Origin of the sequence: Methylobacterium sp. Leaf100, assembly GCF_001422845.1 — a bacterium.
In the GTDB taxonomy this organism is placed as follows: Bacteria; Pseudomonadota; Alphaproteobacteria; order Rhizobiales; family Beijerinckiaceae; genus Methylobacterium.
On sequence record NZ_LMMW01000056.1, the window covers coordinates 55418 to 110376 of the forward strand.

The window sequence follows — 54959 nt, forward strand, 5'->3', positions numbered from 1 at the left end:
CTCGTCGAAGTTCCGCACCACGACGATGGCGCCGTAATCACGCCAGCTCGCCCGGGCGATCTTCTCACGCGGCAGGGTGACCAGGGCGCGCTCGACGGCCTGCTCGACGGCGTCGGCAAGCTCGGCCGAATCGGTGATGAGGATCGATTGGGCGGCCTCGTCGTGCTCGGCCTGAGCGAGAAGGTCGGCCGCGACCCAGTCCGGATTGGCGTGGGAATCGGCGAGGATCAGCACCTCGGACGGGCCGGCGATCATGTCGATGCCGACCTGCCCGAACACCCGGCGCTTGGCCGCCGCGACCCAGGCATTGCCCGGCCCGACGATCTTGGCCACGGGCGCGATGGTCTCGGTTCCGTAGGCCAGGGCCGCCACGGCCTGGGCACCGCCGACGCGGTAGACCTCGTGGACGCCGGCGAGATCGGCGGCGGCGAGCACGAGGGGGTTCATCGCCCCCTCCGGCATCGGCACCACCATGACGACGCGCGGCACCCCGGCGACGCGGGCCGGAATCGCGTTCATCAGCACCGAGGAGGGATAGCTCGCCGTCCCGCCGGGTACGTAGAGGCCGACGGATTCGAGGCCGGTCCAGCGCCAGCCGCTGGTGACCCCGAGGGCGTCCGTGCCCATGTGGTCGCCCGGCACCTGGCCTGCATGGAAGGCTTCGATGCGGGTGGCGGCGAAGCGCAGGGCTTCCAGGGCGTCGGCCGGACAGGCGGCGATGGCGGCCCGGATCTCATCGGCCGTCACCCGCAGGGTCGCGGTGGTGAACGCCTCGCCGACGCGGTCGAAGCGGCGGGTGTAGTCGACGAGGGCCGCGTCGCCGCCCGCGACCACGCCCGCGATGATGCCCCGAACGGTCTCGTCGACATCCTCCGAGATCTCGCGCTTCACCGTGAGCAGGCGGGCGAAGCTGTCCGCGAAATCGGCGGCGCCGGAATGGAGGCGGATCATGCGTTGCGTCCCTCGACGGCGGCGCGGGCGGCGGCGACGGCCTCGTGATCGGGTCGGCCATCGACCTCCCAGACGGGTCCGAGATCCTTCATGCGCACCTCGATGCATTCGAGGTCGAGCTGGATCGCGGCATTGCCGGCGAAGATCAGGGTGGCGGTGCCGGACGGAGCCTCGCCCGGCGTGAAGGTGACGGCCAGGAGTTCGAGGGGGGTGTCGGACGACGCGCCCGGTACGATGCCGCGGCTGCGCACGCCGAGCACCCGCTCGAAATGCACGCCCGTCAGGCGTCGACGCGGCGCCGTCCCCTCCTCCGTCGACCAGTCGAACCGCCGGGCCACCAGCACGAAACGATGGGTATCGGTGAGATAGGCCAAATCCTCGGCCCGCAGGATGGCGTCCTGCAGGTGAGCCGAGATCACCGCGAGGTCGTCGGCATCGAGGGCGGCGAGCTTCAGAAGCTCCATGGCGGGGTGTCGCGCTCTTCGGGTTGAACCGGGCCGATCCCGGAACATGGCAACTCTTGCGTCCCGTAGGTAGCGAGGCCGTCGGCCCACGGCAACCATGGGCGCGCGGGCGTTCGTACGACGGGGCGCGGGACGGCGTGGCGCGGGACGGCGTGGCGCGGGACGGCGTGGAACGAGAGGTCTCAGCCGTCGTTCATCCGCATCGGTCTAAGGCTCGTCCCCGAGACCCTCCAAGCTCGGCCCCCGCGACCCATCGGCGAACACGTCGGCTCGGGCGACGGGGATGACGGAAAGGACAGTTCGGTGAAGCGCATTCTCCTGGCGATCGCGACGGCCGCGACCCTCGGTACCGGCCTCGGCGCGTTCGAGGCCAAGGCTCAGTATTACGGCGGCTACGAGGACGACCGTCCCCGGCGTTTCGAGCGCCGCTACGACGAGGACCGCTACGAGCGCCGCCGTGACCGCTACGACGATCGCTTCGACGGACGTCCCCGCGGCGGACGCGGCGGCAGCATCTGCGTCACCGCGCGCGGCAATTGCGGCACGCGGCCCGCGCCCTACAACGCCCCCTGCGGCTGCGAGATTCCCGGCTTCGGTTTCAAGCGCGGCGCCGTCGGCGGCTGATCATTCCGCGCCGGCCCGTCGGGGCCGGCGCGCCTCACCTACGAGCGGACGCGGGTGATCTCGGCGCCGCAGCGCGCGAGCTTGGCCTCCAGGGCCTCGAAGCCGCGATCGAGATGGTAGACCCGGTTGATGCTGGTCTCACCCTCGGCCGCGAGCCCGGCGATGACCAGCGACACCGAGGCGCGCAGATCCGTCGCCATGACGGGCGCTCCCTTGAGACGCTCGACGCCCTCCACGATGGCGAGATCGCCTTCGAGGCGGATCCTGGCGCCGAGGCGTGCAAGCTCCTGCACGTGCATGAAGCGGTTCTCGAAGATGGTCTCGCGGATGTTGGACTGGCCCTTGGCCAGGGTCATCAGGGCCATGAACTGCGCCTGCAGGTCCGTGGGAAAGCCCGGGAACGGATCGGTGGTGACATCGACGGCCGCGATGCCGCCGCCGTTGCGGCGGATGCGGATGGTGTCGGTGCCTACCGTGATCTCGGCGCCCGTGGTCGACAGCACGTCGAGGGCCGAGTGCAGCAGGTCGGCCCGGGTGTTCTCCAGGGTGACGTCGCCGCCGGTCATCGCCACCGCCATGGCGTAGGTCCCGGTCTCGATCCGGTCGGGCAGCACGTCGTGGCGGGCGCCGTGCAGGCGCGAGACACCCTCGATGGTGATGCGCGGCGTACCGGCGCCCTCGATCCGGGCCCCCATCTTGGTGAGGCAAGCCGCGAGATCGACGACCTCGGGCTCGCGTGCGGCGTTCTCGATGAGGGTCGAGCCGTTGGCGAGCGCCGCCGCCATCAGCGCCACGTGGGTGCCGCCGACCGTGACCTTGGGGAAGTGGATCTCACCCCCGCGAAGACCGTTCTTGGCCTTCGCCACCACGTAGCCGCCGTCGACCTCGACGGTGGCGCCGAGGCGCTCGAGCGCCATCAGCAGCAGGTCGACGGGGCGCGTGCCGATGGCGCAGCCGCCCGGCATGGAGACGCGGGCCTCGCCGAAGCGCGCCAGCAGGGGCGCGATCACCCAGAAGCTCGCCCGCATGGTCGAGACGAGTTCGTAGGGCGCCGTGGTGTCGATGACGTTCGAGGCGGTGAGCCGGATGGTCTGGCCGGTCTCGGTGGTCTGGCCGGGACGCTTGCCCACCACCATGTGGTCGACGCCGTGGTTGCCGAGGATGCGCAGGAGCGCGTTGATGTCGGCGAGCCGCGGCACGTTGCCGAGCTCCAGGGTCTCGCCGGTCATCAGGCTGGCGATCATCAGGGGCAGCGCGGCGTTCTTGGCACCCGAGATCGGGATCACGCCGTTGAGCGGCCTGCCGCCGATGATGGTGATGCGGTCCATTGCTGTCCAACCTTACGCTCTGGTCCCGCCCCCGGGGGACGTTCGGACCGGTCTCGCGGAGAGCCCGCGGCCCGCCTTCCATGTCGTTCGAGCCGGCGTATACGCGAGTTTTGTCGGAAAAGGGATTGCGGCCCAGCTCAGGCCGGATCGCCCTCGGAGGGTTGCGGCGGATCGCCATCCGGCGGACTGGCGTCCGGCGAATTCGCATCGGACGGATCGGGAGGATCCGGGGGCGTGGGTCCGGTCCCGTCCCGAACCCTGCCGTCCGGCGCCTCGGAGCGACCGCGCACCTGCGCCTTGCGGCGTCGGAGATTCTCCCGCAGGGCCGCCTTGAGGCGCTCGGCCCGCCTGTCCGTCTGATCGGTCATGGTTCTCCAAGCGGCCTCGGGGTGGCACGCCAACGCTTCAATCCGCTCGCGGCTTCGATGGGAAGCCGATTTTTCGATCGTCGCATCGGCGTCCTGCCGCGAAACCCGGACGGAGCGGCTCCCACGCGACGCATCGCCACGACGACGGCGCCTATCAGGCAGCCTCACCTGGCGGCACCGTCAAGCTGCAGACCAGGGCTGCGGTTGTCGACTTGAACCAATTCCAAGTTCGCCTGTATCGTGCCGTCCGCGCTGGGAAAGCCAGCCACGACGCGGAGCGTTCGCTGTCTCCCGAACAGGCGGCGACGACACTTTGCTAAAACCAATCGCGAAGACCCCGTCTGGCAAGAGGGTCCGCGCGGAAACGACCCCGCCAGAGGCCGCGATCCCACCGCCGGCCAATCAGCCCAAGCGTGAAGGACGGATGCCCGTGAACCGGATGCCCGCGACGAGCGAGATCACCGAGAGCCGCAAGATCCAGAAGACCCGTCCGGGTCGGACCCAAGCCGATTACGACGCCTACTTCCGCACCGCCCTCGACCACCTCCACACCGAGCGCCGCTATCGCGTCTTCGCCGATATCGAGCGCATCGCCGGACGCTTCCCCACGGCGCATTGGCGCAAGCCCGACGGCGGCACCTCCGAGATCACCGTGTGGTGTTCGAACGACTACCTCGGCATGGGCCAGCACCCCGACGTGGTCGGCGCCATGACCCAGACGGCGGCGCGCTGTGGCGTGGGCGCCGGCGGCACCCGCAACATCGCCGGCAACAATTCCCCCCTGGTGGACCTCGAGCGCGAACTCGCCGACCTGCACGGCAAGGAGGCGGGCCTCGTCTTCACCTCGGGCTACGTCTCGAACCAGGCCGGCATCTCGACCATCGCCAAGCTGCTGCCGAACTGCCTGATCCTGTCGGATGCGTTCAACCACAATTCGATGATCGAGGGCGTGCGCCATTCGGGCTGCGAGAAGCGCATCTTCCGCCACAACGATCTCGCCCACCTCGAAGAGCTCCTCATCGCGGCGGGCGACCGCCCGAAGCTGATCGCCTTCGAGAGCGTCTATTCCATGGACGGCGACGTCTCCGACATCGGAGCCATCTGTGACCTCGCCGAGCGCTACGGCGCCATGACCTACCTCGACGAGGTGCACGCCGTCGGGCTCTACGGCCCGCGCGGCGGCGGCATCTCCGAGCGCGACGGGGTGATGCACCGCGTCGACGTCATCGAGGGGACCCTGGCCAAGGGCTATGGCTGCGTCGGCGGCTACATCACCGGGTCCACCGTCCTGTGCGACGCCGTGCGCAGCCATGCGCCGGGCTTCATCTTCACCACCGCCCTGCCGCCGGCCATCGCTGCCGCAGCTCGCGCCTCGGTCCGCTACCTCAAGCGCTCGAACGTCGAGCGCGAGGCGCACCAGCGCCAGGCCAACCGCACCAAGATCGCCCTCGAGGCCGCCGGCCTGCCGGTGCTGCACACGCAGACCCATATCGTGCCGGTGATGGTCGGCGATGCCGAGCTGTGCAAGGCGGCGGCCGACCATCTGCTGGAGCATCACGCCATCTACATCCAGCCGATCAACTACCCGACCGTGCCGCGCGGCACCGAGCGCCTGCGCATCACCCCCTCGCCGTTCCACGACGACGCCAGGATCGCCAAGCTGACGGCGGCGCTCATGGAGACATGGGACACCCTCGACCTGCCGCGCGCCGGCACCGTGTTCGTGGAAGCCGCCGAGTAGGGCTCAGTTCAGCCGCCAGAGCGCGAAGTTCAGAACCGTCGCGAAGCCGACCCAGGCCGCGTAGGGCACGAGCACTCCGGCGGCGGCACGGTCGAAGCGCCACGACAGGCGGATGGTCCAGAGGATCATCACGAACATCGCCCCCGAAACCACCACGCCCGTGCCGATGGCGTGAGCGGCGAAGAAGGTCGGGGTCCACGCGGCATTGAGCGCAAGCTGGACCGCGAAGGCGATCACCGCCAGCCGCCAGCCCTCCCGGGTCGGCCCCGTGCGCGGCTTGGCGCCCAGGAGCCGCCACGCCGAGAAGGCGATGAGTCCGTAGAGGATCGTCCACGCGACGGGGAACGCCCAGTTCGGCGGGTTGAAGGACGGTTTGGCGAGATTCGCGTACCAGCCCTCAATGTTGGAGCCCGTCGAGAGCGACCCGACCACGCCCGTGAGGACCACGGGCAGGATCGCCGCCGCCAGACGGGGATAGCGGGGCAGGGCCGGCTGGCCGGGCACATGCAGGGTAGCGGTCATCCGTATCGGGGTCCTGGTTTCAGTGTCTCTGGGCGACAAGTCTCGGAGCGGCCGACACGGCTACCGGGGGCGACACGGTCTTCGGAGGCTGGCGTCGGAACGCTGTTCGAGGGGCCATGGTTTCATGAGGCCGGCCCCGGACTCGGACCCAGCGACGGGTCCGTGCCATGGGGTCCGTGCCACGGGGCCGGCGCCGTCGCCAGGAACGCGTCCTGAAGACCTCCACCTTCCCCCAGACCCGCGAACGACAGGACCGGAGCCATGCCGGACGAAACCACGCCCCACCCCTTCCAGGCCCGCAGCCTCGCGGCCCAGGCCATGGGGCGAATCGAACCGGTGACCCGGGCCGTGGTGGCGCCGCTCCACGTCTCGACCACCTTCCTGCGCGATCCGGACAACGGCTATGCGTCGGGCTTCTCCTACGCGCGGCCCGACAACGCCACCGTGCGCGAGGCCGAGGCCGTCATCGCCATGCTGGAGGAGGCGCGAGCCGGGGCCATGCTGTTCGGCTCCGGCATGGCGGCGGCCACGGCCGTGTTCACCGCCCTGGAGCCCGGCGACCACGTCGTCGCCCCCCTGGTGATGTACTGGGCACTCAAGCGCTGGCTGCGCGAGGAGATGCCGCGCCGGCACATCGCCATCGACTTCGTCCCCATGGACGATCTCGATGCCCTGCGGGCCGCCCTGCGGCCGGGCACGACGAAGCTCGTCTGGATCGAGACGCCGGGCAATCCGCTCTGGACGGTGACCGACATCGCCGCCGCCGCCCGCCTCGCCCATGCCGTGGGGGCACGGCTCGCCGTGGATTCCACCGCCGCCTCGCCGATCCACACGCGGCCCCTCGCGCTCGGGGCCGACATCGTGATGCATTCGGCCACGAAAATCCTCAACGGGCATTCGGACGTGGTCGCGGGCGTGCTCGCCGGCGCCGAGGCGGACGCGTTCTGGTCGCGGCTCGGGACGATCCGCGCCGGGGGCGGTGCCATCCTCGGGCCGTTCGAGGCCTACCTGCTCATGCGGTCCCTACGCACCCTGCACCTCCGGGCCGCCGCCCAATCGGCCTCGGCCGCGGAACTCGCCCGCCGCCTCGAGAGCCATCCGGCGGTGAGCGCCGTGCTGTATCCGGGCCTGCCCGACGATCCCGGACATGCGGTCGCCGCGCGCCAGATGGACGGCGGCTTCGGCTTCATGCTGTCGATCCGGATCGCGGCCGGCGAACAGGCCGCCATCGCCGCCGCCGCCCGGGTCCGCCTGTGGAAGCGCGCGACCTCCCTCGGGGGCGTCGAGAGCCTCATCGAGCACCGGGCCTCCGTCGAGGGACCGGGCTCGCCCTGCCCGCCCGATCTCCTGCGCCTATCCGTTGGTATCGAGGCCGTCGACGACCTTTTCGGGGATCTCGACGCGGCCCTGCGGGGGGACGACACCCCGGACAGGCAGTGATTTTCCTCGCGGACGTACGGGGCCAATGCCGAAGCTTCGCGTTGTCGGCTGAGAGTTCCCCCGGAGAGACCCGCGATGACGAACGCCCGATCCCTGCTTGCCGGCCTCACTGCCGGCCTCGCGGTCCTGCTGCTCGCGGGGGCGCCCGTTTCGGCGGCGGACGGTCCGCCGAACCTCGATATCGAGAAGACCTGCCGCTCCGCCGCCTCGGCCAACGTCAACGACAACGCCAGCAAGGACGGTTGCCTGCGCTCGGAGCGTTCGGCCCGTGACGAGGTCAAGCGCCGCTGGGGCGAGTTCACGCCGGCGGCCAAGCGCCAGTGCGAGAAGCAGTTCGATGCCGGAGGGTTTCCGTCCTACGTGGAAATGGTCACCTGTCTCGAGCTCGCCAGCGGCACGGGGCTGAAGTCCGACGGCAAGCAGAGCGGCGACAGCGTCACGAAGGAGCCGGCCCCGAGCCAGCGGACGGACCCCATCGAAGTCCTCGGCAAGCCGGCGCGCTGACGCCCGCTCAGGACACCGGGGCCTCGCTGGCCCGGAGGTCCGCGACCTCGGCGAGGTTCGGCCGTTCCGCCCGGACCTCGGTGCCGCCGCGCGATTGGGCCAGGGCGGCGAGATCGGGCGCGCGCCGCGTGTCGTCGACGGTGAGGAACAGGTCCAGGTCCTGCGCCCGCCGGCCGAGATCGGCCCGGCTGGTCAGCACGCTCTGGGCCGGGCTCGACAGGAGGCCGAAGGCCACGGGCGCCATCCATAGGGCGAGCCACGGGTCGGCGGCATAGGCGAGCACGCCGGCGAGGAGGCCACCGGCCACCAGGGTGTCGACCTGCAGCCGGCAGGCCTCCGCCCACGGCACCCGGCGATCGTCACGGACCTGCACGTCCCAGCGCACCACGCGCCCGACGAAGGTAGTGGCGACGGCGCCCGCCGCGAACAGGGTCATCACCGGCCAGAGCAGCACCCAGATCACCTGTTCCAGCGCCGCGCTCTTCAGGAGCGACGCGGTGCCGCCGAAGGCCGCCCGGCGCTCCGCCGAGACGAGGACGTGGCCGAGGCTCAGGGCTTTCGGCAGGGCGAGAACGAGGACGACGAGGGCCGCGAGCCCATGGGCGGCCGCCCCCGTGCCGGTGAGACCGTAGCCGAGGAGACCGAGATCGCCGGTGGTCGCGGCCTGGACGGTGCCGAGCGCCAGGAACGCCACCCAGAGCGGGCAGGCCATGTAGGAGAGGATGCCGACGGCGAGGTGCCAGCGGCTGGCGGGGCGCAGGCCCGGCATGGGCACGACGCGCAGGTGCTGCATGTTGCCCTGGCACCAGCGGCGCTCGCGGCCGAGCAGATCGACGAGGTTCGTCGGCATCTCCTCCCAGGTGCCGCCCATCTCGGGCAGCAAGCGCACCTCCCAGCCGGCCCGACGCAGGAGCGCGCCCTCGACGATGTCGTGGCACAGGATCTCGCCGCCCAGCGGCGCCTTGCCGGGCAGGACGGGGAGTTCGGCGTTGTTGGCGAAGGCCTCGACCCTCAGAATCGCGTTGTGCCCCCAGTAGCTGCCATCGGGCCCCTGCCACGTTTCCAGGCAGCGGATCGACAGGGGCGCGTAGAGGCGCACGGCGAATTGCTGGACGCGGGCGAACAGGGTGTCGCGGCCGGTGGCGTAGCTCACGGTCTGGATCAGGCCGACGCGGGGGCTCTCCTCCATCAGACGGGCGAGGCGGCGCATGGCCGCGCCGGTCATCAGGCTGTCGGCGTCGAGCACGATCATGAAGTCGTACTCGGCCCCGTAGGTCCGGCAGAACTCGGCGATGTTGCCGGCTTTCCGCCCGGCATTGTCGTGGCGGCGGCGGTAGCGCAGGTGCGGCAGGCCGGGACCGTTCTGGGCCGCCCAGGCGGTGATGCGGGAAAATTCGTGCTCCTCCACCGCCGCGATGGCGCCGTCGCGGGTGTCGGACAGGACGAACAGGTCGATGTCGGACCCGTCGCCGCCCTCGCGCTGGAGCGAGCGGGCCATGACCCGGAGGGCCGCGAACACGGCGACGGCGTCCTCCGCGTGGATGGCCACCACGGCGGCCGTCCGGCTCCGGCCCGAAGCGATCGCCGGCACGGTCAGGGAGCGGATCTCGAGGTCCGACTTCGCCCGGTCGCCGAGGGCGTCCGCGACGAGGCCGTAGACGTATTGCCAGGCCACGAACGACTGCCAGGCCATCACCAGGCAGAACAGGACGAGGACGGAGCCGGCGAGCCAGCCGGTGGGCGGGCCGTAGGCGATCCCCGCCAGGGTCGCGATGAGGGCGGCCGTCGCCAGGGTGGGCCCGGCCAGCATCAGCCGGCGTGCGAGGAGGGAGTGCTCCGAAGCCGGTCCGCCGGGGATTTCACCGCCTGGGATTTCGGCAACCTGAGCGTCGTGCGACAACCGCTGGGACATGGGGCGCGGGACTCTCGTACGAGGGGAGCCAAGCGATGCCCGATCACGGGGACAGGCACACGATGGGCGATGGCAACGGTGGGGACGGGAACGGGCCGACCGGCCCCGTCTCGCGGCGGCAAGCCCTGCAGACGCTCGGCGCGGCCACGGGCATGCTCCTGCCTAGTATCACCGATCTGAATGGTGCCCGAACGATGGCCGCTCCGCTTTCCGACCGGACCACGGCCATGACCTTCGCGGAGCTTTCCGAGCGGGCGAAGGCGCTCGCCGCCAGCCCGTACCGGCCGCACGCCGACGACCTGCCACCCACCCTCAAGACCCTGACCTACGATGGCTACCGGGGGATCACGTTCCGCCCCGCGGCGAGCCCGCGCCTGGGCACCCACTTCTCGGCGCAGCTGTTCCACCGCGGCTTCCTGCAGGCCAAGCGCGTGGATCTCTACCTCCAGCCGGCCGAGGGGCCGCCGAAGCCCATCGCGTACGGCCCGGAGCTGTTCGACCTCGGCCCCGCGTTGCAGGGCCAGACCTTCCCGGCCGACCTCGGCTTCGCCGGTTTTCGCCTCCACTACGCCTTCGACGAGGCCCGACCGGCGATCCAGGAGGAATTCCTCGTCTTCCTCGGAGCTTCGTATTTCCGCCTGCGCGGCAAGGGCCAGGAATACGGCCTGTCGGCGCGGGGTGCGGCCATCCGCACGGGCGGCCCGGGCGCCGAGGAATTTCCGGACTTCACCGCGTTCTGGATCTGCGAACCGAAGGACGACGCCCGCACCCTCGAAGTACTGGCGCTCCTCGAATCCCCGAGCCTGACGGGCGCCTACCGCTTCGTCGTCGCACCGGGCGATCCCTCGACCCTGCGGGTCGAAGCCTCGCTCCACCCGCGAACCGCCATCGACCGCCTCGGGCTGGCGCCGCTCACCAGCATGTTCCTCCACGGGCAGAACGGGCCGGGTGCGCCGGGCGCCGAGCCCTTCGACGATTTCCGCCCCCAGGTCCATGATTCCGACGGCCTCGCCGTCGTCACCCGGGGCGACCGGCTGTGGCGGCCCCTGGTGAACGGGCGGCGCGATCCGCAGGTCTCCGCCTTCGCCGTCGATCCCCTCGACGGGTTCGGTCTGCTTCAGCGCGAGCGGAATTTTGCCGCCTATCTCGACGTCCAGGCCCGTCACGAATACCGGCCGGGCCTGTGGGTGACCCCGGAGGCGGGGTTCGGCGCCGGTGCGGTGCAGCTCTTCGAGATCCCATCGCGCGAGGAGTACATGGACAACATCGTGGCGGCGTTCGTGCCGGCCGCCCCCGTCGCGGCGGGACGCCCCCTTGCCCTGCGCTACACCCTGGCGACGGTGGGCGCGGAGCCGGCGCGCGTCGTGCCGGGAACCCTCGCCCGCGTGGTGTCGACCCGCGTCGGCTCGGCCGAACGCCTGCGTCCGACCACGCCGCCGAGCCCGGGCCGGCGCCTCTACGTGGTAGATTTCGAAGGGCCGGGCCTGCCCCGCGATCCGGCGGTCGCCCTCGCCGCCGACGTCTCGGCCAGTGCCGGCACCCTGGTGGACCCGGTGGTCGAGTTCGTGCCCCAGACCGGGGGCTGGCGGCTCTATGTCGAGTGGCGCCCGCCCGCCAGCCGCCCGCCCGGCGACGTGGTGCTCCGCGCGCGCCTGCTCGTATCGGGCAGGGCCGTCACGGAAACCTGGGACGCGGCGGCCTGAACGCCCAGGTTCGAGTCACGGGGCCGGGGCGCGCTTGCGCAGGATCATGTCGCCCCGGAACACGAACTTCTGGGCGCGCTTGCCGGTGTCCACCTCCGTGGTGAACACGTTGCCCTTGGAATCGATGGCGAGGTTGTGGACCCAGTGGAAGTCGCCGGCCATGCGGCCGTTGCGGCCGAACGCGCCCACCACCGCGCCGGTGTCGCGTTTCAGGGTCCGGACCTCGTTGTTGGCTCCGTCGGCGTTGAGGAGGTAGGTCTGCTCGGCATCGGGCCACAGGGCGAGCTCCCAGACCGAGCCGTTGGCGCGGGTGTTCTTCTCGACGAAGAACTCCTTCACGAAGCGGCCGTCCTTGTGGAACACTTGGACCCGGTCGTTGGCGCGGTCGCAGATGTAGACGAGGCCGTCGCGGGCGATCTGGACGCAGTGGACGGGGTTGCGGAATTGCTGGGCCGGCGCGGCGGCCGGATCGTAGGGTGGCAGGGCCTCGTCGGTGGGCGGCTTGCCGTAGGCGCCCCACATCCGCTTGAACGCGCCGGTCTCGGCATCGAACACGATGACCCGGTGGTTGAAGTAGCCGTCGGCCACGTAGAGTTCGTTGGTCTCGGGGTCCACCTGCATGGCGGCCGGGCGGCCGAGCCGGGTGGTGTCGAGGCTGTTGGTCTGCGGACCCTGTTTGCCGATCTGCAGGACGAACTTGCCCTCCGGCGTGAACTTCAGGATCAGCCCATCCTGATCGCCGTTGCCCGCGAGCCACACGAAGCCCTTGTGGTCGATGTGGATGCCGTGCTCGTTCTGCGGCCAGTCGTAGCCCTGCCCCGGGCCGCCCCAGGACCGGATCAGTATACCGGCCTGATCGAACACCAATACCGGCGGGGCCGGCACGCAGCACTTCGTGCGCGGCGGGTCGAGGCTCGCCGCCTTCTCGTCGTCCGTGAGGGAGCGGGGCCGCTGCACCACCCAGATCCGATCCTCGGCATCCACGGCGACGCCGGAGGCTTGGCCCATGATCCAGTTGTTCGGCAGGGCCTTCGGCCAGGCCGGATCGACCTGGAAGGTCGGCGGCTCCGCCGACGCCGGTCCGAGGAGCATGAGCCACAGCACGGCCGGCCCAAATCCGAGCTTCATCACCACCTCCCCGAGACGTCTGTTCTTGGGCGCGAGACGTCTGTTGACGTCTGTTCTTGGACGAAAGTGTCTGCCCGGATCGCGGCGTTGTCCAGCGACGGCGATGCCCGTTTGACCGTCCGGCGCGCGGACCTGTAGACACCCCGGCCCCACCGGGAGACGCTGCATGGCCGCCATCAACGCAATCCTCGCCGCCGAACTCGGCGTGGCCGAGTGGCAGGTGAAGGCCGCCGTCGATCTCCTCGACGGGGGCGCCACGGTCCCGTTCGTCGCGCGCTACCGCAAGGAAGTCACCGGCACCCTCGACGACACGCAGTTGCGCACCCTGGAGGAGCGCCTCGCCTACCTGCGCGACCTCGAAGCGCGGCGCGCGGCGGTGCTGGAGAGCATCGAGGCCCAGGGCAAGCTCGACGCCCCCTTACGCGCCCGCATCCTCGCCGCCGACACCAAGGCGCGGCTGGAGGACCTCTATCTGCCGTTCCGGGTGAAGCGCCGCACCAAGGCGCAGATCGCCCGCGAGGCCGGCCTCGGGCCCCTGGCCGATGCTCTTCTGGCCGGGCCCGACCAGGCACCGGAGGCGGCGGCCAAGGGCTATGTCGATGCGGGCAAGGGCGTCGCCGACACCGACGCCGCCCTGGAGGGCGCGCGGTCGATCCTCATGGAGCGCTTCAGCGAGGACGCGGAACTGGTGGGGTCCTTGCGGGAAACAGGCTGGCAGCGTGGCCGGATGGTCGCGACGGTGAAGAAGGGCAAGGCGGCGGCGGGCGAGAAGTTCGCCGACTATTTCGCGTTCGCCGAGCCCCTGACCCGCCTGCCCTCGCACCGCATCCTCGCGCTGTTCCGGGGCGAGAAGGAAGAGGTGCTCGACCTCGACCTGACCGACGCCGTCGGCGACGAACCGGCCAAGGGACAGCCCTCCGCCCAGGAACTGCGCATCGCCAAGACGTTCGGCGTACGCGACGCCGGCCGACCGGGCGACGCGTTCCTCATGGACACCGTGCGCCGGACGTGGCGGACGAAGCTCAAGCCCAGCATCGACACGGACCTGCGCGCGCGCTTGTGGGCCGTGGCCGAGACCGGCGCCGTCGGTGTGTTCGCCGGAAACCTGCGCGACCTGCTGCTGGCGGCGCCCGCGGGCGCCCGCCCGACCCTCGGCCTCGATCCGGGCTTCCGCACCGGCGTGAAGGTCGCGGTGGTCGATGCCACCGGCAAGGTGGTGGCCACCGATACGATCTACCCGCATGAGCCGCGCCGCGACTGGAACGGCGCCCTCGTGACGCTCGCCAAGCTCTGCCGCGCGCACGGCGTCGAACTCGTCGCCATCGGCAACGGCACGGCGTCGCGCGAGACCGACAAGCTCGCGGCGGACCTCATCGCCAAGCAGCCCGAACTGAAGCTCACCAAGGTGATGGTCTCGGAGGCCGGCGCCTCGGTCTACTCGGCCTCGGCCTATGCCAGCGCCGAGCTGCCCGACCTCGACGTCACGATCCGCGGCGCCGTCTCCATCGCCCGGCGCCTGCAGGACCCGCTCGCCGAACTCGTGAAGATCGAGCCGAAAGCCATCGGCGTCGGGCAGTACCAGCACGATCTGGCGGAGGGGAAGCTGTCCCGCTCCCTCGATGCCGTGGTGGAGGATTGCGTGAACGGCGTGGGTGTGGACGTGAACACCGCTTCCGCGCCCCTGCTCGCCCGGGTGTCCGGTCTCACCGAGCGGGTCGCCTCCAACATCGTCGTCCACCGCGATGCCAACGGGCCGTTCCGCAGCCGCGCCAGCCTCAAGAAGGTCGCGGGCCTCGGGCCGAAGGCCTACGAACTCGCCGCCGGCTTCCTGCGCATCCGCGACGGCACCGATCCCCTCGACGCCTCGGGCGTCCACCCGGAGGCCTACCCGGTGGTGCGCCGGATTCTCGCCGCCGCCGGTCAGCCGATCCAGGCGGTCATCGGCAATGCGGGTACGCTTCGCGGGCTCGACCCGAAAAAGTTCACCGACGCGACCTTCGGCCTGCCCACGGTCACCGACATTCTCTCCGAGCTGGAAAAGCCCGGCCGCGATCCGCGCCCGGCCTTCAGGACAGCGACCTTCCAGGACGGTATCGAAAAGATCTCGGACCTCAAGCCCGGCATGCGCCTCGAAGGCGTGGTGACGAACGTCGCCGCCTTCGGCGCGTTCGTGGATGTCGGCGTGCACCAGGACGGCCTGGTGCACATCTCGATGCTGGCCGACCGGTTCGTGAAGGACCCGCGCGACGTGGTCAAACCCGGCGACGTGGTGCAGGTGCGCGTCGTCGAGGTCGATCCGAACCGCAAGCGCATCGCCCTCTCCATGCGGTCGGACGATGCGGACACGTCCCGCCCCGGCCGGCGCGAGGAGCGCCCGGCCCCCGCACGGATGCAGGCCGCCCCGCCGCCGAAGGCCGGAGCGGAGCCCGGCGGCGCCATGGCGGAAGCCCTGCGCCGGGCGGCCGAATCCAAGCAGCGGCGCTGAGCGCCTACTCCTGTCCCGCCACCTGCTGATCGTCGCGGGCGCGGTGCAGCAAAAAGATCGACAGCACCATGACGAGGATGAGCCCGGCGAGCACGCCGAGCTCGATCATCGAGATGCGAAACAGCGCCTCGCGCTCCGGCGTGAGCGGGCCATGCGTGACCTCGGACGATTGCAGGGTGATCACCAAGACCCGCCGGATCGACGCGATGAGGCCGACGATGAGGAACGGCTCGCAGGTGAGCTTGCCCGAGCGCATGGAGACCCGCACCGTGTGCAGGATCTCCACCAGCATCAGCAGGAACAGGAGCCGGTCGACGATCTCCAGGAGCTTGCCCGATCCGCCGAGTTCGCGGATCGCCCCCACGAGGAGCCCGGTGGCATCGACGAGCGCCAGGATCGCGGTGGCCGCCAGAAGCACCCCGAGCACGGCGTAGACCGCGTGCTCCGTGTGCATGAACAGAAAGCCTGAGGCCCGCGTGAGCCGGCTTTCCCCGTCCGCATCGTTCGCCATGGCGTATCCACCCCGGCGCCGGCTTCAATCACCGGTCGCAGGAAGAATTTGACAGGCAAACCGACCGCTTGTCGAGTATCAGTGGAAGAACGGCAGCACGTGGGGCGCGTAGAGACCGAAGCCGAGCATCGCCAATCCGGCGAGGCCGATGAGGGCGCCGCCGAAGACCAGGGCCGCGATGCCGGTGATCACCTCGGCCGACGCGAGCACGATGCCGATCTGGAAGGCGGCGGAGCCGAACTCGTAATGGTGATAACGGTGGAGCGCCTTGTCGCGCACCTCCTGGGCGTGCCGGGCCTTCTCGCTGAGTTCCTTGCGGCCCTCGCCAGTGGCGGGCTCGCTGTCCCAGCGGGCCATGGTCTTGGCCCACTCGGCGCGCTTGGCCTTGATCGCCTCCGAATTCGCGGCGTCCGGCGGCAGCAGGGCCAGGGTCTCGTCGGCGGTCTTGAGGATGGTGCCCCGGATGGTGCGGGCCTGGAAGTAGGCCCATTGATTGGACGATTCGACGTTGGCGCTGAGCGCCTCCGTCTGCGCGCCCTTGGCCAGGGTCTCGGCCAGCGCAAGGAACAGCGCCAACACCGAGATCAGCAGCGCCACGCGCTTGTTGGAGCTTCCGCCGCCCCCGTGACCACCCGACATGCTGCCCCCTCGATTCGACGGGCGCAGTCACAGCCGATCCGGGAGCCAAGCGCAACCATAAACCGCGCAACCATCGATACGCGCGCCCCGCCGAATGCGGGGCACGCCGGTTTCCGGGTCACTGGACTCAGGGCTTCTTGGGCTCGCCCTTCCCCTCGGCTGGGGCGGCGCCCGTGCGCTCGACCTTCGCGGCCTCGCGCAACTTGAGGATGAGATCCTGCTGGGTCTTGCGGGTGATGTACTGCTCGACCTGCTCCTTCATCTCAGCGAAGGTCGGCACCGGCTTCACGCGCTTCTCCTCGACCTTGATGACGTGCCAGCCGAACTGGGTCTTGATCGGGTCCGAGACCTGCCCGGCGTTGAGCTTGAAGGCCGCCTCGGCGAAGGGCGCCACCATGCGCTCCTTCGTGAACCAGCCGAGATCGCCGCCCTCGGCCTTCGAGCCCGGGTCCTTCGAGGCCTCGGCCGCGACCTTCGCGAAGTCCTCGCCCCCCTTGATGCGCACGGCGATCTTCTTCGCGTCGTCCTCGTTGTCGACGAGGATGTGGCGCGCATGGACCTCCTCGTCCGGCTTCATCGCCTTCACGGTCTGCTCGTAGAGAGCCTTGGCCGCCTCCGGCGTCACCGCCTTCTTGGCCTCGCGCTCCAGGTACTCGTCGAGGAGGAGCTTATCGCGGAAATAGGCGAGCTTGCGCTGGAAGTCCGGGGACTCGGCCACCTTGGCCGCGTCGGCGGCCTGCGCGCCGACCTTCAGGTCGACCATGTAATCGACGAGCAGATTCTTCTTCTGCGCGTCGTCCACGCCCGGCAGGGACAGGGCCGGATCGTCCGACGCGATGGCCAGATCGCCCTGGGTGATCGGGGCGCCGTTCACCTTCGCCACAACCGTCTCGGGCGCCACGACGGGGGCCGCCGGCGCGGGGGCGGCGGGCTGCTGCGCCTGGGCGCCGGCCAGGGGCGTGGCCAGGAGCAGCGCGAGGGCGCTGGTGCGCAGGAGGGCGTGGGTGATGGGCATCGCGGCGTCCTTCGGGCAGGGCGCCTCGCTGCATCCCCGCCTCACCGTGCGGTCGGACTCGGTGCGAGGCGTGATCGGTGCGAGAGTTGGCGGCGGCCGGAAGGCCACCGGAATCACGCCCTCACAGGTGGCGTGCGCCGGCGTCGATGGCAAGCCGGGCGGGCACGATCCATCGCATCCGCCGGGTTGCGGCGAGGCCGCCTTAACGGATCGGGGCGTAGGGTCCGTCCGACTTGTTCCGGGAGGTGTCGCGTGCGTGCAGATTCGGTCGCCCTCGCTGTGGTCCTGCTCGGCGCCGGTCTCATCGGCGGTGCCTCGGATGCCGAGGCGCGCGGGCGCCGCAGTCCGGGTGTGGCGTTCGTCCCCGCCGCCACGGGCAGTATCGGTTCAACTCCGGCCGGACCGGTGCGGCAGGAGCCCGCCGCGAGCCTGGCGATGCCGCGCCCGATCCCGTCCGTCGTCACCCCCCTCGTGACCGCCCCCGCTCCCGTCAGGGACGTCCGTACGACGCAGGTCTGGTGCGGTAGCGGACGCATCGTCGGCTCCGGGGCCGGGTTCTGCGAGATCAACTGATTCGTCCCTGCCGCCCGCTTTCTGGCAACCGGGCGTGAGAACCCCGGCCTGAGGCCGGGTTGACGACATCATGCGCTTAGGGCGGGCGCCCGGTATCGGAGCGAATGCGACGCCGTTCCGCCTTCGCGAACCTGAGGACATCGACGTTCGCGAGGGCGCGGCTCTTTCGGATGCGTCGGGCAATATTTACCTCTATAAGCCCGGCCAACATTCGCCTTCACGCTTTTCGATCGACCGTAGGTTCACGATGCTCGGTGCCCTCGCCAAGAAGATTTTCGGCTCGTCCAACGACCGGCGCGTGAAGGGCTACCGTCCCCGTGTGGCCGAGATCAACGCCCTGGAGCCGCAGCTGGCCAGCCTGTCCGACGCGGATCTGCGCGCGCGGACCGACATGCTCAAGGGCGAGCTCGCCGCCGGCAAGTCCCTCGACGATATCCTGATTCCCGCCTTCGCCACCGTGCGCGAAGCCGCCAAGCGGGCCTTGGGGCAGCGCCACTTCGACGTGCAGCTCATCGGCGGCATGGTGCTGCACGAGAGCGGCATCGCCGAGATGCGCACGGGCGAGGGCAAGACCCTGGTGGCGACCCTGCCGGTCTACCTCAACGCCCTCTCGGGCCTCGGCGTCCACGTGGTGACCGTGAACGATTACCTCGCGTCGCGCGACGCCGAGTGGATGGGCCGCGTCTACCGCTTCCTCGGCCTCACCGTCGGCACCATCGTGCACGGGCTCGACGACGAGCAGCGCAAGGCGGCCTATGCCTGCGACATCACCTACGGCACCAACAACGAGTTCGGGTTCGACTACCTGCGCGACAACATGAAGTACGAGCTCTCCCAGCTCGCCCAGCGCGGCCACAATTTCGCGATCGTGGACGAGGTCGATTCGATCCTCATCGACGAGGCGCGTACCCCGCTCATCATCTCCGGCCCCGTGGACGACCGCTCGGAGCTCTACGTCTCCGTCGATGCGCTGATGCCCCATCTGGAGAAGGAGCATTACGACCTCGACGAAAAGCAGCGCACGGTCTCGCTCACCGAGAGCGGCAACGAGTTCATCGAGGACCTTTTACGCGGAGCGGATCTGCTGAAAGAGGGCGATCTCTACGACGCCCACAACGTCTCCCTCGTCCACCACGTGAACCAGGCGCTGCGCGCCCACACCCTGTTCACCCTGGACAAGGACTACATCGTCAAGAACGACGAGGTGGTGATCATCGACGAGTTCACCGGCCGCATGATGCAGGGCCGGCGCTACTCGGAAGGTCTGCACCAGGCCCTCGAGGCCAAGGAGCGGGTCACGATCCAGCCCGAGAACCAGACGCTCGCCTCGATCACCTTCCAGAACTACTTCCGCCTCTATTCCAACCTCGCCGGCATGACCGGCACGGCGTCGACGGAGGCCGACGAGTTCGCCGAGATCTACAAGCTCGAAGTCGTCGACATCCCGACCAACAAGGAGGTCGAGCGCGTCGACGAGGACGACGAGGTCTACCGGACCGTGGGCGAGAAGTACGACGGCATCATCGCCGAGATCGAGAAGGCGCATGCGCGCCACCAGCCGATCCTGGTCGGCACCGGCTCCATCGAGAAGTCGCAGCATCTGGCCGAGATGCTCACCAAGGCCGGCTTCACGCCGCTCGATTACTCGGACCTCAACGCCCTCACCGACGTCTACGCCGCCGCCCGGGAGGGCCGGGTGACGAAGCGCTTCGCCGTGCTCAACGCCCGCTTCCACGAGCAGGAGGCCTATATCGTGGCGGAGGCCGGCGTGCCCGGCGCCATCACCATCGCGACCAACATGGCCGGGCGCGGCACCGACATCAAACTCGGCGGCAACGTCGAGATGCGCGTCGAGAAGGAGCTCGCGGGCATTCCCGAGGGTGCGGAGCGCGAGGCCAGGATCGCGGCGATCAAGGCCGAGATCGCGGAATACCGCGAGAAGGTGCTGGCGTCGGGCGAGCCGGCCGACCCGGAGGCCGGTCGCAAGAAGGCCCTGCCGGGCGGCCTCTACATCATCGGCACCGAGCGCCACGAATCGCGCCGCATCGACAACCAGCTGCGCGGCCGCTCCGGTCGTCAGGGCGATCCCGGCCGTTCGAAGTTCTACCTGTCGTTGCAGGACGATCTCATGCGGATCTTCGGGTCTGATCGCATGGACGGCATGCTGACGCGCCTCGGCCTGGAGCAGGGCGAGGCGATCATTCACCCATGGATCAACAAGGCCATCGAGAAGGCGCAGCAGAAGGTCGAGGCGCGCAACTTCGACATGCGCAAGAACGTGCTCAAGTACGACAACGTCATGAACGACCAGCGCAAGGTGGTGTTCGAGCAGCGTCGCGACTTCATGGGCCAGGAGAGCGTGCGCGACACCGTCGACGAGATGCGCCACGGCGTCGTCGACGACCTCGTCGCCGTCCACGTGCCCGAGAACGCCTACGCCGAGCAGTGGGATGTCGAGGGCCTGCGCGAGCGGGTCCAGACCGTTCTCAACCTCGACGTGCCGGTGGAGGATTGGGCCAAGGAAGAGGGCATCGCCGACGAGGAGATGCGCGACCGCCTGCGCCAGTCGGCCGACGACGCCTATGCGGCGCGCACGGAGAAGAACACGCCCGAGGTGATGACTTATGTCGAGAAGCAGGTGCTCCTGCAGACCCTCGACCATCTCTGGCGCGAGCACCTCGTCACCCTCGACCACCTGCGTCAGGTGGTGGGCTGGCGCGGCGTGGCCCAGCGCGATCCGCTGAACGAGTACAAGTCGGAGGCCTTCGACCTGTTCAACGGCCTCGTCGGCAGCTTGCGCGAGCAGGTCACCCAGCAGCTCGCCCGAATCGAGATCATGTACGAGGACCCGGCGTCCGAGGAGACGCCGTTCGCCTCCCCCGCCCTGCCCCAGATGTTCGCCCAGCACCTCGATCCCGTCACCGGCGAGAACGAGTTCGGCCGTTCAGGCACGGGAAGCGACGGCGGGGCCGGACCGGCCTACGGCTACGCCGCGCAGGCGATGCCCACGGACACGGCGGTGCTGGAGCGCGACCCCACGGATGCCACCACCTGGGGCCGGGTCGCGCGCAACGAGCCCTGCCCGTGTGGCTCGGGCAAGAAGTACAAGCACTGCCATGGCGCTTTCGCCGCCTGAGCCCCGGACGATGGTCACCTACGGCATCGAGCCGGATCTCGACGTGGCGGAGTTCCGCCGCGTCCTCGTCGAATCGGGCCTGGCACCACGCCGGCCCGCCGACGGTCCCGCACGGTTGGAGATGATGCTGGCGGCGGCCGACCTCGTCGTCACCGCCCGCCGCGACGGCGCCCTCGTGGGCGTGGCCCGCACCCTCACCGACTTTTCGTTCTGCGCCTACCTGTCGGATCTCGCCGTGTGCCGCTCGGCGCAGGGCCTTGGCATCGGCCAGGGCCTGATCGCCGCGACGCGCGAAGCGATCGGCCCGCAGGCCTCGCTCCTGCTCACGGCCGCCCCCGACGCGATCACCTTCTACGAACGCATCGCCATGCCGCGGGTGCCCGACGCGTTCCGGTACGACCGGGAGGCGTGAGGGGCGAACACAGCCCATAACCTCGCAAATCCGGAGTCAGGTTCTGGATTTGCGAGGTTGTTTGCTCAAGGAGAGGGGTGGGCGATGCCCCTCACACCGTCACCTGGGTCCCGACCTCGACCACCCGCCCCGTGGGGATCTGGAAGAAGTCCGTGGCGTCGTTGGCGTTCTTGGCCAGCGTGATGAAGATCCGGTCCTGCCACAGGGGCATGCCCGAATGGGCCGCCGGGCGGATGGAGCGCCGCGACAGGAAGAACGACGTCGCCATGATGTCGAACTTGAAGCCCTGTTTCTTCAGGAGCGTCAGGGTCCGGGGGATGTTGGGCGATTCCATGTAGCCGAACTTCATCACCACCTTGGAGAAGTGCGGGCCGATGGGCTCGATGCGGACGCGGTCGACGGCGCGGGCCCGGGGCGTGTCCACGGTCTCCACCGTGAGCACCACGTTCTTCTCGTGCAGCACCTTGTTGTGCTTGAGATTGTGCAGCAGGGCTGCCGGCGCGATGTAGGGATCGCTGGTGAGGAACACCGCCGTGCCGCGCACGTGGTGCGGCGGGCTCTTCTCCAGCATGCCGACGAGTTCGGTGAGCGGCACGTCGGTCTTGCGGGTCTTGTTGATGAGGATCGCGACGCCGCGTACCCAGGTCCACATCACGACGATGAGGGCGCCGGCGAACAGCAGGGGCACGTAGCCGCCCTCGAACACCTTGAGCATGTTCGACAGGAGAAACAGGAACTCCAGGGCGGCGAACGGCAGGATCGCGAGGCCCGCGGCCCAGGGGGACCACTTCCAGGTCTTCCACAGCACGAGGAAGGCGAGGCTCGCGGTGATGAGCATCGTGCCGGTCACCGCGATGCCGTAGGCCGAGGCGAGGGCGGCGGACGAGCGGAACAGGATCGCCAGGATGACGACGCCGACCATCAGGAGCGCGTTGATCTGCGGCAGGTAGATCTGCCCCGAATGCGATTCCGAGGTGTGGCGGATCTCGAGGCGCGGCAGCAGGCCGAGCTGAATCGCCTGGCGCGACAGGGAGAACGCGCCGGTGATCACCGCCTGGCTCGCCGTCACCGTGGCGGCGGTGGCGAGCAGCACCATGGGCAGCAGGCCCCATTCGGGCACGAGCTGGAAGAACGGGTCGCTCGTGTCGGGCTTCGCCAGCACCAGGGCGGCCTGGCCGAAATAGTTGAGCACGAGGCAGGGCGCCACAAGGTAGAGCCACGCGATCTGGATCGGCCGGCGGCCGAAATGCCCGAGATCGGCGAACAGGGCCTCGGCCCCCGTCACCGCGAGGAACACCGCGCCGAGCGCCACCAGGGCACCGGTGCCGTGGCCAAGCAGGTAATGCAGGGCGTAGTACGGGTTGATGGCCCAGAACACGTCCGGGGTGGCGTAGATGTGCGGCAGGGCGGCGAGCGCCATGGCGGCGAACCACACGGCCATGACCGGCCCGAAGAAGGTCGCCACTTTCCCTGTGCCCCGGTTCTGGATCAGGAACAGGGGTACGATGATCGCGATGGTGATGGGCAGAACGTAGGCCTCGAAGGCCGGGGTGACGAGTTTCAGCCCCTCCACCGCCGACAGCACCGAGATGGCGGGCGTGATGATGGCGTCGCCGTAGAACAGCGACGCCCCGAGCAGGCCGAACATGAACACGATGCGCGAGCCGCCGAGCGCCGAGCGGGCCAGCGCCATGAGCGAGAGGATGCCGCCCTCGCCGTTGTTGTCCATCCGCATGAGGATGACGACGTATTTGATGGTGACGATGAGGAGCAGCGCCCACAGGATGAGCGAGGCGACGCCCAGCACCTCCTCGCGCAGGAGGATGCCGTCGGCGCGGGCGGAGACCAGGGCCTCGCGGAAGGCGTAGAGCGGGCTCGTGCCGATATCGCCGTAGACGACGCCGACGGAGCCCAGCACCAGGGTCCACAGGCTGGCCGGTGCGTGGGCCCGGCCCGTCTCCGCGTCGATGGCCGCCGCGGACGGGTCCCCCCCCTCGGGGGTGGGACCGGGCGCGCTCGGAATGGCGGATTGCGTCATGCGGCTCGATCGCGACGTGTTGCGAGCCCGGGCTTTTCGCGACGCACCATCGGGAGTGCGCGAAGAACGCGGGGCCGGTCCCGACGAAGTCGGGCAGCGGGGATTAGGCTGCGGTCACGCTATCATGCGGCGCAGCACGCGAGAACGGCAACCCGCTCGGGATCACCGTTCGGCCAACAGGCATGGCGCGCGCCGCGAGCGGCGGCTACTCCGCGGCGCTGCGGGTGCCGGCGCCGAAGCGGCGCTCGATGTAGTCGGTCACCACGGTCTCGAAGTCCTTGGCGAGGGTCGGCCCGCGCAAGGTCATGGCCTTCTTGCCGTCGATGAACACCGGGGCGGTGGGGGTCTCGCCGGTACCCGGGAGCGAGATGCCGATATCGGCATGCTTCGATTCGCCGGGGCCGTTGACGATGCAGCCCATCACCGCGACGTTGAGACCCTCGACGCCGGGATACGCCTTCTTCCACGCGGGCATCGACGTGACGATCCAGTTCTGGATGTCGCGGGCGAGTTCCTGGAACGTGGTGGAGGTGGTGCGTCCGCAGCCGGGGCAGGCCGCCACCAGGGGGACGAAGGTCCGGAAGCCCATGGTCTGCAGCAATTCCTGCGCGGCCTTGACCTCGACGGTGCGGTCGCCGCCCGGCTCCGGAGTGAGGGAGTAGCGGATGGTGTCGCCGATGCCTTCCTGCAGCAGAACGCCGATGGCGGCGGAGGCGGCGACGAGGCCCTTCGAGCCCATGCCGGCCTCGGTGAGACCGAGATGGATCGCGAAGTCCGAGCGGCGCGCCACCTCGCGGTAGACGGCGATGAGGTCCTGTACCGCCGAGACCTTGGCCGAGAGGATGATCCGGTCCTTCGGCAGACCGAGTTCCACGGCGCGCTCGGCCGAGGACAGCGCCGAGCGCACCATCGCCTCGCGCATCACCGCGCGGGCGTCGATGGGCCGGGGCAGCCGGGCGTTCTCGTCCATGAGGTGCGTGAGGAGTGCCTCGTCGAGGGAGCCCCAGTTGGCGCCGATGCGTACGGTCTTGCCGTAGCGGATCGCCTGCTCGACGATGGTCGAGAACTGGGTGTCCTTCTTCTCCTTGAAGCCGACATTGCCGGGGTTGATCCGGTACTTCGCCAGGGCCTCGGCACAGGCCGGATGGTCGGCGAGGAGCTTGTGGCCGATGTAGTGGAAATCGCCGACCAGGGGCACGTGGATGCCGATGCGGTCGAGGCGCTCGCGAATCTTCGGCACCGCCATGGCCGCCTCGTCGCGGTCGACGGTGATGCGCACGAGTTCCGATCCCGCGCGGGAGAGCTGGGCCACCTGCGCCACCGTGCCGTCGATATCGGCGGTGTCGGTGTTGGTCATCGACTGCACGACGATGGGGGCACCGCCGCCCACCATGACGGCTCCTTCCCCGGACCCGACCATGACGCCGACGGTGCGGTGACGGGGGCTGGGACCGGCGATCTCGGGGGCGTTGCCGCTGATCGGGTTGGCGGGGGTCGCGTCCATGGCTTCCATCGTTGATCCGTGCGCTCCGAGGAACCTCCGCCGGCCTTGCGGCTTTGGTCCGTCCGCGAGGGCGCCATTGAGCCCGGCTGGGCGATCCGGCCGGTGGCGTCCACGACGCCCTCTTGTCTACGCTCTCGACCGTTTAGCTGAGATGACGGTGAGCAGGCGTCAAGCCCGCACCGTCCCGATGGTCAGGGGCGCTGGTCTGGTGTCAGGCCATCCCATGTCCGATCCGGGGCGAGATGTCGAGTTCATCGCTGCGCCGGACAAATGGCTGCACTGCGCGCCGTGGGGGGAACCGGGGGCGTCCCGGCCCGATTGTTGCCCTGTCGCATCTTATGTTGCGGTGCACCATCCATTGGGAGGCCCCATGCTCGACGCGAATCAGGACGTGCCCCTCGACTCACCCGCCGATATCGGCCCCGGTGGGTCCTGCCCCGAGCGGGCCACGGCGCCGACGCAGGTCCTGGCCGGTCCGCGTGCGGAGAAGACCGTCGCGTTGGCGCTCCAGGGCGGCGGGGCACATGGGGCTTTCACCTGGGGTGTGCTCGATGCGCTGATCGAGGACGGACGCCTCGGCTTCGAGGCGATCACCGGAGCGAGCGCCGGAGCCATGAACGCCGTGGTGATGGTCGACGGCTGGCTCGAGGGTGGTCCCGATGGGGCACGCACCGCCCTGGAGACGTTCTGGCGCGAAGTAAGTCTCGACAGCGATCTCTGGCCGGTCCAGCGCGGGGCCCTGAACGGCCTGTTCGCCTTGTGGAAGGACAACCCCGTCGTCGAGTTCTGGGGCCGCGTGATCAAGACGAGCCCCTACGCGTCGAATCCGCTCAACTACAATCCCCTCCGCAAGGCTCTGGCCAAGCAGGTGAACTTCGACCGTCTGCGCGAGGCCGAGACGGCGGCGGTGTTCGTGTCCGCCACCAATGTCTGGACCGGCAAGCTCGCTGTGTTCGAGCGCTCGGATCTCAAGGTCGATCACCTCATGGCCTCGGCCTGCCTGCCGACGGTGTTCCAGGCGGTGGAGATCGACGGCGTGCCCTACTGGGACGGAGGCTATCTCGGCAATCCACCGCTTTATCCCCTCTACCGGGGGGCGGAGACCCGCGACATCGTCCTGGTGCAGATCAACCCCGTGGAGCGGCGCGAGACCCCACGCACGCAGCAGGAGATCCAGGATCGCCTCAACGAGATCACCTTCAACGCCAATCTCATGCGGGAATTGCGCGCCATCGATTTCCTCGACGGCCTCATCGCCGAGGGCGTGCTCGGACAGGGCGGCTACAAGTCGCAATACGTCCACCGCATCGACGGCACCGGCGCCCTCGACGATTATCAGGCGTCCTCGCGCCTCGACGCGCGTCTACGGGTGTTCGAGCGCCTGCGCGACAAGGGCCGGGGTGCGGCCCAGGCGTGGCTCGCCGAGACCTACGATCAGGTCGGCCGGACCTGCAGCCTCAACCTGCAGGCCACCTACGCTTAGGCGCGTTTCGACGGAACGGAGCGATGCCCTGGGGGTCGGCGGGATTAATCCCGTCGGCCAACCGTTATACCTACTATGACGACCGAACCGATCCGGCCCGGCTCCGCCACATCCATCGTCGATCTCATGGTGCCCCTGCGGCGCTACGCGCGATCGTTGACCCGCGACAGTCTCCGGGCCGACGACCTCGTGCACGACGCCCTGGTGCGGGCCCTCGAATCGGGTCAGATCCACCGACCCAACACCAACCTGCGCACCTGGATGATGACGGTGCTGCACAACGTCTTCATCGATGAGCAGCGGCGCAAACGCGTGGAATCACGCCATGCCGAAGCCCTCGTGCAGATGAGCGAAGAGGTCGCCCAGCCCGCTCAGGAGGCTCAGGTGCGCCTCGCCCAGATCCGCCGCGCCTTCCTCACCCTTCCGGAAGAGCAGCGCGCCGCCCTGCACCTCGTCACCCTCGAAGGCATGGCCTACGCCGATGCCGCCGCGGTCCTCGGCATTCCCATCGGAACCCTGATGTCACGGCTCGGTCGCGGCCGCGCCGCCCTTCGGGCCTTCGAGGAAGGCGAGCGCGATCTCCCGGAACAGCGTAGCCCCCCACCGGAGCGGCCGCGCCTGCGCCTCGTGCCCCAGCAAGCTGGGCCGGGCGCGGGCGCAGGGCTCGGGGGACGAGCCGCCGGGAAGAGCTGACCGTTTCGCAAAGAAATACGATCGCCTATCATCGCCCGGCAACGGGCAGGATTCGATTGTCCGGCCCACACGAGCGGGTCCGCGGGACATCAGAAGGAACAGGGGCCGGCGCACATCGCTCACGGGGTCGCATCGACCTCCGGACGAGGCGCCGGTCCAGACGATTGCCGAAGGCGTGGCCATCACGGCGACGAACCGACCGATCTGGCCGGACGACCATCGGCGCCGAGGCGCAGGCCAGAACCGAATGGAAGCGACAGCGATGGTCGACCCGATTACCGACACCGATCTCACCGCCTTCGTCGATGGACAGCTCGATGTAATGCGACGCCTCGACGTGGAAGCGCACCTTGCCCGCACCCCCGAGATCGCCGCCCGTGTGATGGCCGAAATGCACGACCGCGACGCCCTGCGCGAGGCGTTCGCGCGGATGCCCGGTTCCGGGCCGGAGCGCAATCGCGCGGCCGCCCGGCGCCTCGACCGATCCCTCGCCTGGCGCCGCGCCGGCGACCGCCTGCGCCGGGCCGCGGTCATCGCCCTCCTCGTCGGTGCCGGATGGCTCGCCCATTCGGACAGCTTCCTCCTCGGGGTGCCGGACACCTTCGCCGCACCGGTGGACCCGACGCTGGTGTCCGATGCCCGCAACGCCCGTGAAGCGGCCCAGATCCGCGGACGGCTGGCGGCCCAGCGCACGACCACCTACGACCGCACCGGCATCGCCGGCGCCACGGGCATCGCCCTCCCCGACCTGCCGGGCGACTGGACCGTGCGCGACGTCCAGATCGTGCCGGCCCGCAACGGCACCGGCGTCGAGGTGGTGATCGATGCCGGGGCCCTTGGCGAACTCTCCCTGTTCGCGACCCATGTCGGCAAGGCTGGCCCGGGCGAGGGCGAAGTCGCGAGCCCCGGCAACGGCGAGACTGCCTACTGGGCCGTCGGACGCACGGCCTATGCCTTGAGCGGCAGCGACCAGGTCGGCCTCAAGGCCGCCGCACAGCGGCTGGCCGCGACACCGACGAAGCTGTAGGGCCGCCGACCTGCGATCCCGACCCGCCGAAGCGTCGGCGGGTTTCGGTGTGCCTCCCGGGATGCCAGGTCGAGGCCGGTTGGTGTCGTGAGCGTCGGGACGGCAGACGCCATGACGCAGCGGGCGCTTCGTGAACCGTCGTCAGGCGGTCGCGAGGCGCCGACGGCCGAAGGCGCGGGCGCTCAAGGCGCGGACACCTCGGAACGGCAGCAGCACCAGCCGCGCGACGGCGGCGAGGGCGAGGACGAGGACAACCGTCAAGACGACCATCAGAGTTTTGACCATCAGGCACCTGCTTCGTGATCGGCACGTCGCGGCTCCGGAGGGGAGCCCGACCGTCGGCCCTGAGACAACCCCCGAACTTCGGCGAAACTGAGAGCGTCCCTCCGAGGCGCGCGAGCAGCCACGGAAGCCGGGAGCGGATGCGCGTACATCCGGCGTCATCCGCCTCGGCATCGTGTCCATCCGGCTGCACGCCGAGGCCGCCTCCGGGACACGCGAAGATTGCGCCGCGGATGGTTAACGATTTGCTTATCGCATCGGGTGCCGGTCCGATGCCGCCCGCGAGGGTACCCTCGGGTCTGTCGGGACAGGAACAAAAGCCTACAGCATCGACGGCACGGTGTCGGCGGCCAGGATCGCGCGGGCCTGCGCGGCATCGATGTCCATCCGGACGATCAGGCTCTCGGCCGAGTCGAAGCGTTCCTCGCCCCGGATATGGGCCACGAGTTCCACGGTGATCGACTGGCCGTAGAGGTCGCGCGCGACGTCGAACAGGTTGACCTCGAGGAGGGGCGCACCGTCGTCGAAGGTCGGCCGCCGGCCGTAGCTCGCCACCCCGTTCCACACGGTTCCATCCGGCAGGGCCACCCGCACGGCGTAGATCCCGTGGGCGAGGCCGCAATCGCGCAGCGCGACGTTGGCGGTCGGATAGCCCAGCGTGCGCCCGCGCTTGTCCCCGTGCTGCACCACCCCCGAAACGAACCAGCGATAGCCGAGCAAGGCGTTGGCACGGGCGACGTCGCCCTCGGCCAGGGCCGCGCGGATCGCGCTCGACGAGACCGGGTCCATTACGTTCTCCGGAGAAACGGGTGACGAGGAAACGAATGATTCGGGAGGCGGCAGGGAAACGGCCGAGATGACGCGGCAGCTCAAGCCCGCATCCGCGCACAGTTCGGCCAGGATGGCCGGGGTGCCCTCGCGTCCGCGGCCGAAATGGAAATCGTGTCCGACGACGACGCCCGAGAGACCGAGATCCCGCACGAGCAGACCCTCGACGAAGGCACGCGCGCCCATGCCCGCCAGGGCGGCATCGAACCGGCGCACGATGAGGCCGTCGAGGCCGAGCCGGGCGAGCACCCGCTCCTTGGCCGCCGCGTCGGACAGGCGGAACATCGGCAGATGCGGCGCGAAATACGCCCGCGGATGCGGCTCGAAGGTGAGCGCCACGGCCGGCCGGCCGGCCTCGCCGGCGGTCTCGCGCACGGCGGCCATCAGGGCGCGGTGGCCGAAATGGACGCCGTCGAAATTACCGATCGCCGCGATGGCCCCGGCGATGGCCGGCGGCACCGGCTCGTCCTCGCGGCAGACCGTGAAACGCCGGCCCGTCACAGGGACCGGGGCCGGCGGGGCTGTCCTGTCGCCGGGCGGCATCTTGTCCCAACATGGCTGTGGCAGGATGAGCGCGGCCTCGAAGGGCCGCGTTTCGCGGCGGAACCTGTCGAAATCCACCGGGAGGGTCAAGCGAGGCGTCTCGCCTCGCTCCGGGATGCCGACCCAGCACTGCAGTTAACCGCTTCGCAAGCCGATCGACCGTAGTTTCACGATCAAGGGCGCGGACACGGATTCGCCCCTGCCCATTCCCGAGCCGCCGCGGCGCACGCGGCGGCCTCGACCTGACGGAGCACACGCAACCATGGCCCTCGATCTCGGCATGCCGATCCTCGTCGTCGACGATTATCAGACGATGGTCCGTATCATCCGCAACCTTCTGAAGCAGCTCGGGTTCGAGGAGGTCGACGACGCCTCCGACGGCACCGCCGCCCTCGCCCGCCTGAAGAACCGCAAGTACGGCCTCGTGATCTCCGATTGGAACATGGAGCCGATGACGGGCTACGAGCTGCTGCGTCACGTGCGCGCCGACGAGGCCCTGCGCACCACGCCGTTCATCATGGTCACGGCCGAATCGAAGACCGAGAACGTCATCGCCGCCAAGAAGGCCGGCGTGAACAACTACATCGTCAAGCCGTTCAACGCCGCGACGTTGAAGAGCAAGATCGAGGCGGTCTGCGGCGCCTGACGCGGGCACCGATCCGTCGGATCGGTCCACGCATCGGTTGAGTTGCATCGCGCCGGAGCGAACGACTCTCGCTCCCCCGCAAGGGCCGGGCGGAGGTCGTCCGGCGGGCAAACGCACCAGTCTTTTCGACCCACCGGACGGCACAGGGAGAGGCGGGAGTCGATGGCACTCGCAAACAGGGCGCGCAAGGCGAACGCCGCGCCGGAAAAACCATCCCTGGTCCGGGAGCTCGTGGAGATCGCCGATTACATCGCGCATCTCCGCACCGAGATCGCCGCCCTGCGGGCCAACGAACTGACGCGTGACCGTCTGCCCATGGCGCACGAGGAGCTCGGCTGCGTCGTGGCCGCGACGGCGGGGGCGACGAACACGATCATGAACGCGGCCGAGGAAATCCTCGGCCTGCCGGACGACAGGAACTACCGTCCCGCCGTCGAGGCGCGGATGAACGACATCTTCGAGGCCTGCACCTTCCAGGACATCACCGGCCAGCGAATCACCAAGGTGGTCGACGCCCTGCGCCAGCTGGAGAGCCGCCTGTCGCGCTTCGCCGCCGCCGTGAAGGCCCGCGACGAGGGCGGAATCGACCCGGAAGAGGTCGAGCGCCGCGTCCGCAACGAGCTGCTGATTCTCAACGGGCCCCAGGTCAACGGACCGGCGACGGCCCAGGACGAGATCGACGCGATGTTCGCCTGATACTGTTTTCCGGATGATCCATTCGGGGACCGTCTCAGGCAGCCCGCGCGGCGCCCGAGCGAAGCCCAGATCCGCATCGCGAAGCGATCGACCGGTATGAGATCCTACCAGACGAGGCGTTCGATGATCGCGTCCGGCCGAACGGACTGACGTCCGAGCCAGGCGGCGACGTCGCCGAGGGCGGCCTCCTCCGTCGAGACCCCCAGTTCCTCGGCATGGATGCCACGGGCGACGAGGAGATTCGGGATCCCGAACGCCGACGCTCCGGCGATGTCCGTGCGCAGGGCGTCGCCCACCGCGAGGACCCGCCCGGGCTCCGGGGCCGCGAGGCCGTCGAGGGCACCGGCCATCGCCAGGGCGGCCGCATAGACCGGCCGATACGGTTTTCCCGCATAGGCGACCCGACCGCCCAGCGCCGCGTAGGCTTCGGCGATGAGGCCGGCGCAGGGGATCAGAAGCCCGGCGCGCTCGACCACAAGGTCCGGATTGGCGCAGATCATCGGCACGTCGCGCGCCCGCCATTCCTCCAGGGCCGGGCGATAATCGTCGGCCGTCTCCCGGGTGTCGTCGAACAACCCGGTGCAGACCACGCGTTCGGCCTCCTCCGCCGCGACGAGGCGGATATCGAGATGGGCGAAGATCGGCGCGTCGCGCTCGGGCCCGAGATGGTGGATCCGCGTGCCCGGCGCCTCGGCGAGCAGGCTGCGTGTGAGATCGCCCGAGGTCAGGATGGCGTCGTAGGCGTCGCGCGGCACGCCGTACCCGTCGAGGATCGTTCGGACACCCTCCCAGGGGCGCGGCGCGTTGGAGACCAGCACCACCCGGCGCGGTCGCGTGCCGCCCGGCAGGGCCCGGAAGCGGATCAGAGCCTCGCCCGCGCCGACATGCGCGCGCACGCCGTCATGCAGCACGCCCCAGACGTCGCACAGGATCACGTCGAACCGGTCGGCGATGGCGCTGAGCCCTGAGATCGTGGGCACGGATTCGGTCATTGGGGGCCTGCGTGACGTCGGGGCATGGTGCGTCGCCCGGTTAGGCGCGGGCCCCCCTGAAAGCAACGCCCGGAACCCTATCCCGCGCGGCGCAGGAAATCCCGGAACGGGCGGCGTTGGGGCGGCGGCTCGGGTTCGTCGCCCGCCGACGGGACCGGCTCGGGCGGCGGCGGAACGGCCAGCACTTCGGCGCGCACGGCACGGGCGGGGGCGAACACCGTCCCCTGCGCCCGCGGAACGTTGAGGTCGATGAGATCCGGCACGTCGGTCTCGCGTTCGACGCGGTCGGCCACGAGCTGGATGCCCGCCCGGTCGAGCGCAGCGACGAGATCCTCCAGTGCGATATCGGGCAGGCCTTCGTGGATTCCGGGCCGCAGCAGCATGTCGGCGGGCACCTTCACCTGCCCGACGCCGCGGTCGGCCAGCGCCGAGGGATCGAGACGCAGGTCCACGGGACGGTCGAGGGTGAACCCGATGAGGCCGCGCAAATCCCCCAGGACCCCGGCCTGCTCGGCATCGAGGCTGCGCCAGCTCGACTGCGGCAGGGCAACCACGAGGCGGCCGGCGAGATCGGGCTCATCGGCCACGAGGCGGCCCAGGGAACGCAGGAAGCCCGGCTCGAACAGGGAGAGCGGCGACAGGCCGTAGGCGACGGCCGCCCGGCTGCCGCGTCCGGCCAGGTGCCGGGCCACGGTGGCCGTGCGCTGGAGCATGCGGCGGTCGAGGTCGGTGGTGCGGCCGTGACGCTCGAGGATGGACAGGAAGGCTTCGGGCGCCAGGAGGGTGCCGGACGGAAGCTCGCCCGCCCCGGCGACGCGCAGGCGCGCCACCGCCTCGTAGGAGACGACCTTGCGCTGCGGCAGGGAGACCACGGGCTGGAGATGGACTTCGAGACCGATCCCATCGAAGGCCGTCAGGATCGCGGCTTCGCGGCCGGCCTCCCGCGACGCGACCTCTCTCGCGGCCACATCGAGAGGTCGGGGAGTCCACGGCACGGCGGGAGCCGCCTGCCGGGGCGCCACCACGATCTCGGGTGCGACGGGCCGTGGCGCCGGTGTCGGGACCGGGGGCGCCGCCTTCAGGCCGGCGATCTCCCCGTCCTGGGTCGCCACCACGGCGGCGAGTTCACGCACGATGCCGCTGAGGAGGCCGATTTCGGCGGTGACCTCCTCGACGCCGGCGGCCAGGGCCGCCGTGTCGGCGCCGGCATTGGCCCCGGAAGCGGCCCCATCGGCGCGCACCTGCTGCTCTGCGATGAGTCGGGTGACGGATTCGAGGCGCACCAGGCGCTGGGACAGCACATCGAGCTCACTCGACAGCTTCTCGCAGCGGGCGGACAGGGCTCCGGCCCGGCGGTGGGCGAGGAGGGCCGCCGCACCACCGGCCGTGGCGAGGGCGAAGGCCCCGCCGAGGGGGGCATAGGCGGAGAGCGGGACCAGGGCGCCGAGTCCCAGGAAACCGAGACCCTTCAGACCAAGTGCCCACGGGCCGCCACGCCGGCCGACGATCCGGGCCATCGGTATGCTCTCACCTCGAACCCATGAAGGGCCGCACAACCGACGGTACGGATCGGTGGCAGCCAGACCGCCTTTGTCGCCGAGACGCCAGGCACTCACAAGATGCGTGCGCGACGGCCCACGCCGATTTTCGTCCGGTGTGACTTGGGTTTCCGGGTGATGGCGCGCGAGGGATCTGGAATGCCGGGGGACCCGGCGCTCGTCCTCGGCGCTTGCATCCCATCCGCACCGGTTCAACATGGCGGGTCGGGGCACCCGGGCGGCGTCGAGCCGGATTCGATCTCCGGCGCTGTGGTGAAGTTCCCGTTCCCGCATCCTTCCTCCCGGGTCCGGCGAACCTCTCCCGGTGCGAGACACAGGACGATAGGGTCGAGACGCCATGGATGCGATGCAGTCGGACCTGCTGATGCAGGTGGATGGAATGACCTGCAACGGCTGCGCGGAGGCGGTGCGCCGGGCGATCCTGCACCTCGATCCCGCCGCGCGGGTGGCGGTGGACCTCGATCATGGCCGGGTCGCCGTCACCACCCGCGAGCACAGCGGGACGGTGGCCGAGGTCCTGACCCAGGCCGGCTACACCGCGACGGCCATGACGGGCTGATCCGGGGGTGAGCCCATCGAAGGCGCACCGATTCCAGGAACCGGCCGATCTCAAACGAAATTTTGTTCGCGCGTTGAAAATTTCCCAAGCGCTTTTCCTTGCCCCTTCCATCAAACTGGTGTGATCGGACACAGTGCAGTTCCGCGCGGCCGATCCGCGTGCGCCACACGGCGCCGGCACCGCACACGCCAAACGCGCGCCCTTCGGCGCGAAGAAAAAAATCGGGAGAGACGAGGCATGCCGTCAGACATCGAGATCGCCCGCGCGGCGACCCTGAAGCCGATCACCGAGGTCGCTGCCCGGATCGGCATCCCGGACGAGGCGCTCCACAATTACGGCCGGCACATCGCCAAGATCGATCACGATTTCATCAAGGGTCTGGAAGACAAGCCCGAGGGCAAGCTCGTCCTCGTCACCGCCATCAGCCCGACCCCGGCCGGCGAGGGCAAGACCACCACCACGGTGGGTCTCGGCGACGCGCTCAACCGCATCGGCAAGAAGACCGTGATGTGCCTGCGCGAGCCGTCGCTCGGCCCCTGCTTCGGCATGAAGGGGGGTGCTGCCGGCGGCGGCAAGGCCCAGGTCGTGCCGATGGAGCAGATCAACCTGCACTTCACCGGCGACTTCCACGCCATCACGTCGGCGCACTCACTGGCCGCCGCCCTCATCGACAACCACGTCTACTGGGCCAACGAGCTCAACATAGACGTGCGCCGCATCCACTGGCGCCGCGTGGTCGACATGAACGACCGGGCCCTGCGGTCGATCACCCAGTCGCTGGGCGGCGTCGCCAACGGCTTCCCGCGCGAGGACGGCTTCGACATCACCGTGGCGTCCGAAGTCATGGCGGTGTTCTGTCTCGCGCGCGACCTCGACGATCTCGAGGCGCGCCTCGGCCGCATCGTCATCGCCGAGACCCGCGACCGCAAGCCGGTGACCCTCAAGGACGTCAAGGCCACGGGCGCCATGACGGTGCTGCTCAAGGACGCCCTGCAGCCCAACCTCGTGCAGACCCTGGAGGGCAACCCCGCCCTGATCCACGGCGGCCCCTTCGCCAACATCGCCCATGGCTGCAACTCGGTCATCGCAACCCGCGCCGGGCTCAAGCTCGGCGACTACGTGGTCACCGAAGCCGGCTTCGGCGCGGATCTCGGGGCGGAGAAGTTCATCGACATCAAGTGCCGGCAGGCGGGCCTGAAGCCGTCCGCGGTGGTGATCGTCGCCACCGTGCGCGCCCTCAAGATGCATGGCGGCGTCTCGAAGAAGGAGCTCGGCTCCGAGAACCTCGGCGCCCTGGAGAAGGGCTTCGCCAACCTCGCCCGCCATGTCGCCAACGTGCGCAGCTTCGGCCTGCCGGTGGTCATCGGCGTCAACCACTTCTACGCCGACACCGATGCCGAGCACGCCAAGCTGAAGGAACTGTGCCGCGACCGGCTCCAGGTCGAGGCCATCACCTGCAAGCATTGGGCGGATGGCGGCGCCGGCGCCGAGGAACTGGCCCACGCCGTGGTGAAGCTGGCCGAGGGCGAGCAGAAGCCCCTGACCTTCGCGTACGAGACCGAGACCAAGCTCACCGACAAGGTCCGCACCATCGCGACGAAGCTCTACGGGGCCGCCGACATCCAGGTCGAATCCAAGGCCGCCACCAAGCTCGCCCAGTTCGAGAAGGACGGTTACGGCAACCTGCCCGTCTGCATGGCGAAGACCCAGTACTCGTTCTCCACCGACCCGAACCTGATGGGCGCCCCCGAGGGCCACGTCATCGCCGTGCGCGACGTGCGCCTCTCGGCGGGAGCCGGCTTCGTCGTGGTCATCTGCGGAGAGATCATGACCATGCCGGGCCTGCCGAAGGTCCCGGCTTCGGAGGGCATCCACCTCGACGCCAACGGCCAGATCGAAGGCCTGTTCTAGACTCGGACCGGACGGAGGTCCCGCGGGCCTCCGTCCGAACCCGACCGCATCCAAACCTTACTGCGCAGGCTTCGGCGCGGTCTCGGCGGGGGCGGCCTCGTTCGGGGCACCGGCCGGCATCGGCGGCAGCAGCACGTTCTTGGTGATATTGCCCTCGGGGCCGTACTCGCCGGCCACCGCGAGGCACGCCGTCTCGCGATTGAGTTGCATCTGGTTGGACATCATCGCGAAGATCGTCTGGACCCGGCCGCCGAACGGGCCGCGCGGGCCGACATCGGCGGCGCGCGTTCCCTGCTTCTCCAGGAGCTCCTCGAACTGTTCGGCACCGATGCGGTAGCCGCAGACATTGGCGGCGGCGAAGATGTAGGCGGCGAATTCCAGCGCCCGCGGCTGCGGGGCGTTGCGGATCTGGGCCTGCGCGACGGTCGGCAGGGCGAGCGCGAGGCTCAGGGCGAGAAGGGGGCGTACGGGCATCGGGCGTTTCCTCGGGGTGCGGCGGCTTCTTAAATTCCGCTTATGCGCCCGATCGAAATAGACCGCCCGCCCCACTCCTCCAAGGGGGCGCGTCCAAGGAGCCGAGCCCAAGGGGGCACGGCCGAGGGGGTACGTCCGAGCGGCCGCGTCGCTTCAGTCCAAACGCCAATCGATGGGCGCGACGCCCTGCGCCGTCAGCCAGGCATTCGCCGCCGCGAAGGGCTGGGAGCCGAGGAAATCCCGCTGGCGGTTCAGGGGCGAGGGATGGCCGGATTCGATGACGCCGTGGCGTGTGGTGTCGATGAGGGCGGTCCGCGCCCGGGCCTGCGCCCCCCACAGCAGGAACACCGCCGGCTTCGCCCGCTTCGAGACGGCTTCCACCGCCTGATCGGTGAGCGACGCCCAGCCGTAGCGCAGGTGAGCACCGGACTTGCCCTGCTCCACCGTGAGAGCCGAGTTCAGGAGCAGCACACCGCGGCGCGCCCACGGCGTGAGGTCGCCGGTCGTCGGCTTGGCCGGCGGGTCGGGGATTTCGGCCAGGATCACCTTGAGGGAGGCCGGCAGGCGCCGCGGGCCGACATAGGAGAAGGCCAGCCCGTTGGCATCGCCCGGCGTCGGGTACGGGTCCTGGCCGAGGATCACTGCCTTCACCTCGGTCAGCGGCGTCAGCGCCAGGGCGTTAAAAATGTTCTCCGGCGCCGGCAGCACGGTGACGCCCTCGGCGATGCGCTCATCGACCCGCATCGCCACGGTGTCGGCCGCGCCGCCTTCGAAGAACGGCAGGTCGAGCCAGGGCGAGCCCGAACGGCGAAAGCGCGCGAGGGCATCGGCGACGGGGCCTGAACTCATCGGCAGGGGATCCTCAACGCGTCAGGATGCGCCCCTCGGACGGAACGGACAGGGGCGCGTTGGTCCGGATGTAGGCCATCACCGCATTGGCGACGAGGGTGCCGTCGGTGCCGCCGACGAGGGTGCGTCCCTTGGACAGGGCGCCGTAGCCGTTGCCGCCATCGTACAGGAAGTTGTTCGAGCCCACGGTGTAGGTCCTGTCGGGGTCGAGGGGCACGCCCCCATGGCTCAGGGCGACGATGCGGGCCCCGACCGGGGCCGTCGGATCGACGGTGACGACGAGGCCCGAGACCTGCGGGAAGCGCCCGGCGGGACGGCCGAATTCCGAGACGCCCGTCTCCAGGAGGCCGCGGATCTGCGCGCCGGTGAGCGCGACGAGAACCGTTGTGTTGCCGAAGGGCAGTTCCAGCAGGATGTCGCGGCGCGTCAGCACCCGGCCGGCCGGGTACAGGGTGTCGCCCCGGATGCCGCCGCCGTTGACGATGGCCAGATCGGCTCCCGTGCTCGCCCGCACGGCATCGGCGACGAGGTTGCCGAAGCTGGCCTCCCGCGCGCGCACGGCGGCGATGCGGCTGTCGAGGGGCAGGCGCGTCTCGCCGACCGCGACGTCGAGTTCGCGCGACAGGTCCCCTTCGAGTCGCCGCACCACCGCCAGGGTCTCGGGGTCGGGAACGACGCGTGCCGAATCGTGGACGCGAAAGCTCGGGCGCCAGGTCACCGTCCGGGCTTTCCCCGATCCCGTCACTTGGACGGTCACGTCGATGGCGGTGACGAAATGGGCGTCGAAGCTCGATTCGACCATGACGGTCTGGCCGTCGTACCGGAGTGCCAGATCGTGGTCGTGGCCCGACAGCAGGATGTCGACGAGGCGGCCTGCGACGATGGCCTCGTCCGTCGCCCGGCCCGTGTGACAGACCCCGACCACGAGGTCGGCGCCCTCGGCGCGGAGCGTTTGCGCCTCGCGCGCCAGGGTTTCGAGTTCGGGGGCGAAGCGCAGGTCGCCCGACTGCGACTTGTCCGGCGTGCTGGCTAGCGCGATGCCGACGATCCCGACCCGGATGCCGCCCAGCGTCACGAGGGTCCGGTCGCGCACCCCGCGCAAGGGGCGCCCGGCGCCATCGCGCAGATTGGCGGCGAACACCGGAAAGTTCGCCTCGCCCATGCGCCGGGCGAAGATCGCAGGCCCGAAATCGAACTCGTGATTGCCCGGCACGAACACGTCGGGCGGCGCGATGTTGAGGAGTTCGACGATGTGGGCGCCCTGGTCGAAGCCCGACATCAGGGACGGGGAGAGCGTGTCGCCCGCATGGGCGTAGAGGAGCGGCACGCCGCGCGCGCGCTCGGCCTTCACGATGGCGTTGAGCCGGGCGAAGCCCCCGCGACCCTCGGTTTCCGACATCCGGTAGAGGTCGTTGACGAGGAGCAGGGTGAAGGTCGGCTCGGGCGCGGTGGAGGCCGCCCGGGCATCGTGTATCCCGGCGGCGAGGCCTGCGCCGACCCCGAGGCCGAAGGTCTGGCGGCGGCTGGGGCGCGGCATGGGGTCGGTCTCGGTGGTGGCGTCGGGAGACTTTCCTTCTAGGACAGCTCCCGCGACGCGACGACGACGGTTCTCAGCGGGCCACGAAGGTGTCGCGCACGGCCTTGGCGTTCCGGCGCAGCATCGGCCAGATCCAGGCGCCGGAGGCGAGGTAGGCCCCCGCCGGCATCGGCTTCAGGTCGATGGCGAGGCGCTCGGCGAGGCCCGGCACGGCCAGGGCCCCCATGGGCGCGTCCGTCTTGGCGTAGACCACCGTGGTGTCCTCGCGCCAATAGTCCGGATGCGGCACGAGGCCGGCCCGGCGCGCCGTGAGGTCGAAAGTCTCGCGCACGAAGCCGTGGACGTGGGCGAAGTGGAAGCGCTCGTGCGGCGGCTTGCCCGTCGCGGCCATGTTGGGCACGGCCGCGTAGAGCACCCCGTCGGGCTTCAGCCAGCGCGACAGGCGCGCCATGACGTCGGCGGGGTCGCGCAGGTGCTCCATGACGTGGTGGGTGGTGATCACGTCGAAATGCCCGGCCGGGAAGCGGGCATCGTCGGCATCGTCCAGCACCTCGACGCCGTGCTGCGTGCGGGCATAGTTGGCGTAATCCCGCCCTGGCTCGACGCCCACGGCCTCGCAGCCCTTGGCCCGCACGGCCGCCAGGAACTCGCCCGAGCCCGAGCCGAAATCGAGGACGCGGGCGCCGGCTTTCAGCTTCGGCACCAGGAGATTGGCGCGGAACGTCGCCTCGCGGGCCGAGCGGTTGAGGTGGTTGCGCGGGGGGCCGCCGGCGAAGGCGAGCTGATAATCGGCCCGGTAGGCCGTCGCGTAATAATCCGCCAGCTCCGCCGGGGTCGGCATCGGGTCCGTGCGGATGAGGCCGCATTGCTCGCAGGCGATGGAGCGCAGGGTCTTCAGGCGCCGGTCGGTCTCCGCCACCGTCACGCTGCGCGTCGAGCCGCAGAGATTGCAGGCGGTCGGGGCACCCGTATAGGGATAGCCGGTGAACGGCATGAAGTGGTTGAAGAAGTACCGGGGAGACGGCATGTCGCGCCCTAATCCATCGGGTGATGCTGGCAGGCCGCCTGCTCTAGATAGATATCCCCGTTTGCACAACTTTTCCGCCTCTGCGGCGATTCCGGAAACCCGATGACCGAACGCGTCGCCCCGACGTCCCTGCAGGACAGCATGCCGCTCCAGACCAGCACCGCACCGCTCCCCGCCGAGCATCCGCCCGTGCGCTGGGGCCGCATCGGCGTGCTCCTGACCAATCTCGGCACGCCCGAGGGCACGAGCTACTGGCCCATGCGCCGCTACCTCAAGGAGTTCCTGTCGGACCGCCGGGTGATCGAGGTGCCGCGCCTGATCTGGTGGCCGCTGCTCAACCTCATCATCCTGACGAAGCGCCCGGGGCCGAAGGGCCGCGACTACGCGAGCGTGTGGAACAACGAGCGCGACGAGGGACCGCTGAAGACCATCACCCGGGGCCAGGCCGAGGGTCTTCAGGCGGCCATGGGCGACCAAGTCGTGGTCGATTGGGCCATGCGTTACGGCAAGCCCGAGATGGACAAGCGCATCCAGGCGCTCCTCGACCAGGGCTGCGACCGCATCCTCCTCGTGCCGCTCTATCCGCAATACGCCGCCGCCACCTCGGCCACCGCCTGCGACCAGGCGTTCAAGGCCCTGATGAAGATGCGCTGGCAGCCGACCTTGAGGGTCTCGGCGCCCTATCACGACGATCCGGTCTACATCGACGCCATCGCCACCTCGATCCGCGAGGGGCTGGCCAAGCTCGACTTCGAGCCCGAGGTGATCCTGACCTCGTTCCACGGGGTGCCGAAGAGCTACCTCCTCAAGGGCGACCCCTACCATTGCCAGTGCGTGAAGACCGGCCGCCTCGTGCGGGAAGCCCTGGGCTTCTCGACGGACAAGATGCGCACCACCTTCCAGTCGCGCTTCGGCAACGAGGAATGGCTGCGCCCCTACACCGACGAGACCGTGCAGGAGCTGGCCAAAAGCGGGGTGAAGCGCATGGCCATCGTGGCACCGGGCTTCTCGGCCGATTGTCTCGAGACCCTGGAAGAGCTCGACGGCGAGAACCGGCACTATTTCGAGGACAATGGCGGCGAGCGCTTCGCCTACATCCCGTGCCTCAACGACGGCGCATTGGGCCTCAAGGTGATCGAGACCGTGGTCCGGCGCGAATTGCAGGGCTGGCTCTAGTCGCCACGGTCGATACGACGGTCGCCAAGCCGGATTCCGGTTGCTACGAGGGCGCGATGACGAGGCGGGCGGACCCATGATGAACCCGGAACCCGGCGGCGCGATAGCCGGCGGACGATCGCACGGCACGGCGCGCCTGCTCGCCCAGTTCGCGGATGCGGGCTACGGCGCCGTGACCCCGCCGGTGCTTCAGCCCGTGGAGCCGTTCCTCGAACTGTCGGGCGAGGACATTCGCCGCCGCATCTTCGTGACCCAGGATGCCGGCGGCGCCGAGTTGTGCCTGCGGCCGGAATTCACGATCCCCGTCTGTCGCCACCATCTCGCGCACGGCACCGCGGGACCGGCCGATTACAGCTATTGCGGGCCGGTGTTCCGCCTCGGGCGCGACGAGCCGGACGAATTCCTGCAGGCCGGCATCGAATCCATCGGCCGCACCGACGTTCCGGCGGCGGATGCCGAGGTCCTCGGCCTCGCGCTGGAGGGCCTTTCCTCCCTGGGCCGCAGCGACGTCGCCGTGCGGCTGGGCGACATGGGTCTCCTCGACGCACTCCTCGACGCGCTGGCCGTGCCCCCGGCCGCCAAGCGCCGGACCCTGCGGGCCATCGCGGCCGGCCGGTCGCTCGACGAGGTCACCAACGGCGTGCGCCAGGAGGATCCCCATGCGGGCCTCCTCGCGGCGATCCAGGGCCAGGACCCCAGGGGGGTGCGCGCCTTCGTGGAGGACGTGCTGTCCATCGCGGGCATCTCGCGGGTCGGCGGACGCAGCGCCGGCGAGATCGCCGAGCGCTTCCTGTCGAAGGCCGCCGCCCAGGCGAGCGGCGGCGCCGGCCTCAACCCGGAGAACCGCGCCCTCGTCGAGCGCTACCGCGCCATCGCGGGCGATCCCGACGCAGCGGCACTCGCCATGCGCGAGCTCATCCGCACGGCCGGCCTCGACCATCCGCCCCTCGAGGCGGCGCTCGGTCTGTTCGAGGAGCGCACGGGCTTCATGGCGGCGCGGGGACTGTCCGTCGAGCGCTTCGCCTTCTCGGGCGGGTTCGCGCGCAACCTCGACTACTACACCGGCTTCATCTTCGAGGTGACGGCGGCAGGCCCCTCCGGGCCGCCCCTCGTCGGCGGTGGCCGCTACGACGGCCTCCTGCAGCATCTCGGCAGTCCGATCCCGGTGCCGGCCGTCGGCTGCGCCGTCTGGCTCTCGCGGGTCGCCCCTTCCAACACCTCCCAAACATCCGACACTTCCCACCCGTGAGCCGGCGCCGATGACCGATCCCCTCGTCCTCGCCGTGCCCTCCAAGGGGCGCCTGCAGGAGAACGCCGCCGCCTTCTTCGCCCGCGCCGGACTGAAGCTCGCGCAGAACACCGGTGCTCGCGACTATCGCGGCAAGCTCGTCGGCGTGCCGGGCGTCGAGGTCCGCTACCTCTCGGCGTCCGAGATCGCGGCGCAACTGGCCTCGGGCGCGGCCCATCTCGGCATCACCGGCGAGGATCTCATCCGCGAATCCCTGCCCGAGGCGCGCGGCCAGGTCGAATTGCTGACCCCGCTGGGCTTCGGCCAAGCCACCGTCGTGGTCGCCGTGCCCCAGGCCTGGATCGACGTGCGGGCCATGAGCGACCTCGACGAGGTCGCGGCCGAGATGCGGGTGCGCCACGGCAAGCGCCTGCGCATCGCCACGAAATACGTGAACCTCACCCGGCGGTTCTTCGCCGAGCACGGGGTCGCGGATTACCGCATCGTCGAGAGTCTCGGCGCCACCGAGGGCGCGCCGGCGGCGGGCTCGGCCGAGATCATCGTCGACATCACCACCACGGGCGCGACGCTGGCCGCCAACGCCCTGAAGATCCTCGACGACGGGATCATCCTGCGCTCGGAGGCGAACCTCGTCGCCTCCCTCAACGCCGCCTGGGGCCCGAGCCCGCGCAACGCCCTGCGGGCCGTGCTCGGCCGCATCCAGGCCGAGGAGCGGGCCCGCACCACCCGCGAGGTCCGCGCCGCCATGCCGGACGACGGCGACATCGATCTCGCCGGCATCTCCGCCCTGCACGACGCCGAACTGCCCTACGGCGCCCCCGAGGGACGGGGCGAGATGGTGCTGCACTGCCCCGTCGACGCGGTGTTCGATCTGGCCGACGCCCTGGTGAAGGCCGGAGCCGGCTCGGTCAGCGTGCGCAAGATCGATTACGCCTTCACGCCGGACAACCCGCTGATGGACCGGCTTCTCGCCCGTTTGGGTTGAGGGCGCCTCAGAGCGGCCCCTGCTTGGCGAATTCCGAGAACACCGCCCGCAGGGTCTTCAGACGGGCGTCGTAGGCCTGCGTGAGACAGGCGACGTCCGCCTCGCAAGCGCGGCGCTCGGCGAGCCACGTTTCCTGGTCCTCGCGCAGCTTGGCATTGCCGCCCATGGGCAGCATGGCGCGCAGGATTTCGAAGCGGGTGGCCATCTCCACGTCGCGGTCGTTGAGGACGAGGGTGGCGCAGATGGCCTTCTCGTCGGCCGCCTCGGCCTTGTCGCACGGGAAGCTCGCGGCCTGCGCGGTCGTCGCGACGAGGGCCAGGGTCATCCCGGCGAGGGCAGCGGACAGGATCGGGGACATGGTGGTCCTTGAGGCGGGGTCAGGTCGCTGCGGGGGTGATGGGTTTGACGCTCAGCTGCAGCCCAAGGGCCTTCAAAACTCCCATCAACGTGGTGAGTTCAGGGTTTCCCTTGTCGGAGAGCGCCCGGTACAGGCTTTCGCGCGAACGCCCGGTCTCCCTGGCGATCTGAGCCATGCCCCGCGCGCGCGCGATATCTCCGAGGGTCGCCGCAAGCAGTGCGGGGTCGCCATCGTCGATGACGGCTTCGATGTAGAGTGCGATGCGTTCCGGAGTGTCGAGATACTCGGCCACGTCCCAGGGCTTCAGTTCGATGGTCATAGCTTTACCCTACCAACGATCATCGCAGTTCGCGCGCCAGCCGCTTCGCGGTCTCGATGTCCCGCGCTTGTGTTGATTTTTCGCCGCCGCAGAGAAGGATCGTGATGTCCGAGCCGGTCCGCCGGAAATAGACTCGATAGCCCGGTCCGTAATCGATCCGCATTTCACTGACGCCCTCACCGACCGGTTTGACATCCCCCGGATTGTCCAGTTCGAGCCGCCTGATCCGAACGGCGATCCGGGTCAGCGCGCGATCGTCGCGAAGGGCATCGAACCATGCGACGAAATTCGGATGCCGGAGAATAGTCGCCACGATCTTTTGTAGCTTTTAAGATACTCCCTTACAAGTAGACCAAGGGTAGGTCCGGCGGATCACCCCCACAGCCCCGGCTTCACCACCACCAGCACGACGATGGCGACCATCAGGAGGGTCGGTCCTTCGTTGAGCACCCGGTAGAACTTGTGGCCGCGCGTATTCCGGTCGGCGGCGAAATCCTTGACCATGCGGGCGAGCCAGCCGTGGATGCCGCTCATGGCGAGCACGAGGGCGACCTTCGCCTGGAGCCAGCCGGCGGCGTAGTAGCCGCTCTGCCAGACGAGGATCAGCCCGAAGATCCAGGTGGCGATCATGGCCGGCGTCATGATCGCCTTGAGGAGCCGCCGCTCCATCACCTTGAAGGTCTCGGACTGCGCCTGCGCGTGCGGTCCGGGCACCAGGGAGGCGTGGTAGACGAACAGGCGCGGCAGATAGAGCATCGCCGCCATCCACGAGATGACGGCGACGACGTGGAGCGCCTTGATCCAGAGGTAGAGGCCGTCCATCAGCCGCGAAGCCGCTTCAGCATCTGCTCGACATGGGCGATGGGCGTCTGCGGCGTGATGCCGTGGCCGAGGTTGAAGATGTGCGGCAGGCCATCCGTCGCCGCCAGCACGCCGTCCACGGCGGCGTCCAGGGCCGCTCCGCCCTCGATGAGGGTCTCGGGGTGGACATTGCCCTGGGTGACCGTGGTGGCCGGCACACGGCCCCTGAGCGCCGCCAGATCCACCGACCAGTCGACGCCCACGGCATCGGCCGCCGTCTCCGGCACCACACGGGCGTGGCCGTCGAGGCCCGAGCCCCGGGCGAACACGATGATCTTCGCGCCCGGCACCCGGGCGCGCACGCCGGCGATCATCCGGGCGATGGGCTGGAGCGACCAGCGGGTCAGGGCGTCGCGCGGGGTGCCCTCCGGCAGGGCGCTCTCGGCGACCTCGTTGACGGGCGCTTCCTCCGGTTCGGAGGCGCCGCGCACGTCGGGCAGCGACCCGGCATGGGATTCGAAGATCTGCACGGCGTCGGCCCCGGCCTCGAGCTGGCGCACGAGGTACTCGGTCTGCACGGTGACGAGACGGTCGATGAGCGCTTCGACGAGGGCCGTGTCGTGGCGGGCGAGCGCCCGCGACGGCGCAAGGTCGGGCGTGCCGCGCCCGCCGATCATGTAGCTCGCCACCGTCCAGGGCGCGCCGCAGAAACCCAGCAGCGTGGTCTCATGGGGAAGCTCGGCACGGAGCCGCCGCACCGTCTCGAAGACGGGGGCCAGATGCGAAAAGATCGCCGGATCGTCGGCCTGGCGCAGGCGCTCGAACTCGGCCCGGCCGGCGAGTGGATCGAGGCGCGGCCCCTCGCCCTCGACGAAGCGCACGTCCTGGCCGAGGGCATCGGGGATCACGAGGATGTCGGAGAACAGGATCGACGCCTCGAAGCCGAAGCGGCGGATCGGCTGGAGGGTGACCTCGGTGGCGAAATCCGGGTTGTAGCAGAGGTCGAGGAACGAGCCGGCCTTCGCCCTGACTTCCCGGTACTCGGGAAGGTAGCGGCCGGCCTGACGCATCATCCAGGCGGGGGGGCGCTTCTGCGCCTCGCCCGAGAGCACCCGCAGGACCACGCGGTCCGCCCCATCACCCTGGCTCATCCGATCTCCGACACCCAAATCCCGTGACCGGTATGTAGCACCGATGGCCCGGCTGTCTCCCCCTCGAAAACCGTTCTGATCTCCGCTCGAGGAGGTCGCGACGGATCGATCCCCACACGGCCCTTCTAAAAGGAAAGAGAGATTCTAGGACTCTGTTTTTTCTTTTAGAGGGCTGGATGACGGGAGTGGAAAAGCGTCCACAGGCCGTCCCCGCCGCCACGGCGTTAAGAGGGCTTTAACGGATTGCGAGCAATGTCCCGGATAGACGATGCCGGACAGTGCCTTGCGAGGCGGTCCGCGCGGCTGGGCGCCGGTCGGTCCCTGATTCTCCCAAAACCGCGTCCGGTCGACGTGCGTCGGACGGCGTGTGGACGCGAGAGTCGACAACACGGGGTGGGTCCCGCCTGGACCCCGGTGGCGAGCCGGCTTATCCACATTCATCGACTCCCCCAAGGCGCAAGCGGTGGACAAGGCCGGCACGCTCCTTGTCTCCTGATTCCGAGGAGACAGAGTTCTCGATGAGCCGCAGCTACTTCCACCTCCACCTCGTGTCGGATTCCACCGGCGAGACCCTGATCAACGTGGGCCGCGCGGCGGCCGCGCAGTACGAGGGCGTCTCGGCCATCGAGCACGTCTACCCCCTGGTGCGCTCGGGTCCGCAGCTCGAACGGGTGATCTCCGAGATCGAGGCGGCGCCCGGCCTCGTGCTCTACACCCTGGTCGGCCACGACCTCACCGAGCGCCTGGAGGCGGCCTGCCGCGAGACCGGCTCGCCGTGCCTGTCCGTGCTCCAGCCCGTGCACGCCCTGCTGCAATCCTACCTCGGCGCGGATTCGACGGCCCGACCGGGCGCGCAGCACATGCTCAACGCCGAGTACTTCAAGCGCATCGACGCCATGAACTTCACCCTGGCGCACGACGACGGCAATCTGCCCCTCGATGTCGACGAGGCCGACGTGATCCTGGTGGGCGTCAGCCGCACCTCGAAGACGCCGACCGCCATCTACCTCGCCAACCGCGGCCTCAAGACCGCGAACTTTCCCCTGGTGCCCGGCATGCCGCTGCCGGCCTCCCTGGAGAACGCGCGAAAGCCGCTCCTCGTCGGGCTGCTGGCAAGCCCCGAGCGCATCGTGCAGATCCGCCAGAACCGGCTCCTCAGCCTCAAGGCCGACGATTCCTCCCTCTACGTCGACCGCTCGGCCGTGGCCGACGAGATCGCGGCGTGCCGGCGCCTGTGCACCAAGCACCGCTGGCCGACCATCGACGTGACGCGCCGCTCCATCGAGGAGACCGCCGCGGCGATCCTCGACCTGCACCGCGAGCACCGGCTGAAGTTCATCGCCACCTGAGGGCGCGAACCAACGGGAACCCACGCGGGTTGACCCTGCGATCCGTCACTTCAGGATGCCCGATGCCCAACCGTCTCGCCTGCGCCGCCCTCTTCGCTCTGATCGTCGGCACGTCCGTCTCCCCCGCCGAGGCCGGCCGGGCGCAGGATTACCAGTACCGCAACAAGAGCCACAAATATTCCTGCCGGCCGCCTCTCAAGTTCGCGGCGGGCGCCTGCGTCGCCAGATGCCCGGGCGGGTTCCAGGACAACGGCCGGTACTGCCGCTTCCGCAGCATGCGCCGCTGAAATCGAGCGCATCTTGTCGAGGCGCGGCGATCCGTGACACTGGAGCGATGGATTCCCCCTCCCCGCTATGGCGCGGCGCCGCGCCGCTCCTCCTCGCCTCCACCAGCCCGACCCGGCGCGCGCTCCTCGCTGGGGCTGGCCTCACCGTCGAAACCGAAAGCCCCAGTGTCGACGAGCGCGCCATCGAGGCCGCTTGTGCGGGGCTCGCTCCGTCCGACCTCGCCCTGCGTCTCGCCCTCGCCAAGGCCGAGGCGGTGGCCGCCCGTGCGCCGGGCCGGATCGTCGTCGGGGCCGATCAGGTGCTCGCCTGCGACGGCGTCGTGTTCCACAAGCCCGCCGACGCGGCGGTCGCCCGCGCGCAGCTCGCGCGTCTCGCCGGGCGCACCCACCACCTGCATTCCGCCGTGGCCCTGATCGACGGGGTGCACGCGCCAGACACCTTCGTCGAGACGGCGCACCTCACCTTGCGGCCCCTCGATGCGGCGTCCATCGCGGCCTACGTGGCGCTCGCGGGACCCGGCGCCATGTCCAGCGTCGGCGCCTACCAGCTCGAGGGCCTCGGCATCCATCTGTTCGCGGAGGTCGCGGGCGACCACACCACCATCCTGGGCCTGCCCCTGCTGCCCCTGCTCGCCCGCCTGCGCGCCCGACGGCTCCTGGCGTTCTAGATGCCCGCTCCGGTCTCCGGCGGCCCGCGATGATCGGGTCCGTCCTCCTCGCCCTGGTGCCCATCGGCTTGCTGATCGCGCTGGGCGCCACATTGCGCCGCGTCGGCTTCCTCGGCGAGGGCTTCTGGCCCCAGGCCGAACGCCTCAGCTACTACGTGCTGCTGCCGTTCCTGATGGTGCACGGGCTCACGACGGCGCGGCTGGACGGCGTGCCGGTGCTGGCCCTGGTCGTGGTGCTGGTGGTCTCCACCTGCGCGGTCGCGGCGATCCTGCTCCTGGCGCGATCACGCCTCGGCTTCCAGGGGGCGTCCTTCACCTCGGTGTTCCAGGGCGGCATCCGCTTCAACAACTACGTCGGCGTCTCGGCGGCGATCGGGGTGTTCGGTGCGCAAGGGCTCGCCCTCGCGGCGGTGGCGAACGCCGCCATCGTGCCCACGGTGAACATCCTGTGCGTGCTCGTCTTCGCCCGCTTCGGCACCGGCGAACGGCCCGGACCGGCCGGCCTCGCCCGCCAGCTCGCCCTCAATCCCCTGGTGATCGCGTGCTTCGGTGGCATCCTCCTCCAGGCGTCGGGACTGCACCTCCCGCCGGGGATCGAGCCGATGCTCAAGGCGCTGGGGCAGGCGTCCCTGCCGCTGGGCCTGCTCTGTGTCGGAGCCGCCCTCGACCTGTCGGCGGCGCGGACCTGGATGCGCCCGGTCCTGGTGTCGTCGGCCGTCAAGTTCGTGCTGATGCCCGTGGCGACGGTGCTGGCCTGCCGCGCCGTCGGCCTCCACGGCCCCGCCGCCGTGACCGCCCTGATCTTCCAGGTTCTCCCCACCGCCTCGTCCTCCTACATCATGGCGCGCCAGCTCGGCGGCGACGCACCGCTGATGGCGGGGATCGTGGCGGTCCAGACCATCCTGGCCGGCCTCGCCATTCCGCTGGTCCTGACGGTGTTCCAGGGTTTCCTCGATTAGGCCTGGCTCGGCCGAGGCCATCGCGCGGACGGGACGACCGCGTCGTCATCCGCCCTGGATGGACCGACGGATCGCGGCTAAGGCCTCGTCGCGAGACGCCTCGCGCACAGGGTTTCTTCCCGGCCGCGACGGCGCCGCCGGGCAGCGCCACGGAGACCCCCATGGCCGGACACGACCACCCCCACGATCACGCCGGTCATGATCATGCGGGCCACGATCACGGGCATCGGCACAGCCACGGCGGGAGTCATCACGGCGGTGGCCATGGGGGTGGACACGTCCACGCCCCGGCCTCGTTCGGCCGGGCCTTCGCCATCGGCATCGTTCTCAACACCGGGTTCGTGATCGTCGAAGCCGGCTACGGCTTCGCCTCGCAATCCATGGCCCTCGTGGCCGATGCGGGCCACAACCTCTCCGACGTGCTCGGCCTCGTCGTCGCCTGGATCGCCTCGGTGCTGGTGAAGCGCGCTCCGAGCCCGCGCTTCACCTACGGGCTTCGCTCCTCCTCGATCCTCGCCGCCCTGTTCAACGCCGTGTTCCTGCTGGTCGCCACGGGCGCCATCATCTGGGAGGCGATCCTCCGGCTCCTGGCCCCCGAGCCCGTGGCGGGCGTCACCGTGATGGTGGTGGCCGGCATCGGTATCGTCATCAACGGCATCACCGCCTGGCTGTTCGCCTCCGGCAAGGGCAGCGACATCAACATCCGCGGCGCCTACCTGCACATGGTGGCGGATGCCGCCGTGTCCCTCGGGGTGGTGCTGGCCGGCCTCGCCATCGTGCTCACGGGAGCCGCGTGGATCGACCCCGCGGTCAGTCTCGCCATCGCCGGCCTCATCGTCTGGATGACCTGGGGCCTCCTGCGCGACAGCGTGATCATGGCCCTCTCGGCGGTGCCGCCGGGGATCGACCCGGAGGCCGTGCGCGGCTTCCTCGGTGCCCGGCCGGGGGTGTCGGCGCTCCACGATCTCCACATCTGGCCGATGAGCACAACCGAGATCGCGCTGACCGTCCACCTCGTCATGCCGGGAGGCCACCCGGGCAACGCCTTCCTGCTCGGCCTCGCCGAGGACTTGCGCAAGACCTTCGGCATCGGGCACGCGACGGTGCAGATCGAAGGGGCGGACGGCCCCGCCTGTATCCTGGCCTCGGAGGACGTGGTGTGACGAAGGCCTTCGTTGTCGGGCATCCCATCGCCCATTCGCGCTCGCCCCTGATCCACGGTCACTGGCTCGCCGAGCACGGGATCGCGGGGACCTACGCGCGCGTCGACGTGGCCCCGGACGCGTTCCCGGATTTCCTGCTGACCCTTCGCGAACACGGATTCGCGGGCGGCAACGTCACGATCCCGCACAAGGAGGCGGCCTCTCGCCTCGTAGACGAACTGACGCCGCGCGCGGAGAAGATCGGCGCGGTCAACACCGTGTTCTTCGACACGCACGGACGCCTGTGGGGGGACAACACCGACGCGCCGGGCTTCATCGCCCATCTCGACCGGAGTCTCGGCGCCGATTGGGTGGAGCGCATGGGCGGCGCCGCCCTTGTGCTCGGGGCCGGGGGCGCGGCCCGCGCCATCGTGGTCGGCCTGCTGGAGCGCGGCCTGAGCCGAATCCGGGTAGCCAACCGCACCCGCGCCCGGGCGGAGGCTCTCGTCGCCCTCGATCCAGAACGGGTCGCCGCCTGCGACTGGGCCGACCTGCCCGCCGCGCTCCCCGGAACCGGGCTTCTCGTCAACACCACCTCCCTCGGCATGGCGGGCCATGGCGCCCTCGATCTCGACCTGACGCCCCTGCCCGCCACGGCATGCGTCGCCGACATCGTCTACGTGCCCCTGGAGACGCCGTTGCTCGCCGCCGCCCGTGCCCGGGGCCTGGCCGCCGTCGACGGACTCGGGATGCTGCTGCATCAGGCGGTGCCGGGTTTCGCACGCTGGTTCGGCGTGCATCCGGCCGTGACGGCGGCCCTGCGCGAGCGCCTCGTCGCCGATATCGTCGGCCCAAAAGCCGGATCGAAGGCCGGTTCGTGAGCCGCCCCCTCGTCCTCGGCCTCACCGGCTCCATCGGCATGGGGAAATCCGCCACCGCCGCGATGTTTTCCGCACGCGGCGTTCCCGTCCACGATGCGGATGCGGCGGTCCATGCCCTCTACGCACCCGGCGGCGCGGCGGCCCACGCCATCGCGGGGGAATTTCCCGGCGTTCTGGCCCCCGACGGGTCCGTCGATCGCGAGCGGCTGCGCGGCGAAGTGCTCGGCCACCCGGAGCGCCTCGCCGCCCTGGAGCGGCTAGTCCATCCCCTGGCGCGCCGGGCCGGTGCCGATTTTCTCGCCGCCCACGCGCAGGCCCCCGTCGTCGTCCTCGACATCCCGCTCCTGTTCGAGACGGGCGGGGACGCGCGCTGCGACGCGGTCCTCGTCGTCACGGCGCCGGCCGAGGTTCAGCGCGAACGGGTGCTGGCCCGGCCCGGCATGGACGCGGCGACCTTCGCGTCGATCCTCGCCAAGCAGCTGCCCGACGCCGAGAAGCGCGCCCGGGCGGATTTCGTCCTCGATACCGGCCTCGGCTTCGCCCATGCCGAGGCCGAGGTCGATGCGATCCTGGACCGTCTGCGCGGGATGCCACCGCCGCCTTGAACCGGCCCGGTCTCCGGCGCATGGTCGTCGCGACCCCCGGCCCCATGGACCCCAAGCGATGCTGCGTGAGATCGTCCTCGACACCGAGACCACCGGCACCGACGCCAAGAACGGCGACCGCCTCATCGAGATCGGCTGCGTCGAGCTCATCAACCACGTGCAGACCGGCAAGGTCTTCCACAAACTCGTGAATCCCACCCGGCCGGTTTCCCAGGGCGCCTTCGGGGTGCACGGCATCTCGGATGCGATGCTGGCCGACAAGCCGCTCTTCGCCGACATCGTCGACGAGTTCCGCGACTTCTGCGGCGACTCCCCCCTGGTGATCCACAACGCGCCCTTCGACGTCGGCTTCCTCAACATGGAATACGCCCGCCTCGGCGCCGCGGCCCCACCGCCCATCGACCTCGCCGCCGTCATCGACACTCTGCAACTCGCGCGGCGCAAGCACACGGGCGCCTCCAACACCCTCGACGCCCTGTGCGTGCGCTACGGCATCGACACCACCCGGCGCACGAAGCACGGGGCGTTGCTCGATTCGCAGATCCTGGCGGAGGTCTATGTCGAGCTGCTCGGCGGCAAGCAGACCAGCCTCGGGCTCGCCGTCGCCGAAATTCCGGCCGAGACCGGGCCGGCGCTGGCCGAGGACGGTGCCCCCATCGGCCCGCGCCGCCTGCGCCACCGACTCACCCCGGACGAGAGCGCCCGCCACGCCGCCTTCCTCGCCACCCTCGGCCCGGCCTCCGTCTGGCGCGACTATCTCGGCGAAGACGGAACGGCCTGACCCATGCGCCTCACCCGAATCGACGACACCGTCTCGGTCGCGGGTCAGCCGGCCCTCGACGAGATCGCTGCGCTCGGACGCGCGGGCGTCACCACCCTGATCAACAACCGGCCGGACGGCGAGGAGCCCGGCCAGCCCGGCACTGAGGCCGAGGCCGCCGCCGCGCAGGAAGCGGGCCTCGCCTATCACCACCTGCCGGTGACGGGGGCCACCCTGGGGCGGCCCGAGATCGATGCGTTTCGCGCGAGCCTGCGGGCTGCCCCCGGTCCCGTCGTCGCCCATTGCCGCTCCGGCACGCGTTCCTTGACCCTCTACGCCCTCGCCGCGGTCCTCGACGGGCGCATGCGTCGCGACGCGGTGCTCGCCTTCGGCACCCGCCACGGCTTCGACCTGACGGGGGCCGTCGCCTGGCTCGATGCCAACGCACCCGACAGCTGAACCGTCCGCACCGATGGTGCAGTGCCCTCTCGGTTTCGGAGCCCCTCGGCCGCGGACAAAACAATATTCTCTTCTCGTCCGGGATCGAAGAGTGTTCGTCTTCGCTCTGGGGTATCTTTGAGGGAACGTTTCATTGACCGACGGGTGACCGTGGGACATCTTTTCGTGAACACAGAGTTGCTTCGAGCGACGCTGTCTGTCCTCCGAAAAGCTGTTCGATCGGAACATTCATGACCCGCCCCCGCATCGTCGGTTTCAGCGCGAACCTGCAGCGCCCCTCGAAGACGCGCAGCCTCGTCGAGGCTGTCGCCGCCCAGACCGAGACGCAGATCCAGGCCGAGATCCAGCTGTTCGACATGGTCGATGCCGGCACCGCCCTCGGCGCGGCCTGGTCGCGCCAGGACCTGTCCCTCCCGGCGCGCCGCATCGTCGAGGCCATCGAGGGCGCCGACGCCCTCATCGTCGGGTCGCCCGTCTACAAGGGCGCCTATACGGGCCTGTTCAAGCACCTGTTCGACCTCGTCGATCCGACGGCGCTCACGGGCAAGCCCGTGGCCATCGTCGCCACGGGCGGAGGCGCCCGCCATGCCCTCGTGGTCGAGCACGCCTTCCGGCCCCTGTTCGGATTCTTCGGGGCGCTCGCCCTGCCGACCGCCGTCTACGCGTCCGATGCCGACTTCACCGATGGGGCCCTGACGGATCCCGGCGTGCGCGCGCGGGTCTCCGATGCGGCGGGCCAGCTCGCGAGCCAGCTCATTCACGCCTCGGCCGCGCGTGGCGGCGTCCGTGCCGTGGCCGGCGCCGCCCGGTGATCCGAAGGCGGCCCCGCCCCGCATCGGCGCAGGCCTGACCCCGAGAAGCCCATCCGCGTCCGCGACGCCGTATGGGCGGTCCCTCCCAACGGCTGACATCCCATGGCAAGTCCCTCCCTTTCCGCGCCGCGGCTCTCCACGCGTCTGCGTGACGGCGCCGCCCAGCGCCTCGTCCCCTGGCTCCTGCCCCTCGGCATCGTGCTCGGCTGGCAGGCGGCGAGTTCGGCCGGCCTCGTCTCGACCCGGTTCATGCCGGCGCCCCTGGATGTGATCGCGGCGGGCTGGCAGCTCGGCCGCACGGGCGAACTCTGGGCCAACCTCTGGGTCAGCACCCTGCGGGCGCTGGCGGGCTTCGCCGTCGGCGGCGGCATCGGCTTCGCGCTCGGCCTCGCCAACGGCCTGTCGCGCGCCTCCGACCGGCTCACGGACACCACCGTGCAGATGGTGCGCAACGTGCCCCACCTGTCCCTCATTCCCCTGGTGATCCTGTGGTTCGGCATCGGCGAGGAGGCCAAGCTCTTCCTCGTGGCGCTCGGCGTGTTCTTCCCCGTCTACGCCAACACGCTGCACGGCATCCGCTCCGTCGATCCGCAGCTCGTGGAGATGGGCCGGGTCTACGGCCTGTCGTCGTGGAGCCTGTTCACCCGCGTGGTCCTGCCCGGCGCCCTGCCGTCGATCTTCGTCGGCCTGCGCTACGCGCTCGGCATCATGTGGCTGACCCTCATCGTTGCCGAGACCATCTCGGCTTCGTCGGGGCTCGGCTACATGGCCATGCAGGCACGCGAGTTCATGCTCGTCGATGTCGTGGTGCTGGCCATCGTGATCTATGCCGGCCTCGGCAAGCTCGCCGACGTGCTCACCCGCTGGCTCGAGCGCACCTGTCTCGCCTGGAAT

Annotated in this window: 55 protein-coding genes (2 of these 55 running past the window's edge); 30 read left to right on the forward strand and 25 right to left on the reverse strand. The window is 69.9% G+C overall.

Annotated elements, in window-relative coordinates; all coding sequences use genetic code 11:
- Together hisD and ASF25_RS17780 are read right to left on the reverse strand one after the other, a co-directional pair.
- On the reverse strand, positions 1 to 951 hold the 5' portion of the coding sequence (gene hisD, locus ASF25_RS17775; protein ID WP_056172684.1) for a histidinol dehydrogenase. Its footprint begins 345 nt before the window's first position; only the first 951 of its 1296 coding nucleotides appear in the window; it begins with the start codon at positions 949 to 951; its stop codon lies off the left edge, out of view.
- On the reverse strand, positions 948 to 1415 hold the full coding sequence (locus ASF25_RS17780) for a DUF2948 family protein (protein ID WP_056172680.1): 468 nt from the start codon (positions 1413 to 1415) through the stop codon (positions 948 to 950). Before ASF25_RS17780 ends, hisD begins: the two co-directional genes overlap by 4 nt.
- 312 nt (positions 1416 to 1727) lie before the next feature.
- Here ASF25_RS17780 and ASF25_RS17785 point away from each other — a divergent pair, with 312 nt between their 5' ends.
- Positions 1728 to 2039: a hypothetical protein gene (locus ASF25_RS17785; RefSeq protein WP_056173007.1), complete on the forward strand. Its 312-nt coding sequence runs from the start codon at positions 1728 to 1730 to the stop codon at positions 2037 to 2039.
- Between the two features lie 38 nt (positions 2040 to 2077).
- Here the strand turns inward: ASF25_RS17785 and murA are convergent, their stop codons facing one another.
- On the reverse strand, positions 2078 to 3367 hold the full coding sequence (murA, locus tag ASF25_RS17790) for a UDP-N-acetylglucosamine 1-carboxyvinyltransferase (protein WP_056172677.1): 1290 nt from the start codon (positions 3365 to 3367) through the stop codon (positions 2078 to 2080).
- Between the two features lie 137 nt (positions 3368 to 3504).
- Positions 3505 to 3735: a hypothetical protein gene (locus tag ASF25_RS17795; protein ID WP_056172673.1), complete on the reverse strand. Its 231-nt coding sequence runs from the start codon at positions 3733 to 3735 to the stop codon at positions 3505 to 3507.
- 424 nt (positions 3736 to 4159) lie between these two features.
- On the opposite strand from ASF25_RS17795, the gene hemA reads away from it, so the two are divergent.
- Entirely contained in the window at positions 4160 to 5476 is a 1317-nt protein-coding gene (gene hemA, locus ASF25_RS17800) for a 5-aminolevulinate synthase (RefSeq protein WP_056172672.1), read from the forward strand.
- A 3-nt stretch (positions 5477 to 5479) separates the two neighbouring features.
- On the opposite strand, the gene ASF25_RS17805 is transcribed toward hemA, so the two are convergent.
- A complete protein-coding gene (locus ASF25_RS17805; RefSeq protein ID WP_056306257.1) occupies positions 5480 to 5998 on the reverse strand; it encodes a TspO/MBR family protein in 519 nt (172 codons plus the stop codon).
- A gap of 261 nt (positions 5999 to 6259) precedes the next feature.
- Between ASF25_RS17805 and ASF25_RS17810 the strand changes: the two genes are divergently transcribed.
- Together ASF25_RS17810 and ASF25_RS17815 are read left to right on the forward strand one after the other, a co-directional pair.
- Complete coding sequence (locus tag ASF25_RS17810; protein ID WP_056306259.1) at positions 6260 to 7438, forward strand: aminotransferase class V-fold PLP-dependent enzyme; 1179 nt, start codon at positions 6260 to 6262, stop codon at positions 7436 to 7438.
- Positions 7439 to 7513: 75 nt separating this feature from the next.
- The gene (locus ASF25_RS17815; RefSeq protein ID WP_056306261.1) at positions 7514 to 7942 is read left to right on the forward strand and encodes a hypothetical protein; all 429 of its coding nucleotides are present in this window, start codon (positions 7514 to 7516) and stop codon (positions 7940 to 7942) included.
- 7 nt (positions 7943 to 7949) lie between these two features.
- Here ASF25_RS17815 and mdoH read toward each other — a convergent pair whose 3' ends face one another.
- Complete coding sequence (gene mdoH / locus ASF25_RS17820; protein ID WP_082502896.1) at positions 7950 to 9854, reverse strand: glucans biosynthesis glucosyltransferase MdoH; 1905 nt, start codon at positions 9852 to 9854, stop codon at positions 7950 to 7952.
- A 227-nt stretch (positions 9855 to 10081) separates the two neighbouring features.
- On the opposite strand from mdoH, the gene ASF25_RS17825 reads away from it, so the two are divergent.
- Positions 10082 to 11557, forward strand: coding sequence for a glucan biosynthesis protein (locus ASF25_RS17825; RefSeq protein ID WP_056306389.1), 1476 nt, complete (start codon positions 10082 to 10084; stop codon positions 11555 to 11557).
- Between the two features lie 15 nt (positions 11558 to 11572).
- Here the strand turns inward: ASF25_RS17825 and ASF25_RS17830 are convergent, their stop codons facing one another.
- Positions 11573 to 12685, reverse strand: coding sequence for a hypothetical protein (locus tag ASF25_RS17830; RefSeq protein ID WP_056306262.1), 1113 nt, complete (start codon positions 12683 to 12685; stop codon positions 11573 to 11575).
- A gap of 166 nt (positions 12686 to 12851) precedes the next feature.
- Between ASF25_RS17830 and ASF25_RS17835 the strand changes: the two genes are divergently transcribed.
- Positions 12852 to 15170 (forward strand): Tex family protein, encoded by a 2319-nt coding sequence (locus tag ASF25_RS17835; RefSeq protein WP_056306265.1) that lies wholly within the window; start codon positions 12852 to 12854, stop codon positions 15168 to 15170.
- 4 nt (positions 15171 to 15174) lie between these two features.
- On the opposite strand, the gene ASF25_RS17840 is transcribed toward ASF25_RS17835, so the two are convergent.
- The 3 genes from ASF25_RS17840 to ASF25_RS17850 form a co-directional block, all read right to left on the reverse strand.
- Positions 15175 to 15681: a phosphate-starvation-inducible PsiE family protein gene (locus ASF25_RS17840; protein ID WP_056172654.1), complete on the reverse strand. Its 507-nt coding sequence runs from the start codon at positions 15679 to 15681 to the stop codon at positions 15175 to 15177.
- Between the two features lie 78 nt (positions 15682 to 15759).
- Positions 15760 to 16320 (reverse strand): DUF4337 domain-containing protein, encoded by a 561-nt coding sequence (locus ASF25_RS17845; RefSeq protein WP_056172651.1) that lies wholly within the window; start codon positions 16318 to 16320, stop codon positions 15760 to 15762.
- 127 nt (positions 16321 to 16447) lie between these two features.
- Complete coding sequence (locus ASF25_RS17850; protein WP_056266798.1) at positions 16448 to 17335, reverse strand: peptidylprolyl isomerase; 888 nt, start codon at positions 17333 to 17335, stop codon at positions 16448 to 16450.
- A 252-nt stretch (positions 17336 to 17587) separates the two neighbouring features.
- Between ASF25_RS17850 and ASF25_RS17855 the strand changes: the two genes are divergently transcribed.
- The 3 genes from ASF25_RS17855 to ASF25_RS17865 all read left to right on the forward strand — a co-directional run bounded on the left by ASF25_RS17855 (position 17588) and on the right by ASF25_RS17865 (position 21456).
- Positions 17588 to 17908: a hypothetical protein gene (locus ASF25_RS17855; protein WP_056172645.1), complete on the forward strand. Its 321-nt coding sequence runs from the start codon at positions 17588 to 17590 to the stop codon at positions 17906 to 17908.
- Between the two features lie 247 nt (positions 17909 to 18155).
- The gene (secA, locus tag ASF25_RS17860) at positions 18156 to 21044 is read left to right on the forward strand and encodes a preprotein translocase subunit SecA (protein ID WP_056172642.1); all 2889 of its coding nucleotides are present in this window, start codon (positions 18156 to 18158) and stop codon (positions 21042 to 21044) included.
- A 10-nt stretch (positions 21045 to 21054) separates the two neighbouring features.
- Entirely contained in the window at positions 21055 to 21456 is a 402-nt protein-coding gene (locus ASF25_RS17865) for a GNAT family N-acetyltransferase (RefSeq protein WP_056306267.1), read from the forward strand.
- A 91-nt stretch (positions 21457 to 21547) separates the two neighbouring features.
- Here ASF25_RS17865 and ASF25_RS17870 read toward each other — a convergent pair whose 3' ends face one another.
- Both ASF25_RS17870 and ispG read right to left on the reverse strand, forming a co-directional pair.
- Entirely contained in the window at positions 21548 to 23494 is a 1947-nt protein-coding gene (locus ASF25_RS17870; RefSeq protein WP_056266788.1) for a potassium transporter Kup, read from the reverse strand.
- Positions 23495 to 23699: 205 nt separating this feature from the next.
- Positions 23700 to 25007, reverse strand: a complete 1308-nt coding sequence (gene ispG / locus ASF25_RS17875; protein WP_056306269.1) for a flavodoxin-dependent (E)-4-hydroxy-3-methylbut-2-enyl-diphosphate synthase — start codon at positions 25005 to 25007, stop codon at positions 23700 to 23702.
- Positions 25008 to 25368: 361 nt separating this feature from the next.
- Between ispG and ASF25_RS17880 the strand changes: the two genes are divergently transcribed.
- The 3 genes from ASF25_RS17880 (at position 25369) to ASF25_RS17890 (ending at position 28201) form a co-directional block, all read left to right on the forward strand.
- Entirely contained in the window at positions 25369 to 26481 is a 1113-nt protein-coding gene (locus ASF25_RS17880) for a patatin-like phospholipase family protein (RefSeq protein WP_082483802.1), read from the forward strand.
- A gap of 75 nt (positions 26482 to 26556) precedes the next feature.
- Positions 26557 to 27174 (forward strand): sigma-70 family RNA polymerase sigma factor, encoded by a 618-nt coding sequence (locus ASF25_RS17885; protein WP_056172628.1) that lies wholly within the window; start codon positions 26557 to 26559, stop codon positions 27172 to 27174.
- 262 nt (positions 27175 to 27436) lie between these two features.
- On the forward strand, positions 27437 to 28201 hold the full coding sequence (locus ASF25_RS17890; protein WP_056306271.1) for a hypothetical protein: 765 nt from the start codon (positions 27437 to 27439) through the stop codon (positions 28199 to 28201).
- 141 nt (positions 28202 to 28342) lie between these two features.
- Here the strand turns inward: ASF25_RS17890 and ASF25_RS23930 are convergent, their stop codons facing one another.
- A complete protein-coding gene (locus ASF25_RS23930; RefSeq protein WP_274533795.1) occupies positions 28343 to 28471 on the reverse strand; it encodes a hypothetical protein in 129 nt (42 codons plus the stop codon).
- A gap of 333 nt (positions 28472 to 28804) precedes the next feature.
- Positions 28805 to 29854 carry a bifunctional riboflavin kinase/FAD synthetase gene (locus ASF25_RS17895; RefSeq protein WP_056306391.1) on the reverse strand — a complete coding sequence of 350 codons (1050 nt, stop codon included), beginning with the start codon at positions 29852 to 29854 and terminating at the stop codon, positions 28805 to 28807.
- Positions 29855 to 30116: 262 nt separating this feature from the next.
- On the opposite strand from ASF25_RS17895, the gene ASF25_RS17900 reads away from it, so the two are divergent.
- The gene (locus tag ASF25_RS17900) at positions 30117 to 30500 is read left to right on the forward strand and encodes a response regulator (RefSeq protein WP_018046001.1); all 384 of its coding nucleotides are present in this window, start codon (positions 30117 to 30119) and stop codon (positions 30498 to 30500) included.
- Positions 30501 to 30662: 162 nt separating this feature from the next.
- Positions 30663 to 31196: a protein phosphatase CheZ gene (locus tag ASF25_RS17905; protein WP_056172621.1), complete on the forward strand. Its 534-nt coding sequence runs from the start codon at positions 30663 to 30665 to the stop codon at positions 31194 to 31196.
- 104 nt (positions 31197 to 31300) lie between these two features.
- Here ASF25_RS17905 and ASF25_RS17910 read toward each other — a convergent pair whose 3' ends face one another.
- Together ASF25_RS17910 and ASF25_RS17915 are read right to left on the reverse strand one after the other, a co-directional pair.
- Positions 31301 to 32188 (reverse strand): TIGR01459 family HAD-type hydrolase, encoded by an 888-nt coding sequence (locus ASF25_RS17910; protein ID WP_056306274.1) that lies wholly within the window; start codon positions 32186 to 32188, stop codon positions 31301 to 31303.
- 77 nt (positions 32189 to 32265) lie between these two features.
- Positions 32266 to 33705, reverse strand: a complete 1440-nt coding sequence (locus ASF25_RS17915) for an EAL domain-containing protein (protein WP_056266779.1) — start codon at positions 33703 to 33705, stop codon at positions 32266 to 32268.
- Between the two features lie 379 nt (positions 33706 to 34084).
- Between ASF25_RS17915 and ASF25_RS17920 the strand changes: the two genes are divergently transcribed.
- Together ASF25_RS17920 and ASF25_RS17925 are read left to right on the forward strand one after the other, a co-directional pair.
- Positions 34085 to 34306: a heavy metal-associated domain-containing protein gene (locus ASF25_RS17920; RefSeq protein ID WP_056172612.1), complete on the forward strand. Its 222-nt coding sequence runs from the start codon at positions 34085 to 34087 to the stop codon at positions 34304 to 34306.
- Positions 34307 to 34543: 237 nt separating this feature from the next.
- Positions 34544 to 36217: a formate--tetrahydrofolate ligase gene (locus tag ASF25_RS17925; protein WP_056172609.1), complete on the forward strand. Its 1674-nt coding sequence runs from the start codon at positions 34544 to 34546 to the stop codon at positions 36215 to 36217.
- 57 nt (positions 36218 to 36274) lie between these two features.
- On the opposite strand, the gene ASF25_RS17930 is transcribed toward ASF25_RS17925, so the two are convergent.
- The 4 genes from ASF25_RS17930 to ASF25_RS17945 form a co-directional block, all read right to left on the reverse strand.
- The gene (locus tag ASF25_RS17930) at positions 36275 to 36691 is read right to left on the reverse strand and encodes a hypothetical protein (protein WP_056306275.1); all 417 of its coding nucleotides are present in this window, start codon (positions 36689 to 36691) and stop codon (positions 36275 to 36277) included.
- A gap of 153 nt (positions 36692 to 36844) precedes the next feature.
- Entirely contained in the window at positions 36845 to 37540 is a 696-nt protein-coding gene (locus ASF25_RS17935) for a uracil-DNA glycosylase (protein ID WP_056306277.1), read from the reverse strand.
- A gap of 13 nt (positions 37541 to 37553) precedes the next feature.
- A complete protein-coding gene (locus ASF25_RS17940) occupies positions 37554 to 39077 on the reverse strand; it encodes a bifunctional UDP-sugar hydrolase/5'-nucleotidase (protein ID WP_056172599.1) in 1524 nt (507 codons plus the stop codon).
- A gap of 73 nt (positions 39078 to 39150) precedes the next feature.
- A complete protein-coding gene (locus ASF25_RS17945; RefSeq protein ID WP_056306278.1) occupies positions 39151 to 40104 on the reverse strand; it encodes a class I SAM-dependent methyltransferase in 954 nt (317 codons plus the stop codon).
- 102 nt (positions 40105 to 40206) lie between these two features.
- On the opposite strand from ASF25_RS17945, the gene hemH reads away from it, so the two are divergent.
- The 3 genes from hemH to hisG all read left to right on the forward strand — a co-directional run bounded on the left by hemH (position 40207) and on the right by hisG (position 43514).
- On the forward strand, positions 40207 to 41280 hold the full coding sequence (gene hemH, locus ASF25_RS17950; RefSeq protein ID WP_056172594.1) for a ferrochelatase: 1074 nt from the start codon (positions 40207 to 40209) through the stop codon (positions 41278 to 41280).
- A gap of 76 nt (positions 41281 to 41356) precedes the next feature.
- The gene (locus ASF25_RS17955) at positions 41357 to 42529 is read left to right on the forward strand and encodes an ATP phosphoribosyltransferase regulatory subunit (protein WP_056306280.1); all 1173 of its coding nucleotides are present in this window, start codon (positions 41357 to 41359) and stop codon (positions 42527 to 42529) included.
- Between the two features lie 10 nt (positions 42530 to 42539).
- Entirely contained in the window at positions 42540 to 43514 is a 975-nt protein-coding gene (gene hisG / locus ASF25_RS17960; RefSeq protein WP_056172589.1) for an ATP phosphoribosyltransferase, read from the forward strand.
- A 7-nt stretch (positions 43515 to 43521) separates the two neighbouring features.
- On the opposite strand, the gene ASF25_RS17965 is transcribed toward hisG, so the two are convergent.
- The 5 genes from ASF25_RS17965 to ASF25_RS17985 are packed head-to-tail and all read right to left on the reverse strand — an operon-like array spanning position 43522 to position 46143.
- Positions 43522 to 43872, reverse strand: coding sequence for a lysozyme inhibitor LprI family protein (locus ASF25_RS17965; protein WP_056172585.1), 351 nt, complete (start codon positions 43870 to 43872; stop codon positions 43522 to 43524).
- 19 nt (positions 43873 to 43891) lie between these two features.
- The gene (locus ASF25_RS17970) at positions 43892 to 44191 is read right to left on the reverse strand and encodes an addiction module antidote protein (RefSeq protein ID WP_056172582.1); all 300 of its coding nucleotides are present in this window, start codon (positions 44189 to 44191) and stop codon (positions 43892 to 43894) included.
- A 19-nt stretch (positions 44192 to 44210) separates the two neighbouring features.
- Positions 44211 to 44504 (reverse strand): type II toxin-antitoxin system RelE/ParE family toxin, encoded by a 294-nt coding sequence (locus tag ASF25_RS17975; RefSeq protein WP_056172581.1) that lies wholly within the window; start codon positions 44502 to 44504, stop codon positions 44211 to 44213.
- 59 nt (positions 44505 to 44563) lie between these two features.
- Complete coding sequence (gene hemJ, locus ASF25_RS17980; protein ID WP_056172579.1) at positions 44564 to 45013, reverse strand: protoporphyrinogen oxidase HemJ; 450 nt, start codon at positions 45011 to 45013, stop codon at positions 44564 to 44566.
- Entirely contained in the window at positions 45013 to 46143 is a 1131-nt protein-coding gene (locus tag ASF25_RS17985; RefSeq protein ID WP_056172576.1) for a uroporphyrinogen decarboxylase, read from the reverse strand. The genes hemJ and ASF25_RS17985 overlap by 1 nt, the downstream gene beginning before the upstream one ends.
- Before the next feature lie 518 nt (positions 46144 to 46661).
- On the opposite strand from ASF25_RS17985, the gene ASF25_RS17990 reads away from it, so the two are divergent.
- From ASF25_RS17990 to ssuC, 11 genes are all read left to right on the forward strand, one after another.
- On the forward strand, positions 46662 to 47492 hold the full coding sequence (locus ASF25_RS17990) for a pyruvate, water dikinase regulatory protein (RefSeq protein ID WP_056172573.1): 831 nt from the start codon (positions 46662 to 46664) through the stop codon (positions 47490 to 47492).
- A gap of 62 nt (positions 47493 to 47554) precedes the next feature.
- Positions 47555 to 47779 (forward strand): hypothetical protein, encoded by a 225-nt coding sequence (locus ASF25_RS17995; RefSeq protein ID WP_056266765.1) that lies wholly within the window; start codon positions 47555 to 47557, stop codon positions 47777 to 47779.
- A 47-nt stretch (positions 47780 to 47826) separates the two neighbouring features.
- Positions 47827 to 48447, forward strand: a complete 621-nt coding sequence (locus tag ASF25_RS18000; protein ID WP_056306281.1) for a Maf family protein — start codon at positions 47827 to 47829, stop codon at positions 48445 to 48447.
- Positions 48448 to 48476: 29 nt separating this feature from the next.
- Positions 48477 to 49406: an AEC family transporter gene (locus ASF25_RS18005; protein ID WP_056306283.1), complete on the forward strand. Its 930-nt coding sequence runs from the start codon at positions 48477 to 48479 to the stop codon at positions 49404 to 49406.
- A 161-nt stretch (positions 49407 to 49567) separates the two neighbouring features.
- Positions 49568 to 50569, forward strand: a complete 1002-nt coding sequence (locus tag ASF25_RS18010; RefSeq protein WP_056266761.1) for a cation diffusion facilitator family transporter — start codon at positions 49568 to 49570, stop codon at positions 50567 to 50569.
- Positions 50566 to 51429, forward strand: coding sequence for a shikimate dehydrogenase (locus ASF25_RS18015; RefSeq protein WP_056306285.1), 864 nt, complete (start codon positions 50566 to 50568; stop codon positions 51427 to 51429). Before ASF25_RS18010 ends, ASF25_RS18015 begins: the two co-directional genes overlap by 4 nt.
- Positions 51426 to 52034 (forward strand): dephospho-CoA kinase, encoded by a 609-nt coding sequence (gene coaE / locus ASF25_RS18020; RefSeq protein ID WP_056306287.1) that lies wholly within the window; start codon positions 51426 to 51428, stop codon positions 52032 to 52034. Before ASF25_RS18015 ends, coaE begins: the two co-directional genes overlap by 4 nt.
- Before the next feature lie 58 nt (positions 52035 to 52092).
- Entirely contained in the window at positions 52093 to 52815 is a 723-nt protein-coding gene (gene dnaQ, locus ASF25_RS18025; protein WP_056172552.1) for a DNA polymerase III subunit epsilon, read from the forward strand.
- Positions 52816 to 52818: 3 nt separating this feature from the next.
- On the forward strand, positions 52819 to 53253 hold the full coding sequence (locus ASF25_RS18030; protein WP_056266753.1) for a TIGR01244 family sulfur transferase: 435 nt from the start codon (positions 52819 to 52821) through the stop codon (positions 53251 to 53253).
- A gap of 230 nt (positions 53254 to 53483) precedes the next feature.
- Entirely contained in the window at positions 53484 to 54065 is a 582-nt protein-coding gene (msuE, locus tag ASF25_RS18035) for an FMN reductase (protein WP_056172546.1), read from the forward strand.
- A 102-nt stretch (positions 54066 to 54167) separates the two neighbouring features.
- Positions 54168 to 54959, forward strand: the 5' portion of a protein-coding gene (gene ssuC / locus ASF25_RS18040) for an aliphatic sulfonate ABC transporter permease SsuC (RefSeq protein ID WP_056172542.1). Its footprint extends 21 nt past the window's final position; only the first 792 of its 813 coding nucleotides appear in the window; its start codon is at positions 54168 to 54170; its stop codon lies off the right edge, out of view.

What these genes read in the sequence shown, in the direction of transcription:
- ASF25_RS17910 (WP_056306274.1), bottom strand. Translation starts at nt 32,188, where the DNA reads ATGACCGAATCCGTGCCCACGATCTCAGGGCTCAGCGCCATCGCCGAC.
- ASF25_RS17970 (WP_056172582.1), bottom strand. Translation starts at nt 44,191, where the DNA reads ATGACCATCGAACTGAAGCCCTGGGACGTGGCCGAGTATCTCGACACT.
- ASF25_RS17850 (WP_056266798.1), bottom strand. Translation starts at nt 17,335, where the DNA reads ATGCCCATCACCCACGCCCTCCTGCGCACCAGCGCCCTCGCGCTGCTC.
- msuE (WP_056172546.1), top strand. Translation starts at nt 53,484, where the DNA reads ATGACCCGCCCCCGCATCGTCGGTTTCAGCGCGAACCTGCAGCGCCCC.
- murA (WP_056172677.1), bottom strand. Translation starts at nt 3,367, where the DNA reads ATGGACCGCATCACCATCATCGGCGGCAGGCCGCTCAACGGCGTGATC.
- hemJ (WP_056172579.1), bottom strand. Translation starts at nt 45,013, where the DNA reads ATGGACGGCCTCTACCTCTGGATCAAGGCGCTCCACGTCGTCGCCGTC.
- ASF25_RS17905 (WP_056172621.1), top strand. Translation starts at nt 30,663, where the DNA reads ATGGCACTCGCAAACAGGGCGCGCAAGGCGAACGCCGCGCCGGAAAAA.
- ASF25_RS17840 (WP_056172654.1), bottom strand. Translation starts at nt 15,681, where the DNA reads ATGGCGAACGATGCGGACGGGGAAAGCCGGCTCACGCGGGCCTCAGGC.
- ASF25_RS17845 (WP_056172651.1), bottom strand. Translation starts at nt 16,320, where the DNA reads ATGTCGGGTGGTCACGGGGGCGGCGGAAGCTCCAACAAGCGCGTGGCG.
- hemA (WP_056172672.1), top strand. Translation starts at nt 4,160, where the DNA reads ATGCCCGTGAACCGGATGCCCGCGACGAGCGAGATCACCGAGAGCCGC.
- ASF25_RS17955 (WP_056306280.1), top strand. Translation starts at nt 41,357, where the DNA reads ATGATGAACCCGGAACCCGGCGGCGCGATAGCCGGCGGACGATCGCAC.
- ASF25_RS17945 (WP_056306278.1), bottom strand. Translation starts at nt 40,104, where the DNA reads ATGCCGTCTCCCCGGTACTTCTTCAACCACTTCATGCCGTTCACCGGC.
- ASF25_RS18010 (WP_056266761.1), top strand. Translation starts at nt 49,568, where the DNA reads ATGGCCGGACACGACCACCCCCACGATCACGCCGGTCATGATCATGCG.
- ASF25_RS17885 (WP_056172628.1), top strand. Translation starts at nt 26,557, where the DNA reads ATGACGACCGAACCGATCCGGCCCGGCTCCGCCACATCCATCGTCGAT.
- ASF25_RS17995 (WP_056266765.1), top strand. Translation starts at nt 47,555, where the DNA reads ATGCCCAACCGTCTCGCCTGCGCCGCCCTCTTCGCTCTGATCGTCGGC.
- ASF25_RS17865 (WP_056306267.1), top strand. Translation starts at nt 21,055, where the DNA reads ATGGTCACCTACGGCATCGAGCCGGATCTCGACGTGGCGGAGTTCCGC.
- ASF25_RS18030 (WP_056266753.1), top strand. Translation starts at nt 52,819, where the DNA reads ATGCGCCTCACCCGAATCGACGACACCGTCTCGGTCGCGGGTCAGCCG.
- ASF25_RS17880 (WP_082483802.1), top strand. Translation starts at nt 25,369, where the DNA reads ATGCTCGACGCGAATCAGGACGTGCCCCTCGACTCACCCGCCGATATC.
- secA (WP_056172642.1), top strand. Translation starts at nt 18,156, where the DNA reads ATGCTCGGTGCCCTCGCCAAGAAGATTTTCGGCTCGTCCAACGACCGG.
- ASF25_RS17990 (WP_056172573.1), top strand. Translation starts at nt 46,662, where the DNA reads ATGAGCCGCAGCTACTTCCACCTCCACCTCGTGTCGGATTCCACCGGC.
- ASF25_RS17825 (WP_056306389.1), top strand. Translation starts at nt 10,082, where the DNA reads ATGACCTTCGCGGAGCTTTCCGAGCGGGCGAAGGCGCTCGCCGCCAGC.
- ASF25_RS17965 (WP_056172585.1), bottom strand. Translation starts at nt 43,872, where the DNA reads ATGTCCCCGATCCTGTCCGCTGCCCTCGCCGGGATGACCCTGGCCCTC.
- dnaQ (WP_056172552.1), top strand. Translation starts at nt 52,093, where the DNA reads ATGCTGCGTGAGATCGTCCTCGACACCGAGACCACCGGCACCGACGCC.
- ASF25_RS17890 (WP_056306271.1), top strand. Translation starts at nt 27,437, where the DNA reads ATGGTCGACCCGATTACCGACACCGATCTCACCGCCTTCGTCGATGGA.
- ASF25_RS17915 (WP_056266779.1), bottom strand. Translation starts at nt 33,705, where the DNA reads ATGGCCCGGATCGTCGGCCGGCGTGGCGGCCCGTGGGCACTTGGTCTG.
- ASF25_RS17810 (WP_056306259.1), top strand. Translation starts at nt 6,260, where the DNA reads ATGCCGGACGAAACCACGCCCCACCCCTTCCAGGCCCGCAGCCTCGCG.
- ASF25_RS17920 (WP_056172612.1), top strand. Translation starts at nt 34,085, where the DNA reads ATGGATGCGATGCAGTCGGACCTGCTGATGCAGGTGGATGGAATGACC.
- ASF25_RS17895 (WP_056306391.1), bottom strand. Translation starts at nt 29,854, where the DNA reads ATGCCGCCCGGCGACAGGACAGCCCCGCCGGCCCCGGTCCCTGTGACG.
- ASF25_RS18000 (WP_056306281.1), top strand. Translation starts at nt 47,827, where the DNA reads ATGGATTCCCCCTCCCCGCTATGGCGCGGCGCCGCGCCGCTCCTCCTC.
- ASF25_RS17935 (WP_056306277.1), bottom strand. Translation starts at nt 37,540, where the DNA reads ATGAGTTCAGGCCCCGTCGCCGATGCCCTCGCGCGCTTTCGCCGTTCG.
- ASF25_RS17805 (WP_056306257.1), bottom strand. Translation starts at nt 5,998, where the DNA reads ATGACCGCTACCCTGCATGTGCCCGGCCAGCCGGCCCTGCCCCGCTAT.
- ASF25_RS17835 (WP_056306265.1), top strand. Translation starts at nt 12,852, where the DNA reads ATGGCCGCCATCAACGCAATCCTCGCCGCCGAACTCGGCGTGGCCGAG.
- ASF25_RS18005 (WP_056306283.1), top strand. Translation starts at nt 48,477, where the DNA reads ATGATCGGGTCCGTCCTCCTCGCCCTGGTGCCCATCGGCTTGCTGATC.
- ASF25_RS17815 (WP_056306261.1), top strand. Translation starts at nt 7,514, where the DNA reads ATGACGAACGCCCGATCCCTGCTTGCCGGCCTCACTGCCGGCCTCGCG.
- ASF25_RS17985 (WP_056172576.1), bottom strand. Translation starts at nt 46,143, where the DNA reads ATGAGCCAGGGTGATGGGGCGGACCGCGTGGTCCTGCGGGTGCTCTCG.
- ASF25_RS17900 (WP_018046001.1), top strand. Translation starts at nt 30,117, where the DNA reads ATGGCCCTCGATCTCGGCATGCCGATCCTCGTCGTCGACGATTATCAG.
- ASF25_RS17940 (WP_056172599.1), bottom strand. Translation starts at nt 39,077, where the DNA reads ATGCCGCGCCCCAGCCGCCGCCAGACCTTCGGCCTCGGGGTCGGCGCA.
- ASF25_RS17830 (WP_056306262.1), bottom strand. Translation starts at nt 12,685, where the DNA reads ATGAAGCTCGGATTTGGGCCGGCCGTGCTGTGGCTCATGCTCCTCGGA.
- ASF25_RS17925 (WP_056172609.1), top strand. Translation starts at nt 34,544, where the DNA reads ATGCCGTCAGACATCGAGATCGCCCGCGCGGCGACCCTGAAGCCGATC.
- mdoH (WP_082502896.1), bottom strand. Translation starts at nt 9,854, where the DNA reads ATGTCCCAGCGGTTGTCGCACGACGCTCAGGTTGCCGAAATCCCAGGC.
- ASF25_RS23930 (WP_274533795.1), bottom strand. Translation starts at nt 28,471, where the DNA reads ATGGTCGTCTTGACGGTTGTCCTCGTCCTCGCCCTCGCCGCCGTCGCG.
- ASF25_RS17870 (WP_056266788.1), bottom strand. Translation starts at nt 23,494, where the DNA reads ATGACGCAATCCGCCATTCCGAGCGCGCCCGGTCCCACCCCCGAGGGG.
- ispG (WP_056306269.1), bottom strand. Translation starts at nt 25,007, where the DNA reads ATGGAAGCCATGGACGCGACCCCCGCCAACCCGATCAGCGGCAACGCC.
- hisG (WP_056172589.1), top strand. Translation starts at nt 42,540, where the DNA reads ATGACCGATCCCCTCGTCCTCGCCGTGCCCTCCAAGGGGCGCCTGCAG.
- ASF25_RS17930 (WP_056306275.1), bottom strand. Translation starts at nt 36,691, where the DNA reads ATGCCCGTACGCCCCCTTCTCGCCCTGAGCCTCGCGCTCGCCCTGCCG.
- ASF25_RS17780 (WP_056172680.1), bottom strand. Translation starts at nt 1,415, where the DNA reads ATGGAGCTTCTGAAGCTCGCCGCCCTCGATGCCGACGACCTCGCGGTG.
- hemH (WP_056172594.1), top strand. Translation starts at nt 40,207, where the DNA reads ATGACCGAACGCGTCGCCCCGACGTCCCTGCAGGACAGCATGCCGCTC.
- ASF25_RS17795 (WP_056172673.1), bottom strand. Translation starts at nt 3,735, where the DNA reads ATGACCGATCAGACGGACAGGCGGGCCGAGCGCCTCAAGGCGGCCCTG.